Below are 56,412 nucleotides of genomic sequence, written 5' to 3'. Positions count from 1 at the left end.
GCGCTCCGGTGCAAGGCGGAAGAACTCGCGTCCCTTACTTACGCGATGATCGCCGAAAGCTTCCTGCAAATTGCCTTCTACGAAGGTTCCGTTCGCGACTTCGCACGCATAGAAGAGTTCGAATGGAAGCGGTACACCAGTAGAATATAATTGACGAACACGTATCGCCAGATCGCCGTTCGTGCGCCCGATCTTGATAAGACCAGGCATAGCTTCATTGATTAAGATGTAGACGATTTCGGTCATTGAAAGCACTTGAGATCGAGAAGCAGAGCGAAGATCCTAGTTCGAACTACAATCTAAACAATCATTGCTCTACTGCACAAGCAAACGAGGGGATTTGCAATTGAAGCGTTCCTATATAAGAAAACCGCCGCATTAGGGCTGCCAGCTAAGAAGCCGCTAAGCACCTAGCTTCAACAATACCCGTCTGATATTCGCAGCCAGTAACTAGAGATTGGAATTGTTGATGAGCAAACTCCTCTTGCGCCTCACCTCGCCCAACCTCCTCCTCGCCGCCTTCCTCTCCGCGGCCGCAATCTCCCCCACCCTCGCCGCAGAGGAACCCGATTCGCCCAAAGGCGCCACCGTCACCGTCCTCAAAGCCTCGAAAACCTGCTTCGGCAATATCGTCGAAGTCTCCGGGATCATCATGCCGCGGGAGGAAACGCAGGTGCGGCCCGAACGGTTCGGGCTGAAGGTGGCGGAGGTGATGGCGGATCCGGGGGATAATGTTACCGCGGGGCAGCAGTTGGCGCGGCTGAACCTGCCGGAGGGCGGGCAGCTCAACATCACCGCGCCGGTGGCGGGGACGATCTCGGCCTCGAGCGCGATCGTCGGCACGATCGCCGGCGGCAAAGGCGAGGCGCTGTTCTCGATCATCGCGCGCAACGAATTCGACCTGATCGGCATGGTGCCGACGCGTGACCTCGGCAAGCTGCAGCCGAACCAGACGGCATCGATCAAGGTGATCGGCGCCGGCGACATGGACGGCAAGGTGCGGCGGGTGGCGCCGACGGTGGAGCCGAACAGCCAGCTCGGCCAGGTCGTCGTCGGCATCAACGCGCCGCGGCGGCTATTGGTGAATTCATCCGGCCGCGCGCAGATCAAGACCGGGCAGAGCTGCGGCGTCGCGGTGCCGCTGACCGCGATCCTCTATGGCACCGCCGGCACCGTGGTGCAGGTGATCAAGCGCGACCGCGTCGAGACGCGGCGGGTGGAGACCGGGCTGATGCAGGCCGGACAGGTCGAGATCCGCGAGGGCGTGCAGGAAGGCGACATCGTGGTGGCGCGCGCGGGGGCCCTGCTGCGCGAGGGCGACCCGGTGCGGCCGGTGATGGCGAGCGCGGAGGGGAAGTGAGAAGCGGGTGGTGAGGGTCGTGGTCCCCTGAGAGAGCGGGACCCCTCACCCGGATTGCATCTGGCGATGCAATCCGGCCTCTCCCCACGGGAGAGGCGTTCTTCAATTCGTGAAGCTGGTGTTCGTGGAGACAGGATCCCCACCCGGTTTGCGCGTGATCGCGCAAACCGACCTCCCCTTTTCAAGGGGAGGTGGAGGATGTGGCGGCTAGCCGCCGAGGCGGATGTCTTCCAGCAGCGACGACGACACCGACGGGACCTGCTCGCCTTCGCTGGCGCGGGAGATCGAGACGCGGGTCTTGTTGAAGGCGGACTCGATGCCGCCCTGGGTCTTGAGGTTATTCAGGAGTTCGGAGACCAGCACGCTGTTGGTGGCCTTGGATTCCTCGGTGACCTTGCCGGGCGTCGCCGATGATATCACCAGCGTGTTCTCGGGCGGGCTGATCGGGGCGAGGCCGTGGCTGTAGGAGCGGAAGCGGCGCTCATAGGGATTGCGGCGGGAGGCATCCAGCACTACGAGCTTGGCCTTGGCGCCCTTCTCGTCCATCGCGGCCAGCACGTGCTCGACGCTGAGGCCATCGCGGCGGACATCGCCTTCCTTCCAGATCGCGGCATCGACCGGGAGCATGAAGCTCTCGCGGCCGGCCTGCACGCCGAAGCCGCCGAAGAACAGCATCACCACGGTATCCGGCCCGACCTTGGCCTTCAGGCGCTCGACGGCGCGGCTCATGTCGTCCTTGGTCGCGTCCTCGACGACGTCGACATCGAAGCCGTTTTGGCGCAGCGCCGCGCCCAACTCACGGGCGTCGTTGATCGGCTGCTGCAGCGGGTGGTTGGCGTCGGGATAATGGCCGTTGCCGATGATCAGCGCGACGCGGGACGCCTGCACGGGCACGACGCCCTGCTCGGTCGCGACCATCTTGGGCGCTTCCAGCGGCCGCTTATTCAGCGCGGCATGCGCACCAATCGCCAGCGACACCATCGCAACATAGGCGGCGACGACGGTGAGCGTGCGGCGGGAAAGGGAGAGCTGCCTGAGCTTCATGCGTTTCGGATCCCAATCGTTGACCAAGGCGCGACTGTGTAGTCGCGTCAAAGCCGTCTGTGGTTGTAGGGGTTGCCTGATCGAGTGCCGTCAGATTGTGCGCAATTTGCGGCACCGCAACACAGAAACCCTTAACCTGCGAAGCCTTCCGGGGCAACCTGATTCGGTTTTTCGGCCTTATCCGTAATGCGCCGGGGTCAAACTTGTGCCAAAACGCGGCGGCGTATGTGATATCGATCACATTTGTGTTTCCCTCGATTTTGTGCTGCGATTCAAAGGTTTGCAGGGGGCTTCTGGGTGGGGCCTCCTTGGATTGCGCAGGATTTTTCGGCCGCAGCCGGGTTCCCAGCTGTTCCGGATCGTGCGTGCCAGAAAGGGGTGGCATGGGTTTTCATGACATTGCCGGGGCGGTCTGCCGATCGCTCACGGTCCGTAAGGACGGGCCGTCGCTTTACGACGTCTGCGATCCGCTCCTGCTGAAATATCGCGGCGGGGATGCGCATTTGGGAAAATTCTACCGGACCGCGATCGGCAATCCCGCGCTGCGCGGCCTGCTCCGGCGCACCGGCCTGCCGGCGTTGCGCGATAACGCGCGGCTCGGCGCGCTGCAGACCGCCTTGAGAGAGGCGCGCGATGCCGAGGCGCCGGACTGGGCGGCGATCGGCGCGCCTGTGGCTGCGCTGATGGAAGGTATCGACGTGCGGCATCCGCTGCCCGCGGCGGCGGCGCCTGCGCGCGCGCCCGCGGCGGCCGAGATCGAGCGGGTCATCCGGGCCTGTGGCGCGCATCTGTTGCGCGCTTACGCGAAGAACGGCTTCATCCCGACCTATGCGGCGTTCAACCTGATCGGCGATGCCGACATGGGCGGGCGCGAACTTCTGATGGCGCTGACCGGGCTGAACTCGCGCGGCTACAAGAACTCGACTTTGCTGTTCAACCTCGCGCGCATCTACATCGCGCATTCGCCGGCGCGCGCGCTGATCAACCCGCCCTGGCGCGGGATCGCCGAGCCGATGTGGCAGCCGATGCAGATCCGCCATCGCTCGGCCTATTACGATGCGTTCTTCACCGAGGCGCTGCTCAGCTTTGTCGAGACCGGGCTTGCGTCCGGCGCGGAGACCAGCGCCGCGCGCGGGGCGATCGCCGACATGGTCGACTTCTGCTTGCGGATCAGCGCCGAGGAGGTGCCCTCGCATGACGGCTCGACCGTGAACGTGATCACGGCGCTGGCGCCATTGCCGCATCCGCGCTTCTCGCGCTTCTTCGCCCAGATCAAGCAGGATCTCGGCTTCGGCATCTATGTGCCTGATTGCGACACCACCGCCTGCTCGTTCTCCGCGGCGACGCAGGCCGGCAGCGATCATCCGATCCTCAAGCAGCCGCTGCTCGATTTCTATCGCGGCTACCAGGTGCGGAGCGGGGCGAACGAGCCGCGCGTCACCGTGCCGCTCAACGACAATATCGATTACGAAGGCGGCGTCGTCACCTGGATCGACAATCTCGCCGGTGATCGTCCCTACGGCAACGACCTCGATCCGACGCTCAATCTCGACATCCTCGAGGTCAGCTTCCGTAACCTCAAGCGCTGGCGGATTCTGGAGACGCCGCAGCGATTGGAGACGGTGCAGCGCATCATCGACTTCCAGCGGCGGCTGGTGGAAAGCGGCGCGTTCAGGAAGCCGCGCTCGCATATCTATTATTTGCCGGAGCTTTACTGCGCCTATTTCGGCCGCTGCTACGCCGCGTTCATCGCGCTTCCCTCGGCGGCGCAGCGCGTGATCGATCCAAGTGGGGCGTTCGCGATGATCCGCGCGCAGGTGCTGCTCTACGTCCAGCAGGAATTGATTGCGCATGAGATGAACGCGTTCGACGCCGCGCTGGCGCTGATGGCGCTGGCGCATCTCGGCGCCGAGGTCGGGACCTTCACGCCGGCGCTGCACTGCATCGTCGCGAGCTTCGGCGAAGGCGGCCGGCGTTCCCCATACAAGGCCTATGAGTGGAACAAGATGAAGACGCCGACGCGGATCCTGGTCGGCGGCCCCGAGGTGACCTCGGCCTTCGTGCTGATGGCGCTGGCGCTGGCGCGGCGGGCAATGACGCGAAGTTGAAAAGACTGCGGCGTTCGCGCTACTGGTTTGCCTGCCCGAATCTCCGCACAATTGCTCGCCAATCCGTGAACCTGCCGATGCGATCGCTGCTCCTCACCGCCGCCCTCCTGCTGTTGCCCGCGCTGGCGCAGGCCGCAGACATCACCGGCGTGCCGAAAATCCGCGAGGGCGACCAGATCCAGATCGGCTCCGCCCGCATCCGTCTCGGCGGCATCGACGCGCCCTCCACCGACCAGCTCTGCCTCAACACCATGGGCGAGCGTTGGACCTGCGGGATCGCCGCGCGCGACGAACTGATCAAGCATGCCGGCGGCAAGAGCTGGACCTGCCATACCCGCGGCACGACCGACCGCCGCGGCCGCACCCTGGCGCGCTGCGAGGTCGAGGGGCAGGACGTCCAGAGATGGCTGGTGGCCAACGGCTGGGCGCTGGCCTATACGCGCGCGTCGCACGACTATGAGGCCGACGAGAAAGCCGCGCGCGAAGCCAAGGCCGGCATGTGGCAGGGCGCCTTCATCGCGCCCTGGGACTGGCGCATCCGCAATAAGAAGACGCCGATCCTCGGCGCCGTGAAGCCGCCGGAGAACGCCCGCAACATCCTGCTCGCGTCCGCCTCCGGCCCGGTCGCGCCCTCGCCCGACTGCACCATCAAGGGCAATGTCAACACCTCGGGCGAATGCATCTATCACACGCCGCAAAGCCGCTGGTACGCCAAGATCCAGATGAAGATCGCCAAGGGCACGCGCTGGTTCTGCTCGGTCGAGGAAGCAGAAGCCGCCGGCTGCCGCGAGACAAGGCGCTGAACAATCTCTAAACTGCCTGCGCAACCTCGGTTCGAGAGCGCGGCACGGTGACAGAGCTCGACGACAAGGCGCAACCTTCGGCGCGGCGGCGACGAGTCCGGCGCATCCAATTGCTGCTGGTCTTGATACTCGCAGTCTACGGCCTCGCCGCCTATCTGCTGCTGCCGGCATTGTGGACCCATCACGAGCACCAGAAGGGCCTCGCCAACCTGCCGATGGTGACGCGCACCGCGCAGGGGATTCCCGGCGATCCCATGAATATCGGATTGATCGGCGACAAGTACGACGTGGTCTGCGCCATGCACGCCGCCGGCTGGTATCCCGCCGATCTGATCACGCTGAAATCATCGATCGAGATCGTCGGCAGCGTGCTGCTCGACCGCCCCTATCGCGACGCGCCGGTCAGCAATCTCTTCTATCTCGGCCGCCGCGAGGACCTCGCCTTCGAGAAGCCGATCGGAAACAGCGCCGATCGCCGCAACCATGTCCGCTACTGGCAGGTGCTCGACAAGGGCGAGGAGGGCCGCCCGGTGTGGCTCGGCGCCGCCACGCAAGATCGCAGCGTCGGCGTCAGCCATTACACCGGCGCGATCACGCATCACATCGGTCCCGACCTCGATGCCGAGCGGGCCCTGCTCACGGCCGACCTGGAAAACGCCCGCATGGTCACCGCGAAATATCAGGTCACCGGCATCGGCCCGACAATCGCGGGCCGCAATGGCGGCGGCGACCTCTATTACACCGATGGCGAGATCTGGATCCTGCGGCTGGTGGAAGCATGCAAGCCGCGCGATGGCCCGGCAACGACGATCCCGAGCCCGCCTGCGATCGAGATCAAGGATCAGATCTGGCATGCCGTCGCCGACGCGATCGGAAAATAACGCCTCTGTGGGTTGAAATTTTCAGCCAATCCCTGCATCCACGTGTGCGAGACAGATCAAGCAGGAACCGAACAATGACCGTTCGCGCGGGCCGGGAATTTCTGGCCATCCCCGGACCGACCACGATGCCCGATGAGGTGCTGCAGGCGATGCATCGCCCGGCGCTCGATATCTATTCGGCGGAGATGGTCGAACTGACCGAGAGCCTGTTGCGCGATCTCTCAAAACTGTTCGCCACCAAAGGCAAATCCTACATCTATATCGCCAACGGCCATGGCGCCTGGGAGGCGACGCTCTCGAACGTGCTGTCGCGCGGCGACAAGGTGCTGGTGCTCGAGAGCGGGCGCTTCGCCATCGGCTGGGGCCAAGCCGCGTCCGCAATGGGCGCCGAGGTCGAAGTGTTGAGGGGCGACTGGCGCCGCGCGATCCGGCCCGCGGAAGTCGAAGACCGGCTGCGGCGCGACAGGGAGCACACGATCAAGGCGATCCTCGCCGTGCAGGTCGACACCGCCTCCGGCGCCTATAACGACATCGAGGCGATCGGCAAGGCGATCAAGGCGAGCGGCCATCCGGCGCTGTTCATGGTCGATACCGTGGCTTCGCTCGGCTGCATGCCGTTTGAGATGGACGCCTGGGGCATCGACGTCGCGATGTCCGGCTCGCAAAAGGGCCTGATGACGCCGCCGGGTCTCGGCTTCGTCGCGGCGAATGCGCGCGCGCAGGAGGTGCACAAGCGCGCCGATTTGCGCACGCCCTATTGGGACTGGACCGAACGCGAGGGCACCGAGCACTATCGCAAATATGCCGGCACCGCGCCGGTGCATCTGTTGTTCGCGCTGCGCAAGGCGATCGACATGCTGACGGCCGAGGGACTGCAGAATGCGCATCTGCGCCATCGCCTGCTTGCCGAAGCGGTGCGGCGTGCGGTTGCGGTATGGGCAGAGGGCCAGGTGCTCGGCTTCAACATCACCAAACCCGCCGAGCGTTCGAACACGGTGACGACAGTCACCATGAACGGCCATGACCCGGCGGCGCTGCAGCGCTACTGCAAAGAGAAATGCGGCGTCGTGCTCGGCACCGGCATTGGCGATCTGCAGGGCCAGGCCTTCCGGATCGCCCATATGGGCCATGTGAACGCGCCGATGATCCTGGGCACACTCGGCGTGGTCGAGGTCGCGCTCAACGCGCTCGGCATTCCCCACGGCAAGGGTGGAACCGAGGCCGCGATTGAATGGCTCGGTGAAAGCGTGCGCGCCTGACCGCATCTGGCAATCCACCCATTCGAACCGATATATGTCTCGATGACATCTCGTTCCGACGGTGGTCGTCATTGCCGGGCTCGACCCGGCAATCCATCATCTTGCGAAAAACGCCTTTCTTTGATGGATGCGCGGGTCAAGACCGCGCATGACGAGCGAACAAGACCACGGAACCGAAAGACCATACGAGGACCGAGTGGACCAATCCGCCACCAAGAAACCTGCCCACCCCGCGCCCGTTGCGCCGCGACGGCCGCACTCCTTCACCCGGCACGGCATCACCGTGTCAGACGATTACGGCTGGCTGAAGGATCCGAAATGGCAGGAGGTGCTGCGCGATCCTTCGATCCTTGATCCTGACATCAGGAGCTATCTCGAAGCCGAGAACAGCTATACCGAGAGCCTGCTCGGCCACACCGCACCGTTGCAGAAGAAGCTGGTTGCGGAGATGCGCGGGCGGATCAAGGAAGACGATTCCAGCGTCCCCTCGCCCGACGGCCCGTTCGCCTATTTCCGCAAATTCCGCGAGGGCGGACAGCACGAGATGTTCGGCCGCATGCCGCGCGACGGCGGCGAGGCGCATGTCGTGCTCGATGGCGACGAGCTGGCGAAAGCCACCGAATATTTCAGATTCGGCGGCAGCCGGCATTCGCCCGACCACAGGCTGCATGCCTGGAGCGCCGACACCAAGGGCTCGGAATATTTCTCGATCCGCGTGCGCGACTGGGCAAGCGGCGCCGATCTCGACGACCTCGTCGAGGAGACCGATGGCGGTGTGGTCTGGAGCGCGGACGCGAAGAGCTTCTTCTACGTCAAGCTCGACGACAACCACCGCCCGATGCAGGTCTGGCGCCATCGTCTCGGCACCAAACAGGCCGACGACGTGCTGGTCTATGAAGAGCAGGATTCCGGCTGGTTCACCCATCTGCATGAGAGCGCGAGCGGGCGCTTCTGCGTGATCGCGGGCGGCGACCACGAGACCTCGGAACAGCGGTTGATCGACCTCCAAAATCCCGAAGCGGCGCCGCAGCTGATCGCCGAGCGCGAGGAAGGCGTACAATATTCGATCGCCGACCGCGGCGACGAGCTGTTCATCCTCACCAATGCCGATGACGCGATCGACTTCAAGGTGATGACGGCGCCGCTCGCCGCGCCGGAGCGCAAGAACTGGCGCGATCTGATCCCGCACCGCGAAGGCATCTACATCCTCGATCTCGAGCTTTTCTCCGGCCACATGGTGCGGCTGGAGCGCGCCAACGCGCTGCCCGCGATCGTGATCCGCGATCTCGCCACGGGCGAGGAGCATGCGATCGCCTTCGACGAGGCGGCCTATTCGCTCGACACCATGGGCTCCTACGAATTCGAGACGACAAACCTGCGCTTCTCCTATTCGTCGATGACGACACCGTCGGAAGTCTACGACTACGACATGACGAAGCGGACACGCGTGCTGCGCAAGCGCCAGGAGATTCCCTCCGGCCACGACCCGGCCGATTACGTCACCACGCGCATCATGGCGGCATCGCATGACGGCGCAGAGGTCCCGGTCTCGATCCTGCACCGCAAGGATTTCGTCCGCGACGGCACAGCGCCGCTGCTGCTCTACGGCTACGGCTCCTACGGCATGGCAATGCCGGCCTCCTTCAGCACCAACCGCCTGTCGCTGGTCGACCGCGGCTTCGTCTACGCGATCGCGCATATCCGCGGCGGCGCCGACAAGGGCTGGGGCTGGTATCTCGACGGCAAGCGCGAGAAGAAGACCAACAGCTTTGATGATTTCGCGGCCTCCGCCCGCGCGCTGATCGATGCAAAATACACGAGCACTAAACGCATCGTCGGCCATGGCGGCTCGGCCGGCGGCATGCTGATGGGAGCGGTCGCGAACCGCGCCGGCGAATTGTTCGGCGGCATCGTCGCCGAGGTGCCTTTCGTCGACGTGCTCAACACCATGCTCGACGACACGCTGCCGCTGACGCCGCCGGAATGGCCGGAATGGGGCAACCCGATCGAGAGTGAGAAGGATTTTCGCACCATCCTGTCCTATTCGCCCTACGACAATGTCGCGGCGAAGGACTATCCCGCGATCCTCGCAATGGGTGGATTGACCGATCCGCGCGTCACCTATTGGGAGCCGGCGAAATGGATCGCGCGATTGCGCGCCACCATGACCGGCGGCGGGCCGGTGCTGCTGCGCACCAACATGGGCGCGGGACACGGCGGCGCATCGGGACGATTCAACCGGCTCGATGAAATCGCGATCGTCTATGCGTTCGCGCTGTGGGCAGTGGGATTGGCGGACGCGGCGGCGTAGCAAACGTAGGGTGGGCAAAGCGCAGCGTGCCCACCTTCACTTGCACCGAGCGTGGATGGTGGGCACGCTTCGCTTTGCCCACCCTACGGGCTACGAGTGCGCGAATGAGCGGCCGCTCTCTCCCTAGGTCGTCCCGGGCTTGACCGGGACCCATAACCACCAAACATCGTTGTTGAACCACGCGGTAACTCCGAGTCTTCGTCACCATAACTGCCTGTGGTTATGGGTCCCGGCTCGCGCTTCGCTTGGCCGGGACGACGGCGGAGTTTGAAGCGCAAACGAGGACGACGACTGAGAGGAGGCCCGATGCCGCGCTACACCAAGACGGATTTTCCTGTCGACAATGTGCGCCGCTTGCTCGAGCCGGGGCCGATCGTGCTGGTCTCGTCCGCGCACAGGAATGAGACCAACATCATGACCATGGGCTGGCACATGATCATGGAGTTTCAGCCCTCGCTGATCGGCTGCTACATCTGGGACGCCAACCACTCGTTCGAATTGATCCGCCGCAGCAAACAGTGCGTGATCAATGTGCCGACCGTAGAGCTGGCGCCGACCGTCGTGAAGATCGGCAACAGCTCCGGGCGCGACATCGACAAGTTCGCCGCGTTTGGCCTCACACCCAGGCCCGGCGAGCAGGTGCGCGCGCCGTTGATCGAGGAGTGTTACGCCAATTTCGAATGCCGGCTGATCGATTCAAGCCTGATCCGGAAATACAGCCTGTTCGTGCTGGAGGTGGTGAAGGCGCATGTCGCGACCTCGCCGAAATATCCGAAGACGATTCATTATCGCGGCGACGGCGAGTTTATGATCTCCGGCGAGAATACGCGGAAATATCGCAAGCTGTTCAAGCCGGAGATGTTGTAGCGGCTAGAGCGACGTTCCGCCGGGCGACGGCAACGCCGGCTTAGAGCGTGATGCATTTGGTTGAATCGGTTTAGCCGCAAGTTCACCTCTCCCGAAGGGAGAGGTCGCGCCGGAGGCGCGGGTGAGGGGTTGCGGTCCCTCGATGGAGCAGATCCCCTCACCCGGCGCTGCGCGCCGACCTCTCCCCGATGGGGAGAGGTGAGGAGGCAGCGCCATGACCGATTCAATTCGACCTTATCTCATCACGCTCTAGGTTCTTGTTTTGACGCGTTCTTCACGCGAACAGTGCCCACTTCGCTCGAAAACGCTCTAACGTCCGCTGCCCTCACGGATTCGTGTAAGCGGTCTTCACGGTGGTGTAGAACTCGGCGGCGTATTTGCCCTGCTCGCGCGAACCATAGCTCGAGCCTTTTCTGCCGCCGAACGGGACGTGATAGTCGACGCCGGCGATCGGCAGGTTGACCATCACCATGCCCGCCTCGGCGTTGCGCTTGAAGTCGCTGGCGTATTTCAGGCTGGTGGTGCAGATGCCGGCGGAGAGGCCGAACTCGGTATCGTTTGCGGTCGCCAGCGCCTCGGCGTAGTCGTTGACGCGAATGACGCCCGCCACCGGGCCGAAGATTTCCTCGCGCGCGATCCGCATCTTGTTGGTCACTTCGGTGAACAGCGCCGGCTGCAGATAAAAGCCGGGCGCATCACGCTTCAGCCGTTCGCCGCCGAACACCAGCTTGGCTCCCTCGTCCTTGCCGATCGAAAGATATTTCAGGTCCTGATCGAGCTGGTTCTGGTCGACGACCGGGCCGATATCGGTGCCGGCCTTCAAGGCGTCGTCGACCTTGAGGCCGCCCAGACGCTCGGTGAGCGCGGCGACGAATTTGTCGTGAATGCCCTTGGTGACGATCAGCCGCGAGGCCGCCGTGCAGCGCTGGCCGGTGGAGAAGAACGCGCTGTTGACGGCACATTCGACCGCGACCTTCAGGTCGGCATCGTCGAGAATGACCAGCGGATTCTTGCCGCCCATCTCGAGCTGGAATTTCTTCATCGGCCGCGATGCTACGCAGGCCGCAGCGACCTTCTGGCCGGTCGCCACCGATCCGGTGAAGCTGATCGCGGAGACATCCGGATGTTCGAGCAGCGCGGCGCCGACCTCGGAGCCGCGGCCGATCACGAGGTTGAGCACGCCCTTGGGCAGGCCGGCACGCTGCAGGATGTCGACCAGCGCCCAGGTCGAGCCCGGCACCAGGTCAGCCGGCTTGATCACGACCGTGTTGCCATAGGCGAGCGCGGGCACGATTTTCCAGGCCGGAATCGCGATCGGGAAGTTCCAGGGCGTGATCAGGCCGACCACGCCGAGGGCCTCGCGGGTGATCTCGACGTCGATGCCAGGCCGCACGGAAGACAGCTTCTCGCCGGCCATGCGCAGGCACTCGCCGGCAAAGAACGCGAAAATCTGCCCCGCACGCGCGGCCTCGCCGATGCCCTCGGGCAGGGTCTTGCCCTCCTCGCGCGACAGCAGGCGGCCCAGTTCATCCTTGCGGGCCAGGATTTCGTCGGACGCCTTCTTGAGGATGTCATAGCGGGCCTGCGGCGTCGCGCGCGACCATGCCGGGAATGCCGCCTTGGCGGCCGCGACCGCGGCATCAAGCTGAGCACGGGTGCCGCGCACGGCCTCGCCGACGATGTCGTTGGTATCGGATGGATTGACGTTGGGCGAGCGCGCGCCGTCCGACATCCATTCGCCGTCGATCAGATTGTTGAACATCAGCATGGCTTTCCTCCGTCTTGATGGGCTTGGCGCCAAAGATCGGTTTAAGAGTTCGAGCCCGACTCGGAAACGTTTGGGCCGATGTCAGCTCGAACAACGAAATCTAGCGTCCGTTCCTTTTCCGCCACGCCGCGAAATCGGTCAATGTCTGCGGATCGGTGGCGGGATAGAGGCCGAAGATGCCGCGCCCGCTATGGACTTCCTCGGCGACGAAATCCTCGAATGCGGTCATCTCGAAGGTTTCCTCGGCGATCTCGTCGGCGAGATGCGCGGGGATGACGATGACGCCGTCAGCATCGCCGAGGATCACGTCGCCGGGAAACACCGGCGCGTCGCCGCATCCGATCGGCACGTTGATCTCGATCGCGTGATGCAGCGTCAAATTGGTCGGCGCGCTCGGCCGGTGGTGATAGGCGGGAAAGCCTAGCCCGGCGATCTCTGCGGAATCGCGAAAACCGCCGTCGGTCACGACGCCAGCAACGCCACGCTTCATCAAGCGCGTCACCAGGATGGCGCCGGCAGAGGCGGCACGCGCATCCTTGCGGCTGTCCATCACCAGCACCGCGCCGGGCGGACAATCCTCGATCGCCTTGCGCTGCGGATGTGAACGGTCGCGGAAGACCTCGAGCTTGTTGAGGTCCTCGCGCGCCGGCATGTAGCGCAGCGTGAAGGCTTCGCCGACCATGGTCGGCTGGTCCGGGCTCAAGGGGTGGACGTCCTGGATGCACTGGATGCGGAAGCCGCGCTTGTACAGCGCGGTGGCGACGGTGGCGGTAGAGATGGCTTTCAGCTTGTTGCGGGTGGTGTCGCTGAGTTTGGACATGTGAACTGCTCCTTCGTCATTCCGGGAGAGATGCTGCGGCTCCCTCTCCCGCTTGCGGGAGAGGGCTGGGGTGAGGGTTCTCTCCACGAGTCCCCCAGCGGAGAGAGCCCTCACCCGGCGCTATGCCGTAGCCGAAGCTTCGCTGCGGCGTCCTTTAAGAACGGCCGCCGAAGGCGGCCTACGCCTCTCCCGCAAGCGGGAGAGGTGAAGAAAGAGTCAATAAATCGACGGCTCATCGACCGGCTTGCCGAAGCCGGTTTCAAGAAAATCGAAATCGCAGCCTTCGTTGGCCTGCTTGATGTGGCGCGTAAACATCCAGCCATAGCCGCGCTCGTAGCGGCGCTCCGGCGGCTTCCAGGCGGCGCGGCGACGTACGAGCTCTTCCTGCGGCACATCGAGGGTGATGCTGCGGGCGGCGACGTCGAGGGTGATAAGATCGCCGTTCTGCACAAGCGCGAGCGGACCGCCAATATAGGCTTCAGGCGCGACATGCAGGATGCAGGCGCCATAGCTGGTGCCGCTCATCCGCGCGTCGGAGATCCGCACCATGTCGCGCACGCCCTGCTTCACGAGTTTTGTGGGGATCGGCAGCATGCCCCATTCCGGCATGCCCGGACCGCCCTGCGGCCCCGCATTGCGCAGGATCAGCACATGATCGGCCGTCACATCCAGATCGGGATCGTCGACCGCCTTCTTCATGGAGGGGTAATCGTCGAACACCAGCGCCGGGCCGGAATGCTTCAGGAAGCGCGGATCGCAGGCGCTGGGCTTGATCACGCAGCCGTCGGGCGCGAGATTGCCCTTGAGCACCGCGAGCGCGCCCTCCTTGTAGATCGGGTTGGCGACGCTGCGGATGACATCGTCGTTATGGACTTCGGCGCGGGCGATATTCTCCCCCAGCGTCTTGCCGGTCACGGTCAGGCAGTCGAGATGCAGATGATCCTTGATCTGGCTCATCAGCGCCGGCAGGCCGCCGGCGTAGAAGAAATCCTCCATCAGATAGAGATCGCCGCTCGGGCGGACATTGGCGATAACAGGCACCTCGCGGCTCGACTTCTCGAAATCGTCGAGGGAGATGTCCTGGCCGGCGCGGCGGGCCTGCGCGATCAGATGGATGATCGCGTTGGTCGAGCAGCCCATCGCCATCGCCACCGTGATCGCGTTCTCGAACGCCTTCCGGGTCTGGATCTGTTGCGGGGTCAGATCCTCCCAGACCATCTCGACGACGCGGCGGCCGCATTCGGAGGCCATGCGGATATGACCGGCATCCGCGGCCGGAATCGAGGAGGCACCCGGCAGCGTCATGCCGATGGATTCGGCGATCGCGGTCATGGTGGAGGCGGTGCCCATGGTCATGCAGGTGCCGTAGCTGCGGGCGATGCCGGCTTCCATGTCGACCCAGTCATCATCGGAAATCTTGCCGGCACGCCGCTCATCCCAATATTTCCAGGCGTCCGATCCCGAGCCCAGCGTGCGGCCCTTCCAGTTGCCGCGCAGCATCGGACCGGCCGGCAGATAGATCGTGGGCAGGTTCATGGAGGTGGCGGCGAGCAACAGCGCCGGCGTGGTCTTGTCGCAGCCGCCCATCAGCACGACGCCGTCGACCGGATGGCCGCGCAGCAATTCTTCCGCGTCCATCGCCAGCATGTTGCGATAGAGCATGGTGGTCGGCTTCAGGAACGATTCCGACAGCGACAGCGCCGGCAGTTCCATCGGAAAGCCGCCGGCCATCAACACGCCGCGCTTGACGTCGTCGACGCGGCTCTTGAAATGCATGTGACAGGGCTGGGCGTCCGACCAGGTGTTGATGATCGCAATCACCGGCCGGTCCTTCCACTCCTCCGGCGCGTAGCCCATCTGCATGGCGCGCGAGCGGTGGCCGAAGGCCCTGAGATCATCGGGCGCGAACCAGCGCGCGCTGCGGAGTTGGTCGGGGCGCTTCTTCTTGCTTTTGTCGCTCATGTCTGGGTGCCCCACTTCTGGACCGTGTTCCGCTCGATGGTGCGGAAGATCAGGTTTTCGACGATCAGGCCGATGATGATCACCGTCAATAATCCGGCGAACACGGCGGGAATGTCGAGCAGGTTGCGGTTCTCAAAGATGTACCAGCCGAGCCCGCCCTGTCCCGACGACACGCCGAACACCAGTTCGGCGGCGATCAACGTGCGCCAGGCAAAGGCCCAACCGATCTTCAGCCCGGTCAGGATCGAACTGAAAGCCGCGGGGATCAGGATGCGCGCCACATAGGGTAGTCCGCGCAGGCCATAATTGCGGCCGACCATGCGCAGCGTGTTGGATACGCTCTTGAAACCGGCATGGGTGTTGAGCGCGACCGGCCAGAGAACGGAATGAATCAGCACGAACACAAGACTGCCATTGCCAAGCCCGAACCAGATCAGTGCAAGCGGCAGGAGCGCAATCGCCGGCAACGGGTTGAACATCGCCGTGATCGTCTCGAGGAAATCCGTGCCGATGCGGGTCGAGATCGCGAGGATGGTCAAGATCGAGGCCAGGGCGATGCCGGCGGAATAACCCATGAACAGTACTTTTAGCGACGCCCAGGCCCGCATCGGGATGGTGCCGTCGCGCACCTTCTCGAACATGGTGACGACGGTGTCATGGAAGGTCGGGAACAACAGGGGATTGTCGAGCCACAGACCGTAAGCTTCCCAAGCTGCCGCCAGGAAGACAATGATGAGCCCCTTGCGCACAAAGCCGTCGTCCCAGAGCAGCTCCCACACACTCAGCTTGCGCTCGACCTCGCCTGCGGCCGGCGCGGCCACTGCATTGCTCTCGCGCAGCAGGATCGTTGCTTCTCCCATCGCGCCTCTCCTCAGTGTGCGGTTGCCGGCTCAGCGAACAGCAGATCGTGTATCTGCTTCTCCAGCCGTGCAGCGCTGCCGTCTTCGCTGGAGACGCGGTCGACGTCAACGACTTCGGCCTTCACCCGGCCCGGATGCGGCGACAGCAGCAGGATGCGGTTGCCGATCTTGATAGCTTCCGCGATTGAATGGGTGACGAACAGCACGGTGAACTTGGTATCAGACCAGAGCTGCAGCAATTCGTCCTGGCAAGTCCGACGCGTCAGCGCGTCCAGCGCCGCGAACGGCTCGTCCATCAGCAGAATGTCCGGCTCCATCGCCATGCCGCGCGCGATCGCGACGCGTTGCTTCATGCCGCCAGACAACGTATGCGGATAGCTATCGACCACGCGAGTCAGCCCGACCTTCTCGATATAGGCCCGAGCCTTCGCCTCGGCTTTCTTGCGAGGTAGCCGCCGCGCGGTCAGGAGCGGAAACATCACATTCTCCAGCACGGTTTTCCACGGCAGGAGTTGATCGAACTCCTGGAAGATCATCATCCGATCGGCGCCCGGCTCGACGATCTCGCGGCCGTCAATCCGCATCTTGCCCTCGCTGGGCCGCAAGTAGCCGCCGACCGCCTTCAGCAGCGTGGATTTGCCGCAGCCGGACGGCCCGAGCAGCACGAAGCGATCGGAGCGATCAACCGTGAAGGAGACGCGTTCGGTCGCTGTGATGACCGCGTTCGACGTCTTGTAGCGCAGCGTCACATCGGAGACGTCAAGGAGCGGCGCCATGGGATCAACTGCCCTTCAGGTCATGCGCGACCGGCAGGTAATAGTCGGTCCACGCCTTGGGCTGCGTCTTCAGCGTGCCCGTCTTGAAGAGATGGTTGGCGAATTTCATGGTGCCCTGCGGCTCCAGATTCCACTCCATCATGCCGGGCTCCTTCAGCCAGGCCAGCAGATCTTCAACTGACGTCTTGTCGCCAGTGATCTCCTTATAGATTTCGACCGCGAGCTTGGGATCGCTTCGGATCAGGTCATGCGCTTCCTTGGTCGCCAGCCGCACGGCCTGGATGATTTTTGGATTGGCGTCGGCGAATTTCGTCGTGGTGAAGAATTGCGCCTGGCTAAGCGGGCCGCCCATCACGTCAGGCGAGTTCAGCACGACATGCGCGCCCGGCACATTCTTCAGCTCAAGGAAGGTATAGGGAGGGATCGAGAAATGACTGCGCACCTCATGCTGCGGATTGGACATTGCCGCATAGGCGTCGGGGTGGCCGAGCTGCACGGTGTTGGGATCGAGCTTCGACCATTGATCCGAGCCGAACAACTCGCCTGCCGCGATCTGCAGCACGATGGCCTGCGTCGAGACCTTCACGGTCGGCAACGCGATTTTATCGTTCGGCCCGAAATCCTTCAGCGACTTGATGTTGGGATCGCGGCTGATCAGCGTCATCGGCTGCGCGGAAGTGGCGACAATGCCTTTCACGCCGCCGCGGGTCCGATCCCACAGCAGCAAGAGATTGCCGGTGCCGGTATTGAGGATGTCGACGCCGCCCGCAAGCAGCGCATCGGTCTGCGCGCCGCCGCTGGAGAATGTCAACCATTTGGTGGTGATGCCGGGCACGCCAAGCGCTGCGGCATGTTTCTCGATCAGCTTCTGCTTCTCGATAATGTGGCTCGGAATATAGAAAATACCCGGCTGCCGCGACAAGGCGATTTCCGTCTTTTGCTGCGCCAGTGCCGCCGGTCCCTGCAGCAAACCAAACGCCACGGCGGCGCTCGCAAGCGCCCGCCACATCATCCTGTTCATTACGCGCTTCCTCTCAGGGTTGCGGATTGACCACCCCTGCGGAAATGCACTAATGTATTAGTGCATCGTTGGCAAGCCTCTCGCGGGCGTAACGGCAATTCAAATGGATCCACCGGTCATCGGCCAGCGTCGTGTCGTCCCGCGATCGAGCGGGCTGCTCGATCGCGACCGTCAGGCGGCGCCGCAAGTGTTTGAGCGCCTGCGCGGCATGATCATCGCACTGGAACTGCCGCCGGGCTCACCGCTGTCGCGCGCCGCGCTGGCAGAACAGTTCGGGGTGTCCTCGACGCCTATCCGCGACGCGCTGAAGCGGCTCGAGGAGGAAGGTCTCGTCGAGGTGTTCCCGCAATATGCGACGGTCGTCAGCCGGATCGACCTGCGCCGCGCGCAGCAGGCACATTTCCTGCGCCAGGCGGTCGAGCTGGAGATCGTGCGCGTGCTCGCGCTGCAACCGGACGAGGCGCTCGTCGCCGATCTCAACTCCACCATCGCGCGGCAACAGCAGTTCGCAAAGGCCGGCGCGTTCGAGAAATTCATGGCCGCCGACAACGAGTTCCACGCGCAGCTATACGAGGCCGCCGACAAGCAGGAAATCTGGACCCTCATCCGCAGCCGCAGCGGCCACATCGACAGGTTGCGCCGGCTGCATCTGCCCTCGCCCGGCAAGGCGCAGGATATCGTCCGCCATCACAAGCTGATCGCCAAGGCTATCGCCGGCGGCGAGCCGGAGGAAGCGCAAAAACATCTGCGAACCCATTTGTCGGGGACGCTGAGCGAGCTCGCGCAGATTCGCGCGCGGCATCCGCACTATTTCAACGACTAGAGCTTCGGTCCTGATGGAATCAGAACCGAAGCTCCAGGTTTTTGTTTTGACGCGTTTTCTTCACGCGAACCGGTGTCCACTTCGCTCGAAAACGCTCTAATGCGCGCGGCGCGCAGGCGTCGAACTGACTTTTCTTCGAATTGTCATCCCGCTTCGGCTCTTTGTAGGAGCATGATCTCCGCGCAAACGCTTTTGCGTTTGTCGCGAGCGAAAAACCGATTTCCACTTTTCCGGATCATGCTCTAGCATCGGTCGCCCTGGCCATGGCGACACCCCGTCGCCTGGTCCGGACAGAGGAAGGCCGCGACCGCACAGATGACGCTCACAACCAGACTCGCCATCGCCATGATCGCGCTGGTTGCGATCACAGTGGGCGCGGTCGCGTGGCTGAGCCATCGCAGCCTGGAACAGGAGATCGTGCCGCGGGTGCTCGACCGGATCGAGGCGCATTCGCGCTTCGTCGCGGGCGACCTCGCCACCTATACCGACAGCGCGCGCGCCGACATCGTGATCTTTCGCGATTTTGCCGCGGTGATCGGAATGATGCGGGCCCGTCTCAATGATGGAACGGATCCGGTCGATCATGTCGGCGAGGCAGTGTGGCGCGAGCGGCTGGAAGGCCGCCTCGCCGCGCAGCTTGCGATCAAGCCGGCTTACGCGCAGCTGCGCTATATCGGCGTTGCCGATGGCGGGCACGAGATCGTCCGCGTCGACCGTTCGGGGCCGCATGGCGCCGTTCGCGCCGTGCCCGAAGCAGAGCTGCCGCGCGCCCGCGACGCGCCCTATGTCCGCGACACGCTCGCGCTTGGCGTCGGCGGAATCTATGTCTCGCCGGTCGAACTGGACAAGGACGCCGGCGCGGCGCAGCCGGCGCCGATCCTGCGGGTGGCGACGACGGTGCCGGCGGCCGACGGCAAGCCGTTCGGGATCATCCTGATCGAGATCGACATGCGCAGCGAGTTGGACCGCGCGCGAAACTCGGTACGGCAGGGCGAAACGGCCTATGTGGTCGACAGCAGAGGCAACTACCTCGTCCATCCCGACCGCACGCGCGAATTCGGCGGGCAGACAGGATCGGGAGCCGACTGGCGGCGCGACTTCCCCTATCTGGCGTCGGCGCAGGGGACCACGCAGGGCTTCTCGCGCATGGTCGAAGGCGCGGGCGGACGGCCGAACGGCGTCGCGCTGGCGCCCGCGCTGCTGGTCGACAATCAATGGATCGCGGTGATCGAGACGGTTCCGAACGCGGTGTTCATGGCGCCGGCGGCGACGATCCGCAACAGCTCGATCGTGGTCGGCCTGCTCGCCGTGCTGGCCGCGGCGGGACTGGCGATCCTGATCGCGAGATCGCTGATGCGGCCGATCCGGCAATTGACGGCGGCGGTCGAGAGCGTCGCACAGAAGGGCACGGACGCCATTCCGGTCGACGCGCCGGGCGAGACCGGCGTGCTGGCGCGCGCCTTCGTGCGCGTGATCAGCGAGGTGAATGCCAAGACGGTTGCGCTCGAGCGCGAGGTGGTCGAACATCTGCGGACCGAAGCCGCGCGCGACCGCCTCGCCGGGCGCGAGCGCCTGTTCAGCGCCGCGGTCGAATCCGCCAACGACGCCGTCATTACGGAGTCGCTGGACGGCATCGTCACCGGCTGGAATCCGGCTGCGGAGCGCCTGTTCGGCTACACCGCGACTGAGGCGGTGGGCCGGCACATCTCGCTGATCGTGCCGCCCGACCGCGCCGCGGAGACCGACGACGTGCTGCGCCGGATCGGCTGTGGCGAGGCGATCGCGAACAACGAGACCGTGCGCCTGCGCAAGGACGGCAAGCCGGTCGAGGTCTCGCTCTCGATCTCACCGATCAAGTCGGCATCCGGCGCCATCATCGGCATCTGCAAGACCGCGCGCGACATGACCGAAAGCCGCAAGGCGCAGGAAAATTTGCTCGAGAGCGAGCAACTGGCGCGCGGCATCATCAACAGCGCGCTCGATGCCTTCGTGCAGATCGATCAGAAGGGCATCATTCGCTACTGGAATCCGCAAGCCGAGAGCCTGTTCGGATGGCCCCGCGACGAGGCGCTCGGCAAGAACGTGTTCGAGCTGCTCGGGCGGCCGGACGGCCCGCTCAAGGCGGCGCTGGGGGCCTTCCTGCACTCAGGCGGCGTACAGTTGCAACAACCGCGCCGCGAGGTGCAGGCACGGCGGCGCGACGGCACCGAGTTCACCGCGGAACTGAGCATCGCCGCGCTGAAGACCCGCGACGGTTTCGTGTTCAACGGCTTCGTCCGCGATCTCACTGATAAGATCGCCGCCGAAGAGCGCATGAGGCAGGCCGAGAAGATGGAGGCCGTCGGCCAGCTCACCGGCGGCATCGCGCATGACTTCAACAACATCCTGACCGTCATCACCGGCACGATCGAGATCCTGGCCGACGCGGTGAAGACCGAGCCGCAGCTTGCCGCGATCACCAAGATGATCGACGAGGCGGCCGCGCGCGGCGCCGAACTCACGCAGCATCTCCTTGCATTCGCCCGCAAGCAGCCGCTCGACCCGCGCGAGATCGACGTCAATCTCCTGATCGTCGAGACCACCAAGCTATTGCAGCGAACGCTCGGCGAGCATGTCGAAATCGAATCGATCTTCGAGGACGAGACCTGCCTTGCCATCGTCGATCCCAACCAGCTCGTTACCGCGATCCTCAACCTCGCGCTCAACGCCCGCGATGCGATGCCTGATGGCGGCAAGCTCGTGCTCGAGACGGGAACCGTGTTCCTCGACGAAACCTACGCAAGACTGCAGGGCGACGTGCGGCCGGGGCGCTATGCGATGATCGCGGTGAGCGACACCGGCACCGGAATTCCCTCCGACATCATCGACAAGGTGTTCAATCCGTTCTTCACCTCGAAGGGGCCCGGCAAGGGCACCGGGCTCGGCCTCAGCATGGTCTATGGCTTCATCAAGCAGTCGGCGGGGCACATCAAGATCTACAGCGAGGAAGGCCACGGCACCACGGTCAAGATGTACTTGCCGCCTGCGACCAGCGCCACAGCCACGATCGAGCCGACGCTCACGGCGAAACTGCAGGGCGGCAACGAAACCATCCTCGTCGTCGAGGACGACAAGCTGGTGCGCGACTATGTGCTGACGCAATTGCACTCGCTCGGCTATGTCACGCTGGATGCCGCAAACGCTGCCGACGCGCTCGCCATCACCCGCGCCGGCAAACCGTTCGACCTCTTGTTCACCGACGTGATCATGCCCGGCATGAACGGCCGCCAGCTAGCGGAAGAGATCCACAAGCTGAAGCCCGACGTGAAGGTGCTGTTCACCTCGGGCTACACCGAGAATGCCATCATCCATCACGGCCGGCTCGACGAAGGCGTGCTGTTGCTGGCGAAGCCCTATCGCAAGTCGGACATGGCCATCATGATCCGCAAGGCGCTGGCTGGATAGCGACGCAATCGATCGCATCAGACGTCGCAATTAGCCCGCGCAAAAAAGACGATGTCGTCCGGGCCTTGAGCCGGGACGACGGCTAGGCCGAGCGCTGCTGTTGCTGCTGCGCGGTCATGACGATGCGCACGAGGTCGGCGGCGTTCCTGGCGCCGAGCTTCTTCATGATGTTGGCGCGGTGATCCTCGATCGTGCGCGGGCTGATGCCGAGGTGACGTCCCGCTTCCTTGTTGGAAGCGCCCGCCGTGAATTGTTCCAGCACCTCGCGCTCACGCCGCGTCAATGGCTCGCGTCCCGGGAAATGCAGCGTCGCTATCTGCGATGCGGAACTGTCGGCCTGGCGCCGCGTATAGGCGCCGATCGCCTCGTCGAGGCGAGCGACGATCTCGCTGCCGCGGAACGGCTTCTCGATGAAGTCGAGCGCGCCGTTCTTGATGGCGCTGACGGCCATCGCGATGTCGCCCTGTCCCGAGATCATGAAGATCGGCGCCGGATACTCCTCGCCGTGCAGTTCCTTGAGAATGTCGAGGCCGGATTTGCCGGGGATGTGGACGTCGAGCAGGATGCAGGCCGGCGTCCTGGTTCGCGCCACCGACAGCAGCGCGGCGCCGTCGGCAAAACAGATCACCTGATAGCCGGCTGCGGACAGCACCATCGAAAGCGTGTCGCGGACGGCGGGATCGTCATCGACTACGAAAATCTCCCCGCGGGAGGGGGCACTCTCAGCCATAGGTCATTCCGTCCCTACTGGTGAAACCTGCAACCGAAACAATGGCTCCGACCGACATCGCATCGCATTGGCCCGTATTTGTACGGGACGACGGCTTAACGCACAAGTAGCACCGCGGTCCCTAAAGATAGGCTCCCGTGGAGAATGCGCATGCAGAAAGCTGCAGGAAACAATATCGCCGCCAAGGCCGTCGATGGAAACGACGCCTATGAATCGATCGTCTCGGACCTGATGTGCCTGATCGGGCAGGTGCAGGCGAGCCTGTCGCGGATCGAGAACGCAATCGTCTGCGAGACCTCGCTTGCTTCCATGGAAGCCGCCGACGCCGACATTTTCGTGCTTGATGATGTCACGCCCCGCTATGCTGTAGCGGGAGCGGCGCTGAAGGCATGCGACGCCGGCCTCGGCGCGGCCCTTGAGTTCCTGCTCGAGGCCAAGGCAATTGAGCACCAGCTAAACTAGAGCATGATCCGGAAAAGTGGAAACTGGTTTTCCGAAAAAGATCATGCTCGAACAAAGAGCTAAAGCTGGATGACGATTCGAGGAAAAGTTATCGCGCTTTAGCCGGCCGTCTTGGGGCTTTCAGTTCCCGACGCCGCGGCGAGGCGCTTTCTCACAGGCTTGCCCCGGATGAACTGGATGTCGATCTCGGTGCCGTTGACGCGGACCAGTTCGCAGCGGCGGTAGGCAAGCCCGGTCGAGGACAGCAGCAGGAAAAATTCCTTAAGGTTGAGGCCCTGGATGGAGCCTTCGACGTTCAGGGCCGCGTCATTCTCGGAGATGGCGTTGAGCACGCAATTGCGCCGCCAGGTTCCATCGATGGCCATGATGCACACCTCATAGCCGCGACTGAATGTCACTCGCTCCGCTGCCCTGCTGGTCTCCTTCATCGTCAGCGTCCTCCGATCGCGGCCATCCTGGGCATTGCGGCAGCCGCCATCGGGGCGACCGCTGGACGGGTGCCGGTCGGCCGATAGAGGCCGCGCTTTTCAGGACAGGGTTTGAAGACGTCGGTCAGGCCGACGACGGTTTCGGCCGCGCCGAGCACCAGGAAGCCATCTCCTTCGATCGACCTGGTGAGGCGGTTGAAGATGTTGATCTTGGTGTCCTGGTCAAAATAGATCAGGACGTTGCGGCAGAAGATGACGTCGAAAGTGCCGAGCTGCGCGAAGTCATGCAGCAGGTTGAGCTGCCGGTGCTGCACCATCGCGCGGATGTCGGCGTTGACCTGCCAGAGCTCGCCGTTCTGCTTGAAATACTTCACCAGCAATTGGATCGGCAGGCCACGCTGCACCTCGAACTGGCTGTAGATTCCGGCCTTGGATTTCTCCAGCACATCCTGCGACAGATCGGTCGCGAGGATCTCGGTGCGCCAGCCCGCAAGCTGCGCGCTCATCTCCTTTAGGCACATCGCGAGCGAATAGGGCTCCTGCCCGGTCGAGCCGGCGGCGCACCAGATCCGGATCGTCCTGCGGGCCGCCCGGGCCTTCAACAGTTCCGGGATGATCGTATCGCGGAAATGATCGAACGGCGCCTTGTCGCGGAAGAAGAAGGTCTCGTTGGTGGTCATGGCCTCGACCACCTGCGCGATGTGGCGAGCCGATCCGCCCTTCATCTTCTGCACGAGATCGTCGATGCCGGAGAGGCCGCATTTGCGCGACAGCGGCAGCAGGCGGCTTTCGATCAGATATTGCTTGTCCGCGGACAGATCGAGACCGGAATGGTCCTTGAGCAATTTGCGCAGATACTCGTAATCGGAAGCGTTCACGATAGCCTCTTGGCGCAAGGGATTTTCGAATGATCAGGTGGGCATCGAGGCCGCACACAGGCCGACTTCGTGGAACTTGGCGGCGATGATGTCCTTGTCGAACGGCTTCATGATGTATTCGTCGGCGCCCGCCTCAAGCGCGCGCGAGATGTGATCCATGTTGTTCTCGGTCGTGCAGAACACGACCTTGGGCAGGTCGCCGCCGGGCAGCCGGCGCAGATGGAGCAGGAATTCATGGCCGTCCATCACCGGCATGTTCCAGTCGAGCAGCACCGCTGCGGGCATGGCACGACGACAGGCGTCCAGTGCCCGCTCACCGTTCTCGGCCTCGATGATCTGGAAATTGAGTTCTTCCAGGAAGCGGCGCGCGATTTTCCGCACCACGCTGGAATCATCGACGACAAGGCAGGTCCGCACCTGCTCGCCGACACGAGGATCGTCCATCTGAATTCGCCTCTCGATTGTTCTTGTAGATGCTGATCAATCGATAGGCCTTGGCGGCTCACAACCACTTAATTTTACCGTCCGTGCGAATACGGATGGCATGTTGATACCGTGCGGCAGGGAACCGCCGAGGCGCGTCATCGACGGCCGTCGCGCGCCCAGACACGAAGACAATGAATTCGCTGGAGTTTTCGCGTGTGAGGCGGAGCCGGCAGGCTCAGGCCGCGGCGCGCTGCTGCTCGCGCTGCATCAGCTTGCGGATTTCCTTGAGCGCCTTGTAAAGCGCGCCATCCGCGACATGACGGTTAACCAGATCGAGCGCCTCGCGCGTGCTGGCATCGGCCTCCCGCAGCTCCTTGACAAAGCCGAGATAGGCGGTCCGATAACGCTGCACCTCGTTCTTCAGATACATGGTCTGGACGCAGTGATAGAGCCGCCTCGCCGGGGTGTTGGCGGTCTCCGCGGTCACGGTGTCACGTTCGCGCAGGATCGGCGCTTCGCCGTCGATCAGGAAGGACGTGCGGGTGCCGGAGTTGATCAGCACGGTCTCGCCGATGACGATCCGTTCAAACGGCTTCAGCTCGACGCGTAACGGCATGATCGTCTCCTTTTCTAGGCAACGGCGCGGGGGCTTGCTCGCCCTCAATCTTCGAAATCTTCGTCGCGCAAACCGGCAGCAGGTGCGACGCCATCCGGTCTCGCAATTCGTCAGTCCGAAAGCGGCGGAGTTGCCTCCGCCGCTTCCGTGTTCGGTTTTGTCGCAGCGCTCAGCGGAGGAGCTGGAGCACGCTCTGCTGGCTCTGGTTGGCGAGCGCCAGCGCGGACACCGCGATCGACTGGCGGGTCGACAGCGCCTGGCTGTTGGCCGCTTCCTCGTTGGTGTCGGCCAGCGTCAGGTTGGACGAGCCGGTCTGCAGCACGTTGATCAGGTTCTTGGAGAAGTCCTGACGGATCTGCACGATCGACAGGTTCGAACCGAAGGCCGACGCCTGCGAACGCAGCGTGCTCGAGGCATTGTTCAGCGAAGTGAGAACCGTCTGGGTGCTGTCGTTGTCGATGAAGTCGGTCCCGGCAGTCAACGACGCCAGGCCGAGGCCGGCCGGATCGTTGGTCACGCCGTTGATCGTCAGCGTCGACTTGCCGGTTTCGTTGAACACCAGCTTGAGCTGATCGCCGTTCAGCAGGTTGATGCCGTTGAAGGACGCATCCTGCGCCGTCGTCTTGATCTGGTCGATCACCGTATTGTACTGGCGGACCAGATCCGCACGGGTGTTCTGCGCGTTGACGTCCTTGACCGGCGCAGTCGTGGTGAGAGTCCCGAGCAGACCGCCAGCACCCGTGGCGCTGCCGGTGATCTTGCCGGTCAGATCAACCGACGCATCGTCGTTCGCAGTCGTGATGCTCAGCTTGCCATCGCTGGAGATCGAAGCCGTCAGGTTGCTGTCGGCGAGCTTCTTGTTGAGGTCGTCCAGGGTGTTCACCGCACCGGCGCCGGTTCCGATGGTGATGGTCTGAGCCGCTTTGGTGCCGATCGCAGCGATGCTGAGGACCTGGTTATCCTTGGTATTGGTCGGCTTGGTCTCACCGGCCGTAAGACCCAGCTTGGCGAGGACCGTGCTGGACCCACCAAGAGTGATGCTGTTGGTCTTGTCGGCGGCGGCGTTGCTGATGGTCAGGACGTTGCCGGCGCTGACCGACGACGTGCCACCGGTGATGCCATTGATCGCGGTAAGAACATCCGCCACGGTCGAGTCGGTGGCGCCGGCAGTGTATGTCAGATTGATCGTGACGTTGCCCGCAGCGTCCGTGGTCGAGGCCGCGGTGGCACCAGCGCCGCCGGTCGCGAACGTGATCGTCTTGCCGTTGACGGTGAACGAGTCGCCATTGGCAAAGCCGGCCGCGGTGGTGGTTTCGGTGCCGGCCAGGTTGGTGACCGCGGTGCCCGACACGGTCGCGGCCGTATCGGCGTTGCCGAGCAGGTTCGCGGCCGTCGCTCCGGTCACGGCCGCCGACGTGGCGGTCGACTTGGACGAATAGCCTGAGGTCGCCTGCAGCGCCTGGTTGGCGATCGACTTGGCGCTGTCGACCAGCTTCTGCAACGAGGTGATGCCGGTGTTGGCTGCCTGCAGCACCTGCACGCCATTGCCGATGCCATCGAGCAGGTTGTTGATGTCGCTTGCGCGGTTGTCGAGCGAGGCGGCGGTGAAATAGTTGGTGGGATTGTCGAGGGCCGAGTTGACCTTCTTGCCGGTCGAAAGGTGGCTCTGCGTGGTGGCGAGCAGATCAGCGGTCGACTGCAGCGAGAGCAGGTTCTGGCGAACCGAAGCCGAGAGAATAATGCCGGACATAGTTTGATACCCTTCTGGATGAACACACGATTGACGCAGCCGCCGGAAACTTCACTCCGGCGACCGTGCCACACTGTTCCGGCGGCGCTACCCGTTCGTTAAATCGCTCCTCAGTACAAATACCCAGAAACTCCGCGCGCAGACGCATTTCTCAGTAGTTCTACTGAGATGATCGCAAGTGTGAACGCGCAGATCGAAACAGCAGCACGCATGATGGATTGCGATCGCGGATCGCACAGCAGCAACTCTCGTCGTCGACAGACAAAGCGAGCGTGATGGATTTGGAATGTTTCGTGCTCGTCTCGTCGGAGAAGACAGCCACGTTGCGCGAACAAGTTCCTTTCGATCGTGCGTGGTATTTCGCATACACACAGCGCCGCCATTCGCACAGCCGTTTCGCCGTTGATCGCTTGTCCCACCTCGCACGAATCAGCGCGCGATTTTTGGTTCGGTCGCAAACGAAAACGTCTATCTGCCCGGTAAGGTGTATAGCCACGCGCGTGTAGCTCTTGTGCAATCGTGAGGGAAAGCTATTCTTCGCGCTATCCGACATGCCATGAGTAGGTGACGCGAGACGGTGAGCTCCCGCCTTTCGGCAGGAGAAGGAATGTCTGGATCATCGCGTCCGTCCAATCATCTGTTGCAGACTCTGCCAGCGGCGGAAATCGAGTTGCTGCGGCCGCATCTCGCAATCGTCGAGCTGACGAAAGACGCCGTGCTGTTCGAGGCCGGTGCGCCGATCGGCGATGTCTATCTGCCGCATAGCGGTGTGGTTTCACTGATCGTCGGCTTCACGGAAGGTGAAACCGTCGAAGTCGCCAAGATTGGACGCGACAGCATTGTCGGCGGCACTGCCGTGCTCCATGACGGACCATCGCTGGCGGATGCCGTCGTCATCATACCCGGCATCGCCTCGGTTCTCGCAACCGATCGCCTGCGCGCCGCGATGGAGGCGAGCAGCACTCTGCGGCAAGTTCTGGTCAGGCACCAGCAGGCGCTGTCCGTGCAGGCCCAGCAAGCCGCGACATGTCATGCATCTCACACGGTCGAATCCCGGCTGTCACGCTGGCTGCTGCACGCGCGAGAGTTGTGCGGCGGAGAGCCACTCCCGTTGACGCAGGAATGTCTGTCGCAGTTGCTCGGCGTCCGGCGCAATGCCATTTCGATCGTGGCACACGCATTCCAGGAGGCTGGGCTGATCCGCTACAGCCGCGGGAATATCGAAATCATCGATCTCGAAGGTCTGCAGAAAACCGCCTGTGAGTGCTACACCGTGGTGAGGACGCAATGCGGTCGACTGCTCAAAACGGAATGAGAAGCCTCTGGAGCACTTTCGGTTCTGATGGAATCAGAACCGAAGCTCCAGATTCTTGTTCTGACGCGTTTTCTTCACGCGAACCGGTCTCCGCTTCGCTCGAAAACGCTCTGATTAGCGGAACCTGCGTCGCTGAGGCCACAGTCGCCGACGAGTATCAAACGACATCAGTCAAATGAACAGGTTTTCCTTGCCCGCGATGCGTGGCAAGGCCATCTTGCAACTCGGTCAGCGTGTGTCAGCTGCCAGGCCGAGATACGCTCTAGCAATGAGGCAGGAGACTGCTTTGGATTCGGTTCCTCGTTCGCTGAACGGATTCTTGTCCGCGCTGTCGGCATCCGATTTCGAACTGATCCGCCCGCATCTGCGCACAGTCGATCTCATCCAGGACATGGTCCTGGTCGAGGTCGATGAAGTGCTCAAGCGAGCCTACCTGCCGCAGAGGGGTGCGATTTCCCTGGTCGTGAAGCTCGCGCGCGGCGAGCACGTGCAGATCGCCTTGGTCGGGCGCGACAGCATCTTCGGCGCGTTCGCCGCGCTGGGGGACGCGACCGCGCTGAACTGCGCGGTGGTGGTGGTGCCCGGCATCGCTTCGACCATCGAGCTCGAGCAGCTTCGCCTCGCCGCCGACCGCAGCGCGACGTTGCGCTACGCGCTGGCGCGGCACGGGCTTGCGGTCGATGCGCAGGTCCAGCAGACCGCCGGCTGCAACGCTTCGCATCCCGTGGAATCGCGGCTCGCACGATGCCTCCTGCACACCCGCGACCTGTCCGGAAGCGACAAGATCGTGCTGACGCAGGAAGCGATGGCGCAGATGATCGGCGCGCGCCGCAACAGCGTCTCGCTGGTGGCGCACACGCTTCAGCAGGCGGATTTCATCCACTACAGCCGAGGCCATATCGAGATCACCAATCTCGACGGCCTGATGAAGACCTCTTGCGAATGCTACGCGACGGTGAAAGCCCAATACACCCGCCTGATTCAGGGGTACGAATCGGTTACGCCATAAGCGCGACCGCGCGCTTGCTTCCCGCGTGGAAAGCCGGCCGTACTTCTACGGCTCTCAATTTTCACGGACGGCTAAGCTTAACCGGCGATAATCGGAGTGCACACGGGAGAGCTGACATGTTCACGTTCGAAACGACGGACCAGAAGGAAGCCAGGCGTTTTCGGATCGCACAGTTCAACGGCAGGACCGCAACCGCGCATTCGGCCGGCGCGACGGTCACGGGCCACGTTCGATCCATCGTGGAAAACAAGTCGCGCGTTCCGGCGGCCTGGACCATCACGATCATCCCGGAAACGCCGAAGCCTGCTGCGGTAAACCTGCGGCCAGCCCCGCGCATCCGCACCTTCGCGGAAGATTACATCTGAATCACCTCGTAGCCCGGTGACGCGAATGCGTAAGCCGGGAGATCTGTGCCGATGTCGACCAGCGGCCCCGGATTACGCCGGCGCTTCCTTATCAATTTGAATCGAATCGTTGTTTGCTCAAGCGCAAGCTCGGCGCAAGCGCATTGTGCTTTGTTGCGCTCTACTGCTTCGACCTGCCGCAGGCATAGGCCGTGCCCGGCGGCCGTCGCGCGCCCAGCGCGAATTCGGTTCTGATTGAATCAGAACCGAAGCCGTAGATTCCTGTCTTGACTTGTTTTCTGCGCAGATAAGTCTACGCAATCTGCCTAAACTTGATTGCGACGCAGGCCTGTGCCCGCTTCGCTTGAAAACGCTTCCAGCGCTCAGGACGACTGCATCAGCGCCTTGCGGACGAGATCGGCGGTGTTGCGTGCGCCGAGCTTGCGCATCGCTTCGGCGCGATGGCTTTCGAATGTCCGCGGGCTGATCTTCATGCGTAGCGCGCCTTGCTTGTTCGAATAGCCCTCGCTGATGAGACGGAGCACCTCGCGCTCGCGCCTCGTCAGCGGCTTCTGGCCGGCCTTGGATACAACCGTCACCTTTGGCGGCGGGCTTTCGTCCTTGATGCGCGCAGGCGGACTGTCCCATCCCGCCTTCTGATCGATAACAGGAGCGGATCCCGGATGAACCTCCGAAATCTGCTTCAGCATCGCGCAGACGCGCTCGGTCTGCTGCAGGGCGTTCTCGACCACCTGCTGCAGGTAGATTCGGGCTGCCGGCGAATGCGCGAACTGATGACTGTGCTGCTTGATCTCGTTCATGTAGAGCAGGAGCGCCGTCATCGGACCGTTGAACTGGCGCGCGATCGCAGCGCCCGCCTCTTCCGTAGCGCGCGCACGCTGTGCGGCGAGTTCCACAATCTCACGATTGCTCTCGAATGGGGCGCGGTCTTCCATCCACTTCGACAGATGTGACCCGTCGGCTCGATGCTCGTGCTGTGTCATGCGACCGATCTAGCGACCCTAAGGCTGTTCCCGCGTTAACTCGGCACTCAGTAGGAATACTGAGAACGCGGCCATGTGTTGCCAGCTCACAAGGAAATAGAGGCAGACGCGCCTAGAGTTTGCAACAATTCTCGCAGGAATGTGGCAAATCTCAGTATTTCTACTCATCGGGAAAATACTGGAATTGTGGCGGAATGGCGTAGTTTCACGAGCATATTTGTGAGTTCCATGTGGCGGGTCCCGAACGCGCAGCGAATCACCGATGACGCGAATGGCAGCGCACCATCGATGCGCTGGTTCGAGAGCTTTCCAGAGGATGCTTATGCGGGCCTGTCGACGACCACGCGGCGCTTGCACTGAGATGACACGAACATGAGGTCGGCGCGCGATGCGTGCGCGAGAAGTCAACCCGCTACAGTGCATTGCTGCATGATTTGTGATCGATGCGCGGCGCCTCGCACCGGGGTTTGCGATTTACAGCCTTCACCGGCATCGCGATGATCGCGATCTCGATCTTCACAACGATGAAGGGAGGCCGCGATGGCGCGAGCAACCGGATCATGGCTTGCGATGGCGACCTTGGCTTGCGCCTTGACGCTCTCATCAGCCGCGAATGCGCAGACCGCGCCCGCGGAGAATGCAGCGCCGCCGACCGCCGACAATGCGGTGATGATCACGGTGTTCCTGAAGCACGATCAGTCGCGCCCGCTCAGCGAACTCAACGCACAGCTCGAGAAGCAGGGCTACTACAAGGCCTTTCCGCCCGCGGGCGTCGAGGTCGTGAGCTGGTATGTGATGATGGGTATCGGCCAGGTGGTGACACTGCGGCTGCCGGCATCGCGGCTCCGCGAGGTCAATCGCGCGCTCGAGGACAAGGGCTGGGGCGCCTATCGCACCGAATTCTATCCGACCTATGATTACAAGGCCGTCGGCATGGCCGCGCACGAGAAGGCGCAATAATTAGCAATAGTTGATTGTCCGTCTCGGCGTGGCGCCAGCGAGGGCGCCTCACGCTTCATGGCAACGCACCCTTGCTCTCAGCTTGCGCCATGGCGGTCAGTTCGGCTTCGTTGATCGTGGCCCCGGATGCATCGAGCACCGAGACCGTGCGGAACCCGTCGTCGCGAAACTCCTCCATCTTTCGCAGCGCCGCCGCCGCCGTCGCGAGGATGACGGAGACGCCGCCGGGACCGTTCCTTGCAAATACCCGGAACATGATCCCCCAGCCCCTGACGTGCTCTACGCCGCCAGCGCGACGCGCGAGGTCGATTTCCGCCGGTACGGCTTGCCGCCCGGCGATCCCGATGGATCGGGGTCGAGCGCCGACAGCGCTTCAAGTACCTCGTCGATGCTGACAGCGCTCTTGGCACCCGGAAGTTCACGCAACGCCGGATTGGACGAAACCGCAGCCGCATCCGACGCCCATGACGCCAGCACGGCGCGCTTTTCCGCCACCGACAGCCGGGCATCCGCCAACACATCGCGCGGATGGTCGTAAACCGATGCCGGGTGCAGGATGACATTCAAGTCGACGATATTGTCAGTGCGATCGATCATTGGTTGCTCCCATTACTTGTTCAGGCACGTGTCAGCCGTCCCGCCCGGCAGGTCCACCGGGCGGGGCATCCGTCTGTGTCGCGAACGCGTTACGCCGCTTTCGCTTCGAGTTGCTGCACGTTGGCTGCCGTCGCGCCATCGATGGCGATCCGTCGCGGCTTCATGGCCTCGGGCACCTCGCGGACCAGTTCGATCTTCAGGAGTCCATTGTCGAACGCGGCGCTCTTCACCTGCACGTAATCGGCGAGATTGAAGTGCCGCTTGAACGGCCGCGCCGAGATACCGCGATAGAGGTATTCATGTTCGGCCTTCTCGGACTTGCTGCCTTCGATCGTGACCACGTTGCTCTCGGCGGTCACCGAGATCTCGTCGGGCGAGAAGCCCGCGAGCGCAAGCGATATCTGGTAGCGATCTTCACCAAGCCGTTCAATGTTGTAGGGCGGGTAATTGTCCTCGCCCGTGCGTGCCGCTGCGTCGACGAGATCGAACAGGCGGTCGAAGCCGATGGTCGAGCGCCACAGGGGAGCAAAGTCGTAGCTGCGCATAGCCAAATCCTCCAATGAGCAAGTTGGATACGAGCGGCACCGGACAGAACCGGTGCCCGTTCTGGTCCAGACCCATCAGGCGTCCGGACGCCATCCGTCGGATGGCGAAAAAAATCTTGGAAAAGGCCGATCCAGTTTCAAGGGGAGGCTACAAAAAAATTTTTGGCCCTTCGACGCAAGGCGATGCCCCCCGACATACGCGGCTCTCACCGCGTTTGTGGGCGCAGGCGACTTGCCCCAGCTCAGCGGGTAAAGGTTGGAAGCAATCGAAGGTGCCACTTGTCGCGATATGGATCGCTTCGTCGCGTGCACTCGTCGCAATGATGCCAGACAACCCCTCGCGCCCGTCTGGGGCGCAGCGAGTCCGGGGACACGACCGATCAAGGCCTCAGGCGTGCGCCCTCGGCTGCTGGCTCAGCTTCTTGGCCAGCGTCTTCAAATCTTCGACCCTCCGGCTGCACAACAGCCGGGCGAATTCGTCGGCATCGATGGAGGATTGCGGAAGGACGGGCGGTTGGCGCAGCTCCCGGCGCCGCCAGAACAGCCGGGAGAGACGCTGCAGCAGCTTCATTTTCTTGAGCCTCGATGAGAGCCTGCGCGGATAAGTCGCCGAACCGGTCCTTGGTTCCGCGCGTTGCCCCTTTCCCCGTTCTTTTCCGCAAAGAGCAGCCGCCCCGCTCCCGCCGAGGCTCCCGCTTTCGCATCCGCGTAATAATGGTGGGCGACAATCTTGCCGGCCGCTGCCGCCAGGCTCATTCTCCCGGCGCCACGCGTTCAGGGGGAAGACAGATGCCTGAGCCGGACCTCACCGGCGCTCCGATGGGCGGCACGCTCGTGCCCGGCGGGGCGATATTCCGCGTCTGGGCGCCGCGGGCCAGCGCGGTCCATGTCTCCGGCGACTTCAACGATTGGAGGCAGGATGCCGGTTCGCTGATGTCGGAGATCGGCGGTGGGCACTGGGCGAGCTTCGTGCCCGGCCTGAAGGACGGCGACGCTTACCTGTTCTACGTCGAGGGCATCGGCTCGTCCGGCTTCAAGCGCGACCCGCGGGCGCGGCTGCTCAGCGTCCAGCCGTCCTTTCCGGCCTGCAATTCCGTGCTGCGCGATGCCGGGCGATTTCCCTGGCGCCTCGAGCGCTTCGTGCCGCCGGCATTCAACGACCTCATCGTCTATCAGCTTCACGTCGGAACGTTCGCGCCGCATCCGGACAACGGGGATGGCAAGTTCTTCGACGTGATTGAGCGCGTGCCGCACCTCGCCGCGCTCGGCGTCAACGCGATCGAGCTGCTACCGATCCAGGAATTCCCGACCACGTTCAGCATGGGCTATAACGGCGTCGATCTCTATAGCCCGGAGAACCAATATGCCGAGGCCGACGAGGCAAAGCTCGGCCGCTATTTGGATCGCACCAACGCGATCCTCCGGGCGGCCGGCCACGCGCCCTATCCCGGCGTCGACACCCTCAGGCACAGCGACGACCAGCTCCGCGCGCTGATCGACGTCTGCCATGTCCATGGCATCGCCGTGATCTTCGACGTCGTCTACAACCATGCCGGCGGCGGGTTCGACGACAAGAGCATGTGGTTCCTCGATCGCCACCTGCCCGGCGACAACAACAACAGCCTCTATTTCACCGACAACGGCTGGGCGGGCGGCCTGGTGTTCGCGTTCTGGAACGATGGCGTCAAACAGTTCCTGATCGACAACGCCACGTTCCTTTATGAGGAGTATCGGATCGACGGCTTCCGCTTCGACGAAGTTAGCGTGATCGATCGCTTCGGCGGCTGGGGCACCTGCCAGGACCTGACCTCGACATTGCGCGCGCAAAAACCCGAGGCGATCCAGATCGCCGAATATTGGCCGGTCAATGCGTGGATCGTGAAGGATCGCAGCGAGGGCGGCGCGGGCTTTGACGCCACCTGGAGCGACGGTATCCGCAACAGCGTGCGGGCGGCGATCGCGAGCGCCTCACAGGGCGCCAACGCACGCGTGCCGATGTCCCCGATCGCAGACGCGATCGCCGCGATCAGCCTGGGTAGCCGCTGGCGCGCGGTGCATGCGATCGAGAACCACGACATCGTCTATATGGGACGCGACGAACGGATCGCGGCGCTCGCCGACGGCAGCAATCCGCGCTCCTGGTATGCGCGCAGCCGCAGCCGCGTCGCGCTTGGCCTCCTGCTGACCGCGCCTGGCATTCCCATGCTGTTCATGGGCCAGGAGATGCTGGCGTCGAAGCCATGGAGCGACACGCCGAGCGTGGACACCGAAATCGGCTGGGCGGCGTTCGACCGTGGCGATGAGGTGATGGCCGGCTTCGTGCGCTTTGCGCGCGAGCTGATCGGCCTGCGCCTGAGGACGCCGGGGCTGCGCGGCGAAGGCTGCGCCGTCATCCACGTCCACGACGACAACCGCGTGCTGGCGTTCCAGCGCTGGGTCGAGGGCGACGGCGGCGATGTCGTGGTGGTCTGCAGCCTGAACGAAAGCCCGCTCCACAACTACGCGATCGGCTTTCCCGTCGCCGGCCGCTGGCGCGAGATGTTCAACAGCGACATCTACGACCGTGAGGTGACCGTCACCGCCGATGGCAGCGTGCACGCCGACGGCCCGCCGCTGCACGGCTTGCCCGCGTCCGCCGCAGTGACGATCCCGGCGAACGGGCTGTTGGTTTTCGCGCGGGGCTAGCGCCATCGCCGGCATCTGTCCGGCGCCGGGCGATGACATTCCCGCGCGGGTTCCGTTATGCTAGGCCTTCGTTCGAGCGGCGCTCCCCGCCGCGATGCAAGTCGAAGAGCAATGGCCGCACCTCACGTTCCGCAGATCGCCCTTTATCGCCGCTGGCTGCAGGAGCAGCGCGGCCTGAGCTTTTCCAGCTTCGAGGAGATGCGCCAGTGGTCGGTGCGCGACCTCGACGCCTACTGGCAGAGCATCTGGGACTATTTCGACCTGCGCTCGCCGACGCCGCACCGCGCGGTGCTGGCGGAACGGAAGATGCCGGGCGCAGTCTGGTTTCCCGGCGCCTCCGTCAACTACGCCCAGCAGGTGTTCCGGCACGTCGAAACCGCCGATGCCGCGGGCCTGCCGGCGATCGTGAGCAGCGGCGAAGATGGCGTGCTGAAAGCGACGAGCTGGCCCGAACTGCGGCGACAGGCGGCCGCGCTTGCGGTTCATCTGCGGGAAAAAGGCGTCAAGCCCGGCGACCGCGTCGCGGCCTATCTGCCCAATATCCCCGAGACCATCATCGCCTTCCTCGCCACTGCGAGCCTCGGCGCGATCTGGAGCGTGTGCGCGCCCGACATGGCGGCGCCGGCGGTGATTGATCGCTTGAAGCAGATCGAACCGAAAGTGCTGATCGCCTGCGATGCCGTCACCTATGCAGGCCGGCGGCATGACCGCCGCGCCGTGGTCGATGAGCTCCGGCGCTCGCTGCCGACGGTCAAGCATTTCATCCTGCACAGCGACGCGGAGAGCGCCGAGACGGCCGATCCGCTGCTATCAGCGATCTTCGCCCGCCGCAGTCCCGCGATCGATACGTTCGAGCCGGTGTGGCTGCCGTTCGATCATCCGCTCTGGATCGTCTATTCCAGCGGTACCACCGGCTTGCCGAAGCCGATCGTGCACAGCCATGGCGGCATCATCATCGTGGTGCTGCCGCTGAACACGCTGCACAACGATATCGGCTGCAGCTACCAGCCGAACTCGTTTGGCGAACGCTTCCATTGGTACAGCTCGACCGGCTGGATCATGTGGAACTGCCAGGTCAACGCGCTCCTGGGCGGCACCACCTGCTGCATCTTCGACGGCAGCCCCGGCGGCTCCAAGGACAAGCCGGACTGGACCACGCTGTGGCGCTTCGTCGCCGACGCACAGGTGACAGTGTTCGGCGCGGGCGCAGCGTTCTTTGCCAATTGCACCAAAGCCGAGATCGATCTCGCCGCCGTCGGCGACCTCTCACACCTGCGCGCGCTCGGCTCGACCGGATCGCCGCTCAGCGCCGACACGCAAGCCTGGTTCAACGAGCGCTTCGCCGCGCTTTCAAAGGTCAATGGCAACGCCGCGCAGGCGGACATGTGGTGGGCGAACATTTCCGGCGGCACCGACTTCGCCGGCGCCTTCATCGGCGGCAACAGGGAATTGCCGCAGACGCCGGGCACGATGCAATGCCGGATACTGGGCTGCGCCGTGGAGGCATTCAACGAGCAGGGACGGCCCGTGATCGACGAGGTCGGCGAACTCGTCTGCACCGAGCCGCTGCCGTCGATGCCGCTGCGTTTCTGGAACGATCCTGGTGATGCGCGCTACCGCGCCAGCTATTTCGAGACCTATCCGGATAATTTCGACGGCAGCGGACGCGGCCCGGTGTGGCGGCATGGCGACTGGCTGAAGGTCGCCGCCGACGGTTCCTGCGTGATCTATGGCCGGAGCGACGCCACCATCAACCGGCACGGCCTGCGCATGGGGACGAGCGAACTTTACTCGGCGATCGAGGCGCTGCCGGAGATCCTGGATTCGATGGTCGTCGACCTCGAATATCTCGGGCGCGAAAGCTACATGCCGCTGTTCGTGGTGCTGCGCGACGGCATCGCGCTCGACGAGGCGATGAAGGCAAGGATCAACAAGGGGATCGAAGCCGGCCTGTCCCGCCGCTTCCTTCCCAACGAGATATTCCAGGTGCCCGAAATCCCGCGCACGCTATCGGGCAAGAAGCAGGAGCTGCCGATCAAGAAGCTCCTGCTCGGCCATCCGATCGAGAAGGTCATCAACAAGGATGCGATGGCCAATCCGGGTTGCCTGGAGTGGTACCTCGCTTTTGCGGGCGACTATCTGCAGAAAAATACGGGCGCCGCTTGAGGCGGCGCCCGCATTCTAGGTTTTTGTTTTGACGCGTTTTCTTCACGCGAACCGGTGTCCACTTCGCTCGAAAACGCTCTACGTGGACTGAAGCGTCCGCTTCTTCACCCGCTCCAGCCACTCGCGCGTCAGGACGAGGTCCGCCTGCGAGAGCTGGTGTCCGGCCGGCAGAGTCCGATGCGTGACATCGGCGCCGGCATCGCCCAGTATCTCAGCCAGCTTCGCCGAGTTGGAGGCCGTTACGATCGGGTCCATCTGTCCCGCGGCGACCAGTACCGGCGCGCCGGCCAGGTCGGGGCGCGGTGGATCGGACAGCGGCACCATCGCGCGCAACAGTATCGCGCCCGAAAGCGTGCCAGGGCGAAGCAGCATCATGGCTGCGGCGATGTTGGCACCGTTGGAATAGCCGACCGCCACTGGCGCGCCGATGCCGAGACGCCGGCGCATCGCGTCAACGAAGTCGGCCAGTTCGGCAGCACGCCGCCGAACGTCGTCCTCGTCGAACACCCCTTCCGCAAGACGGCGGAAGAAGCGCGGCATCCCATTCTCCAGCACGCGGCCGCGCGGCGACAGCAGCGCCGAATCCGGCGACAGCATCCTGCCGAGCTCCAGCAGGTCGCTCTCGTCGCCGCCGGTGCCGTGGAGCAGCAGGAGGGGCGGAGCGCCCGCCCGTTCCGCCGGCTCGAAGCGATAGACGAAGGGTGTCTCGTTCGTCATGCGACTTCTCCCAAATCAGGCAGCACGCTTTCGATCTCCGTGCGATGCCGCTCGAGGAACGCCGGCAGCTTCAAGGTGTGGCCGAGGCTCTCGACGGGCTCATCCACCGCAAAGCCCGGAATGTCGGTCGCGATCTCGAACAGCACGCCGCCGGGCTCGCGAAAGTAGATCGAGCGGAAGTAGTTCCGATCCCTCTGCTCGGTCGGATGCAGGCCGTGCGCCGAGACCAGCTTCTGCGCCATCTGCCCCTGCTCCGCATCGTCAGCCGCGCGGAACGCGATGTGATGCACCGAGCCGACGCCCTGATGACCGCGCAGGAAGCCCTTGGCCTCGTAGATGTCGACGATGCCCCCTTGGGCGTCACCGGGAGCAGCGAAGCGGATCACCGAACCCTCGCGCGCGACCTCGCGGAAGCCGAGCACATCGGTCAGGATGGCCGCGGTCTTCTCGGCGGTCTCGAGCAGCAAGGTCACGCCGTGGAAGCCGCGGATCGCGTGCTCCGCTGGGACGTCGCCATTGCTCCAGGCCGGCTCATCTTCCGCGCCGGGAATACCGACGAGAGCGAGCGCCATGCCATCGGGATCGGTGAACGGCAGCACCGACTCACCAAACCGCTTCTCCAGCGGCTGATGGGGGATGCCCTTCTCGACGAAGCGCTGCACCCAATAGCCGAGCGAGCGCGCCGGCACGCGGAAAGCGGTCTGATGGGTCTCGCCGACGCCACGACGGCCGGCGGGGGCGCCCTCCCACGGGAAGAACGTCAGGATGGTGCCGGGATGGCCGACCTCGTCGCCGTAGTAGAAATGATAGGTCGTGGGATCGTCGAAATTGACGGTCTTCTTGACGAACCGCAGGCCGAGGTCGCGCGTGTAGAAGTCGAAATTCTTCAGCGGGTTGCCGGCGATGGCGGTGACATGATGGATGCCAGACATTGGTCTCTCCTGGTTAACTCGGGAACCCGATCGGGCTCGTTGAGTGCAATATCGGCCCGCTATGTTTCGAGAACAATCCATGCTTTCATGGCGCCACTGTCTACGAATTGAGGACAATCGGCGGAGGCAAGATGGACAAGGTCGCGAGCTTGCGGGCGTTCGTGAAGGTCGTGGAGACCGGCAGTTTCGCCGAGGCCGGCCGACAGCTTCGCCTCTCCCGCTCCGCCGTCAGCAAGTATGTGGCCGAGCTCGAAGAGAGCCTGGGCGTGCAGCTCCTCAACCGCACCACCCGCCATGTCAGCACCAATGAGAGCGGCCAGATGTATTTCGAGCGCGCGCTCTCGATCCTGTCCGAACTCGACGCGGCGGATCAGGCGGTGTCGCAGGCGCAATCGGCGCCGCACGGACTGCTTCGCGTCAACGCGCCGATGTCGTTCGGCACGTTGCGGCTCGGACCGGCGGTCGCGGACTTCATGGGGAAATATCCAGAGATCCAGCTTCAGCTCGTCCTGAGCGACGACCTGCTCGACCCTGTGCAGGACGGCTTCGACGTCACCTTACGGATCGCTGAGCTGGAATCATCGAGCCTGATCGCGCGCAGGATCGTGCCGCTCGACCGCATCGTCTGCGCCTCGCCGGATTACCTGGCCGAGCACGGCACGCCGACCCATCCGCGCGATCTTCGCGAGCATGTCGCGCTGACTTACGGCTTCCTGCTCACCGGCAACCAATGGAAGCTGACGGGTGCGGATGGCGATCACTGGATCCAGCCATCCTGGTCGCTGTGCGCGAACAACGCAGAGGTGCTGCGCGACGTCGCCGTGAAGGGGCACGGCATTGCGCTGCTCCCGACCTTCATCGCTGGCGATGCGCTCCACACCGGAGCGCTGAAGACCACCCTTTCGGACTATCGCGCACCGCCGCTGACGCTCTATGCGATCTACCCTCCGACCAGGCATCTCTCGGTGAAGGTGCGACTGTTCATCGACTTCCTGGTCGAACGCTTCGGCGCGGGAGCGGATTAGCGCGGGAGATAATCCGCCGTGCTCACCAGTGTCCCATAGGACGACCCCAGCGCGGCCATGAAGGCAGCGTGGACCTGCGCGGCGGGAACGTTGACGCCGCCGAACGCAAGGTCGCGCGTCGCGCAGGCGTCGTGCACAACGGTGGCCTTGTAGCCGAAATCCGCCGCCGCGCGAGCCGTCGCGTCGATGCACATATGGCTCATTGCGCCCACGATCACGACGTCCTCGATGCCTTTCGCATCGAGCGCCTGCTTGAGCGGAGTGTCGCGAAACGAGTTGGGATAGTTCTTCACGATCACCGTCTCGCCGTCGGCCGGCTGGACGGACCCATGGATTTGCGCGCCATCCGATCCCGCGACAAAGAACGGCGCATCCGGCCGCACGAATTCATGCCTGATGTGAATGACCGGATCGCCGCTGGCACGGGCAGCAGCGATGACCCGCGCCGCGTTGGTCGTGGCCGCGTCGATCCCGACCAGCGGCAGCCTGCCGGAAGCAAAATAGTCGTTCTGAAGATCGACAACGATGATCGCGCGCTTGCTCATGACCGGACCGTCCTTTCCGCAAATTGGTCTGTATCTTTCTGGACAAGACTAGGCCCGCCATCGCATGCTGCAAATTGGCGATACCGACATAAAACGGGTTGATACCGACAGATGGTTTCCCGAGGCCCCACCGAGATCGGACTGGTGCATTATCCCGGAGCGCAGCTCGCCGCGATCCACGGCCTGACCGATCTGTTCGGCGTCGCCAACCGGATTGCGACCCGACATCGCAAACGCAAGTCCGCTCTGTTGCGGATCAGCCATTGGCAGCAGGCGGAGCCGAACAAGCCGCCGGCACGGGTCTTTGACAGCGTCCCGGACAGCGATGCGAGGGCAGCGCCTGCCGCGCTGATCCTGCCGCCGAGCCTAGGCGAGCCGCCCACGCCGGAGAAGGCGGCGCCTTTCGTGCGATGGCTGCATGGCCATCACGACGCCGGCGTCACGCTCGGCTCGGTGTGCGCGGGTGCATTCCTGCTCGGCGAGACCGGCCTCTTGGCAGGACGATCGGTGACGACGCACTGGGCCTACGCCGAGCAATTCCAGAACCGTTTCCCGGAGGCGCGCGTCGATATCGACCGGCTCATCATCGACGATGGCGACATCATCACCGCCGGCGGCGTGATGGCCTGGACCGATCTCGGCCTGAAGCTGGTCGACCGCCTGCTCGGGCCGACCGTGATGATCGAGACCGCACGCCTCTTGCTGGTCGATCCGCCTGGCCGCGAGCAGCGCTACTACAGCGCGTTCGCGCCGCGGCTGACCCATGGCGACAAGGCCGTGCTCAAGGTGCAGCACTGGCTGCAGGCGACCGGAGCGAAGGACATCGCGCTGGCAACACTCGCGGCGCGTTCCGGATTGGAAGAGCGCACGTTCCTGCGCCGCTTCCAGAAGGCGACGGGCCTGACGACAACGGAATATTGCCAAAGGCTGCGCGTCGGCAAGGCGCGCGAATTGCTGCAATTCAGCCGCCTGCCCGTCGACCGGATCGCCTGGGACGTCGGCTATGGCGACCCGAGCGCATTCAGGAAGGTGTTCATGCGCATCACCGGCCTGACGCCGGGCGACTACCGGCGCCGCTTCAACGCGGAGTGAGGTTTGGCGCCCTCTCCCGCTTGCGGGAGAGGGCGGGGTGAGGGTGCTTCCGCGATTCACGCTGTTCGAACATGTGGAGAGAGCCCTCACCCGGCGCTACGCGCCGACCTCTCCCGCAAGCTGGAGAGGTTAAAGACGGCTCGACTGCATCACACCAGAAACACGGTCGATCCCGTGGTCTTGCGGGCGGCGAGATCGGCGTGGGCCTTGGGGGCGTCCTTGAGCGGATAGGTCTGGTTGATCTCGATCTTGACCGCGCTGATTTCACCACCTCGAACAGTTCGTTTGCCATCGCCACCAGATTCTCTCGCTTGGCACCATAGGTGTTCAGCGTCGGGCGGGTCACGTACAGCGAGCCCTTCTGTGCCAACAGGCCGAGATTGAGCGGCTCGATACTGCCGGAGGACTGGCCAAACAACACCGCAACCCCGAGCGGCGCGAGGCAATCCAGCGATTTCAGGAAGGTGTCCTTGCCGACGGAGTCGTAGACAACAGGCACCAGATTGCCTCCGGTGATCTCCTTGACGCGGGCGACGAAATCCTCGCGCGTGTAGACGATCGTGTGCGCGGTGCCGTGGGCTTTGGCGAGTTTCGCCTTTTCGTCGGTCGAAACCGTGCCGATCACGGTGGCACCGAGATGCTTCGCCCATTGGCCCAGGATCAGCCCGACGCCGCCGGCCGCGGCATGCAGCAGGATCGTGTCGCCGCTCTTGACGCGATAGGTCTGGCGAATGAGGTACTGCACCGTAAGACCCTTGAGCATCATCGCCGCCGCGGTCTTGTCATCGATGCTGTCGGGCAGTTTGAGCAGACGGTCGGCGGGGATCAGCCGCTCCTCGGCATAGGCGCCGAGCGGCGAGTTGCCATAGGCGACACGATCGCCCGGCTTCAGGTCGGTGACGCCCGGCCCGACTTCCTCGACGACGCCTGCTCCCTCGCTGCCAAGGCCGCTCGGCAGCGGCACGCCATAGACGCCCGCGCGGTTATAGATATCGACAAAGTTCAGGCCGACTGCGGTGTGACGGATCCGCGCTTCGCCGGGACCGGGCTTGCCGAGCTTGACCTCCTCCCATTTCAGAACCTCGGGACCACCGGCCTGATGGAAACGAAAGGCGTGTGTCATGAGAAACTCCTGCAGCACGGGATGATTGTGAATCTCAGCGAAAGCGGCGAATGCAGTCCATTTCGCCGGCCGCAGACCATATCAGCGTGCTGCACGGCGGCAAGCAGCGCCCACGGTCATCTTGCCGTGAGCCCGTGACGCAGTGCAAAATTCTTCCAATCAGATCGGACGCAGCAGAGATAATCTAGTCCTGCAGCGGATGATCGAGTCAAATCACCACGACGACCTTGCCCAGCGCGCGCCGGTCGGCAAGGTGCTGGATCGCCTTGCCGCCCTCCTGCAGCGGGAATTCGGCGCTGATGCCTGATGACAGCATGCCTTGCGCATACCAGGACTGGAGCGCCCGCCGATTCTCGGCGAGGCGTGAATCCTGCGACAGCGTGAAGGTGCGCCAGTTGATCCCGAGCACATCGCAATTCTTCAGCAGCGGAAGGTTGAGCGGCAATGACGGAATGCCGGCGGTGAAGCCGAGCACGAGATAGCGCCCGCCCTCTGCGATACAGCGAATGGCGGCTTCCGAGAGCCATCCGCCGACGGGATCGATGATCACATCGGCGCCGTGCGGCCCGACCGCCTGCTTCAGCCGCGCAGCGAGCTCGCGACCATCCCCTGTGGTGTCGGCCGAATAGATCACGCCTTCAGAGGCGCCATGCTGGCGTGCGAAGCCGAGCTTCTCTTCCGATGAGGCCGCAGCGACGACGCGGGCGCCGAGATTGCGCGCGACCTGCACGGCGGCAATGCCGACGCCTCCTGCTGCGCCGAGCACCAACACGGCTTCGCCGGCCCGCACACCGGCGCGGGTATGCAGCGCGTAATAGGCCGTCTCGAAGGTGAACTGCATGACTGCTGCATCGACGAACGACATGCCCTCGGGAATCGGGCTGCAGCGCGTGGCATCGACAGCGACGAACTCCGCCATGCCGCCGGTTCCGGTCCGCGCCGCGACCCGATCGCCGACGCGCAGCCCGGCAACCCCTTCCCCTGCCGCGCCCACGACGCCGGCCACCTCGGCTCCCGGCGCGAAGGGCCGCGGCGTCTTGACCTGATAGCGATCCTGGATCGTGAGAAGGTCCGGATAATTCACGCCGCAAGCCTTCACCGCCACCAGCACCTGTCCCGGCCCAAGGACTGGCTCTGGCACATCGAGCAGCCGCAGGGTTTCGGGCCCGCCCGGCTCGCAGCTCATCAACGCGCGCATCAACTATCCTCCGGCGGCAATCCCGTCAGCGACAATGAAAAGAAGTCCCGCACCCGCAATGACGAAAACGATCAGTTGCGTTGACCTTGCCTGCCACAGGAATGGTGGCGACGGAACAATCCCGGCGCTAACATGCCAATGCCATGCCGGGAGCTTCCGCCGCACTTCGATCATCGCGCGCTGCGCCGTCGCGTTCAGCGATCGACTCCGGCTATGTCGGCCTGGTCCTGAGCGGCGTGCGCGAGGCCGGCTTCGATATCGACCGGCTGTTGGCGCGCGCCGGCATCGCGCCCGAGCAACTCGAGAAGCCGGGCGCCCGGCTGCCGCAGGACCAGTTCGCCCGCCTGATCGCGATCCTGACCCGGGAAACGCGTGACGAACTCTGGCTCTTGTGCAACCGCCCGATCAAGCCCGGCACCTTCCGCATGATGTGCCGGCTATTGATCCGCTCTGCCAATCTGCGGGAGGCGATCCGGATCGGCTGCCAGTTCTATCATCTGGTCGCCGACGATTTCGTGGTGCGGCTGGCGGAAGGCCCGGATGACGCTTCGCTCTACGTCACCGACACCATCGCCCAGCCGAACCGGCGGCGCATGGTCAACGGCGCGATCCTCTTGTTCGCCTATGGGCTGATGTGCTGGCTGGTAGGCCGCCGGCTGCCGCTGATCACCGTTCACTACGTCTTCCCGGAAGAGCCGTTCAGCTCGGAGCTCGAGCCGTTCTATAGGGCGCCGATGCTGTTCGACCAGCCGCGCACCGAAATCCGCTTCGATGCCGAATTGCTCGATCTGCCGATCATGCCCGACGAGGAGCGGCTGCGGCGCTTCCTCGCTTCGATGCCCAATGCGCTCCTGGTGCGCTACCGCGACGACAGCAGCATGGCCGAACGCGTGCGCGGCATTCTCCGCCGCAACCTCAAGCGTCCGTTGTCGTTTGAGGACATCGCCGGGATGCTCGCCGTCTCGCCGCAGACACTGCGCCGCCGCCTGCTCGACGAAGAGAACTGCGGCTTCCAGGACATCAAGGACCGGCTGCGGCGCGACCTCGCCACGCATCTATTGCAGAAGTCCCGCCTGTCGCTGGAAGAAATCGCGGTCTCGCTCGGCTTCTCCGAGCTCAGCACCTTCCATCGCGCGTTCCGGCGGTGGACCGGCGTAACGCCCGGCGAGTTCCGCGAGCGCCGCGGCCCTGCCGCAAAATAGTAGCGTCGGATTCCGCCAATCGGATTGGCATGCGCGGTCATTCAATGATGCAGCCTTGATGCGGATAATCCCGGCAAGGCCGATGTTCTCGGCCAACACGGGGAAGAAATGCCAATCCTGCGCCAATGGGCTGAACGTCATCCCGACAAGACCGCCGCGCTCGTCGCCTTTTCCGACCAGGCGATGACCTATGGCGAGCTCGATCGCCGCGCCAATGCCGTCACGCAGCTCCTGATCTGGATGGGGCTCGCCGCCGGCGACGGCATCGCGATCATGCTCGACAACGACCCGACCTATTTTGAGCTGATCTGGGGCGCGCGCCGCCACGGCGTCTATTACACGCCGGTCAGCACGCATCTGAAGCCCGAGGAGGCGGCCTATATCGTGCGCGACAGCGGCGCCAAGCTGTTCTTCGTCGCCGCGCGTTTTGCGGACGCGGTCCGGGCGCTGCTCGCCGACAATCCGCACCGGTGTGCGGTCTACGCGCTCGGCGGCGCGTTGGATGGCAGCTTTGACTATGGCGCGGAGCTTGCCCGCTTCGATCGCCTGATCGAGATTCCCGACGGCCCGGTCGGCAAGGATTTCTTCTATTCCTCAGGCACGACCGGCAGGCCCAAAGGCATCAAGCAGCCGCTGTTCGCCAATCTTCGCCAGGCGCAGGCCTCCGGCGACTGGGTGCGCGACAATTTCGGCTTCGCGGAGGATACGGTCTATCTCTCTCCGGCACCACTGTACCATGGCGCGCCGCTTCGCTTCACCATGCGCACGCTGGAGAGCGGCGGCACCGCCGTGATCATGAAAAAGTTCGTACCGGAGCAGGCGCTGGCCGCGATCGAGCATTACCGCGTCACCCACAGCCAGTGGGTGCCGACGATGTTCTTCCGCCTGCTCGCGCTGCCTGACGAGATACGCGCCCGCTACGATCTCGCCTCGCATCGCTGCGCGATCCACGCCGCCGCGCCTTGTCCGCCCGAGCTCAAGGAGCGGATGATCGAGTGGTGGGGGCCGATCGTCTGGGAATATTACGCGGGCTCGGAGCGCAACGGTGCCACCTGCATCTCGACCGCGGACTGGCTGATCCATCGCGGCTCGGTCGGGCGCGCCTGCGTCGGCACTATCCATATCCTCGACGAAGCGCAGAACGAGCTCGGCCCCGGCGAGATCGGCGACGTCTATTTCGACGGCCCGCAATTCGTCTACCACAACGATCCCGAAAAGACCGCGCGCTCGCGAAACGCCAAGGGCTGGTCGACCATCGGCGATGTCGGCTATCTCGATCACGACGGCTATCTCTATCTGACCGACCGCCGCTCGCACATGATCATCTCCGGCGGCGTCAATATCTATCCCGCCGAGATCGAGAATCGCCTGGCGCTGCATCCCGATGTGGCCGATGTCGCCGTGTTCGGAATCTCCAATCCGGAGTATGGCGAGGAGGTCAAGGCCGTGGTGCAGCTCAGGGAGCCGTCGAAGGCATCATCGGCGCTTGCGACTGAGCTGATGGCGTTCTGCCGGGACGGCCTGTCGCACGTCAAATGCCCGCGCTCGATCGATTTCGCGGCCGAGCTGCCGCGGCAGGAGAACGGCAAGCTGTTCAAGCACGTGCTGAAGCAGCGCTATCTGCAGCCGGCCTAACCGGATCATCAACAACGAAGACAGGAATAGAGCATGAACAAGCTCACGGTGGCGACCTGTGCAATCGCATGGGCGGGGTTGTCGTTCTCCGCATTCGCTCAGGAGAAGAACTACGGACCAGGCGTGACCGATACCGAGGTCAAGATCGGCCAGACCATGCCTTATAGCGGCCCGGCGTCGAGCTTCGCGGCGATCGGCCGCGCGATGACCGCTTATTTCCAGAAGGTGAATGCGGAAGGCGGCGTCAACGGCCGCAAGATCAACCTGGTCTCGCTCGACGACGGTTATAGCCCACCCAAAGCCGTCGAGCAGACGCGGCGATTGGTCGAGAGCGAGGAGGTGCTGGCGATCGTCGGCACCTTCGGCTCGCCAACCAACTTCGCAACGCAAAAATATCTGAACGCCAAGAAGGTGCCCGGCCTGTTCCTCGGCACCGGCGCCAACCGCGTCTCCGAGCCCGCGACCTATCCGTGGTCGATGGGTTGGCAGCCGAACAACCATGCCAAGGGCGTGATCTACGCCAAATACCTCCTCAAGGAGCGGCCCAATGCGAAGGTCGCGGTGCTGTTCCAGAACGACGATTTCGGCCGCGACTACGTCAAGGGCTTTCGCGACGGGCTTGGCGACAAGGCTGCGACGACGATCGTCAAGGAGCTCAGCTACGAGATTGCCGAGCCGACCATCGACTCGCAGATCCTGATCCTGAAAGCGACCGGCGCCGACGTGTTCCTCGACATTTCGACGCCGAAATTCTCGGCGCAGGCGATCAAGAAGATGGCGGAGACGAAATGGGACGCTCTGCATCTCCTCAGCGATGCCGCCGGCTCGATCTCCAGCACGCTGGCGCCGGCGGGGCTGGAGAATTCCAAGGGCGTCATCACCGTTGCCTTCCGCAAGGATCCGAACGATGCGGCATGGGGCGACGATGCCGGCGTGAAGGAGTATCTCGCCTTCATGAAGCAGTACATGCCCGAAGCCAATCCGTCCGAGACTTATCACGTGTTCGGCTATGCGACGGCGCAGACCTTCGTTCACGTCCTGAAGAATTGCGGCGACGACCTGACGCGCGAGAACCTGATGAAGCAGGCGACCAGCATCAAGGACCTCGTCCTCCCGATCATGCTTCCCGGCATCAAGCTCAATACCACCCCGACGCGCTACACGCCGATGAGCCAGGAACAATTGATGCAGTTCGACGGCGTGAAATGGAAGCCGATCGGCGAGGTGATCGACGCGGAGAAGTGAGAGCGCGGTCTCGGGAATTTTACCTCGCCCCGCTTGCGGGGAGAGGTCGGAATTCGAGCGCAGCTTGAATTCCGGGTGAGGGGGTGCCTCCGCAAGCTCGTCTCAAACCATCTTCGTGGAGATAGCCCCTCACCCTACCCTCTCAGAGCGAGCTCCGCTCGTCTCGGCCCCGTGAAGAACGGGGAGAGGGAGGCGCAGGGCACTTGCGCTCTTCAGTCTATTCACACTCGCGCAGCACCTCCCGCGCGATGGTCATCTTCATCACTTCGGTGGTGCCTTCCGCGACCTGCGCGATGCGGCTCTGGAAATAGAGCTGGCCGAAGCGGTTTTCCCTGAGCACGCCGAGCCCGCCATGGATCTGGATGGCGCGATCGATGACCCGACAGGCCGCGAGCGGCGCGAAGCATTTCACCATCGCGGCTTCCTTGCGTGCATCGAGGCCACGATCGAGCATCCAGGCGGTCTTGTAGACCATCAGCCGCGACTGCTCGAGGTCCATCTCCGATTCCGCCAGCATCCATTGAATGGCCTGCCGTTCCGCGAGCGGTTTGCCGAACGTCTCGCGCTCACGCGCCCGTTTCGCGGCCTGCGTCTGCGCCCAGCGCGCGGTGCCGGTGAGGCGCGCACCGATCACGGTGCGGTTGCGGTTGAGCTGGTCCATCATGTAGCGGAAGCCCATGCCCTCCGCGCCCAGCATGTTCTTCGCTGGGACCACGCAATCCTTGTACTGGTAGTCGCAGCTCCGGCCGAGATAGGTGCCCGGCGCCATGGTCTCGTATTCGCGCAGCACCGACACGCCGGGATTGGGATAGTCGACCAGGAACAGGCTGATCCCCTCATAGCCCTTGGTCGGATCGGTCACGGCATAGCAGAGCAGATATTTAGGCGTGATGGCGGGATGGTTCGGCGGCGGCGCCCAGCGCTTGATGCCGTTGATGATGTAATTGTCACCGTCACGAACGGCGGTGGTCTTTATCCCGGCCGCGTCGGAGCCCGCGCCCGGCTCCGAGATGTTGATGTGGTAGAACTTGTCCTCTTTCAGGATCGGATAGAGATACGCTTCCTTCTGCCATTCCGGCGCGACGTGAAGCGCGGGATGCGGATCGAGAAAGCCCGACCAGGTCGCGAGCAGGCCATGCATCACGGGCGACCTTACGATCTCCTCGTAGACCAGGCACTTCGCGACCGTGCCTAATCCCTGCCCGCCGGCTTCCTTCGGCACCGCCAATCCCCTGAAGCCGTATTCGCGGAATTTCCGCACTACGCCCATGAAGATGTCGTGCGGCACGGCGTAGTCGTCCGTTCCCCAGTCATCCTCGAGCGGGCGGCAGACTTCCTCCACAAAGGCAGCGGCCCGCGCCTTGATGTCGCGTTGTTCCCTGGACAGTTCAAAATCCACTGTGATCTCCAAGCCTTGTTTTGCAAGGCTGGAGACTAGGTCGGCTGCGTCAGGGCGATTATGGCGTGGAGAGCCAATCTGGTTGGCTGATTGCATCAGGCCGGGAAACCTTGCTGGCTTCGTCCTTCGCGTCGCTCGATGAGGCCGCGGTGTTTAGCGCGCGGAACTCGCGAAACAGGTCGGCAGCTCCCCAGTTGCTCAGCCATCTCTGGCTGAGCAAGCGCAAGTCGATGCTCCACGGCTGGCCTGAACCGGCGGGCATGGCACCGTGCCATAGGAACAAAAAACGCAGCAATCGCCTGGCTTGGGCTTCAGGTGAGCACCGCATGCCTTGCAATCGTAGAAGAACCTGCAAGCATCTAGCGGCATGATTTCCATCTGACGATATCCGCAGTGTGGGCATCTGATGATGGATTGCAGAATAAGTGAGTTGTCCTGCATCGCCGCATCCCGCCAGAAATAGTCTCGAAATCAGCGCCATGAGTATAGCGCCGATACGGCCTCCAGGGGACGAAAACGAGATTGCGGATGACGCGGGAACGGACGGTGCCCCGCAAGGTCGCTTCTCCCGAGCAGAATCCGACCAGTTAGATTTTGTCTAATCGGCGCGATGACGTCTGCGTCGTCGTGCCATGTGGCAGGTTCCGTGGCGACAACCTGCCAAGCGTCACTTTCAGGCCAGCAATGGACAATGCTTGATCTTGGCGCGGCGGGATTCATGATTGCGCCTTCCGATAGCTCCAGCTCTTGAGCAAAGTAGCATTGCTACAAAATCATCTAATGCTTGCTTCAAAACTAATTGCTTCAACAATCTCAAAACAAATGGTCGGCCTGCGTACCAACTACTCTCGGGGCAGGCTTGATTGCATTTCTGCATTTTGCCAACGTCAGGACGAGCGATTCACGTCGCTTATCTAAAAGAACGGCAAATTTTTGGAGCGCTCAGCATGACAAAGGCGCTCCGACACAACTGACATAGCCGTTCTGCATTCGGGGTGACCACCTATGTCTTGGGGGCACCTTCACGATTGTGTGCGTGTGCGTTTGTGGCGTCTCGTCGAGTCCGAACCTCAAAAGCATAAATCCACGACGCGCTGAGCTCACGCTACAACCGCTGAATCTGCAAGTGACTCATCCGGAAAAGAAAGAACTGCGTGCGCAGGGCAATCTCTGCTCGCGCTGTCAGCATCACCACGGCACACGGCACACGCCAAACGAAAAAATTCAACAGGCTAGGCGAATGGGGCAAATACCGCATGTACGTGATCATCGATGATCGAGAGAACGTTGCCACCGGCTACATCGGCGGTTTCGACCGTGAAGGCATTTCTTCTGTTGGATTTTCGCCAACGGAGTTCCTTGAGTGGCTGGAATCTGCGGGCGACGATGAGCTGTCGGCCATTGACGCTTTTCTTCTTGGAGATTGTGATACTCGCGCCACCTTGCCTCGCACTGTCCGCAAGCGCTGCCGTGCACCGATCATCGCGCTCAGCCACCAGAGAATGCTCAAGCACACGGTCGAGCTCTTTGAAGCTGGCGTGGATGATGTCGTCCATATTCCAGTCCACCCACGCGAGATCCTGGCAAGAACTGCCGCGATCTCCCGCCGCAGCCTCGGAATATCGACCCATGGCAGGCAAGGTGCGATTCGAGTCTTCTTTGACGGGAGAGATCCGGAAATTGGAGGAGCAGTCATGATGCTGCCGCGTCGCGAGCTCCGCATCCTGGAACACATGGTTGGTCAGCAAGGAAAATGGCTGACCAAAACGCAGATCTTCAATGCGGTTTATGGGATCTTCGAGTCAACGTTCGATGAAAACGTGATCGAAAGTCACGTCAGCAAGCTGCGCAAGAAGCTGCGTGACCGTCTCGGCTACGACCCGATCGTCTCGAGGCGATATATCGGCTACCGGCTCGATTCCTCGACGGGAGCGCCCGAAGACGATGCGACGCGAGATCTCCAAACACTTGGCATCCTGGCCAAGCAAGCACCATCGAGGCCACGACCCATCTTCACTTGAGAGAACGAGATCATCATTCAGAACAGGTAACGCTTCGCCACGAAAGTAGCCGCATGACCAACGACCGCGTGGTGTCTGTGCAGATTTGGTAACGAGCTAGCGCATGCCTGCCCGTCACGGCAGCAGGCGCAGCCGTCCCATGCCGGATAACGGGTTTGCGCGACGCGCAGGCCCGCCGCTTACGGGTTGGCATCGCGTACCGCCTCGACAATGCTTCGATGAGCAGCACGATTTGTCGGATCGCGCGCGAATTCTCTGGGGACGCTTCGAAACGTGAAAATCATTCTTCGAATGCATCGCTGAACCTTTCGCCTTGTGACAGCGACAATGTCGTTGTCACTGACGATCCAGATTGCGTTGTTGCGGTGTGTAGTCCGATCCAATCGGCGGATGATTAATGAAGTCAGTGTTGCTTGCGGGGAAATTCAAACGATCAGCAGACAATTTCTTAATGGCCGACGCATTAGTGGGCTAAACGACATGCAGTTGAGTTGAACCTCGAACCAAAGCGCTAGCGAATCAGGGCGCTAATGAGGTGCACGCCGAGAAACTGCTCGCAAAATCTTTTGAATTGGGTCGATCATGACGTTAGCACGCGAGACGGTTGAATTATTGGTTCAGACGGCGAGAATTTGGCACTTCGAAGGTAGTCGGCACGGGCTGCGCGATCGCGAATGGATGGCCCTGCGTTTTCTTGCTCGCGCGAATCAGTTCTCACGGACTCCGTCGGCATTGGCCACTTTTGTCGGCACTACCAGGGGCACCGCATCTCAAATCGTCAAGGTGCTCGAAAGAAAGGGATTCCTCGTTCGCAAACCTGCTGCGGAAGACAAACGCTCGGTGATCCTTTATGTGACCGCGCAGGGTGAGAAATTTCTCGGGCATGATCCGGTCAATGTACTCGTAAAGGCGATAGGCGTGCTCAGCGTCGATCGCCAGACCAGCTCACGCGATGCGCTCCGCCAGGTGCTCGACTGGTTGGATATTACCCAGCAACGACATCATGCGGACATTTGCAGGGAGTGCACGTTCTTGACGGAGAATAGTGCCGACGGCGCGACAGGCAACGCCTGCCCACAATTCACATGCCGCTTCTTTCGCGCAGCGATCACAGCGGACGAAACTATGCTGCTATGCGCGACCTTCGAGCGCGGCCGGCGATAGATTCATCCGACGCTGGCGCTACGGACGTCCGCCAAAGCGTGATGACTTTTCTTCGAATCGTCATCCCGCTTTAGCTCTTTTTGTTTGAGCATGATCTCCGCGCAAACGCTTCGCGTTTGTCGCGAGGGAAAACCGGTGTCCACTTTTCCGGGTCATGCTCTATTTCGTTTCGTGATGCTGTCTGCCGAGAGAGCAGGCGAAGCGCACGGCAGCTTCGAGCTGCAACCAGACGATTACTGGAATGCCGACAATTTTAATCATCTATGAGGCAGCTCGAATCAACAATCTTCATTGCCCGCATGATAGCTCGTCGCCATCAACTCCTCGCCGCCAAAGGCGAACGTGCCGACGAGACCCATGATCATGACGACGTTCTATTCGTTAATCAATGAAGTGCAAAACACGACGACATCCGGGTCGACGAAACGGCAACTAAGGGCTCTCACCCGCATTACGGACTTGTTCCTTGCCGGGTCTGGTCGCTACTCCAAACAACAGATCAAACTGTTTGACGAGATATTCAAAACACTCGTTGCCGTGATCGAGTTGAAGACCCGCGTCAGGCTGGCTCGCCATCTCGCGACTGACTCGAATGCGCCGGCAACGCTGGTCAGGGCACTTGCATCGGATGATGCTGTTGCCGTGGCGGCTCCGGTTCTCAGTCAGTCGGATGCCCTTAGCGAGTCCGATCTTGTTGCCTGCGCCAGCACCCAAGGTCAGGGCCACCTTCACGCAATCGCGCAACGTCGAACAATCAGCGAGGCGATCACGGAGCTGCTGATTCTGCGCGGCGAGGCCGGCGTGGTCCATGCGGTTGCGAGCAACCCGGGCGCCCGCTTTTCGGATGGCAGCTTCGGCGAGCTCGTCGCGCGATCGAGCGAAGATACCCAGCTTGCCCTCCATGTCGGGACGCGGCATGACATCCCCAGACATCATTTCCTGAAGCTTATGGAAACTGCCTCGGCTTCCGTACGCAACAAGATCGCCGCGGCAAACCCGCAATTTTCCGACGCCGTGCATGACGCCGTGACAGAGGTCATCGACGACATAAATCTGGAGGTCCGCAATCAGTCTCCGGATCACGCGCGGGCAAGGAAGAAGGTAAAGCGCCGCAAATACTGGAAGGAGCTCGGAGAAGCGGATGTTCACGCGGCTGCCCGAGCGCAGGATTTTGAAACGGCGGTGATGGCGTTGTCCGTCCTTGCAGCCTGCCCCATCGAACTGGTCGAACGGGCGGTTCTCAATGAGAATCCTGGCACCGTGCAACTTGTCGCAAAAGCCGGCGGATGTTCCTGGGCAACGGCCAAGGCTTTGCTGCTGATGAGAGTAGCGGACCGCAGGCTAAGCAAGATCGACCTTGATCAAGCGCGAGAAAACTTCGAGCGGATCGAGCTCCGAACCGCGAGACGAGTGCTTGAGTTCTACAAGGCACGCCGTGACGCGCGCACAAGCGAAAGCCATCCCATCGCGCCGAGCGAATCCGGCTCCCTAGCGGTCGCCATGATATAGGTCCGCTAGAACAGGCGCCCGCCATTCGGAACTGGCCGCTCAGGCGAAACGAGCACCACACGGCCTTGTTCATCGGGAAAGCCCAGCGTCAGCACCTCCGAGAGGAATGGGCCGATCCGGCGCGGCAGCAGATTGACCACGCAGGCCACCTGCCGACCAATCAATGACTCGGCGGAATACAGCTCGGTAAGCTGCGCGCTGGACCGCTTCGTTCCAACCTCGGGGCCGAGATCAATCGTCAGTTTCCACGCCGGCTTCCGCGCTTCCGGAAAATCAGCCACGTCAACGATCGTGCCGACCCTGATGTCGATGGCCAGGAACTCGTCGATCCCGATCGTTTGCGTCATGTAAAGCTCGCGCGGCAATGGCGTTTCCCGCGCGCATCCCGCAGGGGATCCCAGCCGTTCCCGTTGATGGCGGAGAGGGAGGGATTCGAACCCCCGATAGGCTTGCACCTATGCCGCATTTCGAGTGCGGTGCATTCAACCACTCTGCCACCTCTCCCGGTGCCAAAAAGGTGATTCCTCACCCTCTGCGGTCGGGGCGTGTTCTAGGCGAGGATGCCGGGGGAGACAAGGCGCCGGGAGAAGATTTCCGCAGCGCCGCAACGGCCAAAGGAGGGCGAAATGGAGCATTTGACGGTGAAAGCCAATGGGGCGGCGTTCCATCTTGCCCGGATCGGGGCCGGCAAGCCGTTGCTCTTGTTGCATGGCTGGCCGGAATTCTGGCTGACCTGGGAGCCGGTCATGGCGCGACTTTCCGACCGTTTTGCGCTGATCGCCCCCGACCTGCGCGGCTTCGGCGACAGCGACAAGCCGGACGGCCCGTACGGTCCGGAACAGCACACGGGCGACATGCTGGCGCTGATGGATGCGCTCGGGATCGAACGGGCCGGCGTGGTCGGCCATGACGTCGGCGGCGCCGTGATGCAGCCCTTGGCACGCAAGGCACCCGAGCGGATCGCGGGGCTTTTCTTCTTCGATTTCGTCTATCCCGGCATCGGGCCTCGCATGGCGGCGCCGGATCGGCTGAACCACATCTGGTACCAGTCATTCCACCAGATGGAGATGGCGCCGAAGCTCGTCGGCGCGACGCGCGAGAGCTGCGGCCTCTATATCGGGCATTTCCTCAAAGGCTGGTCGCATCGCCAGGATGCGTTCGACGATGTGCTGGACGCCTTCACCGACAACTTCCTGAAGGCGGGCAACCTCGCTGGCGGCTTCGCGCATTACCGCGCCGCGCACGCCGCGCGCGTGAAGATGATGCAGGGCGAAGCGCCGTCATTGCCTGCGATCACCGTGCCGACCTGCATCCGCTGGGCCGAGCACGATCCGCTGTTTCCCTATGCCTGGGCCGACCGGCTCGGCGAGACCTTCACCGATCTCGATCTGAAAATGTTCGAAGACGTCGGACATTTCCCGCATCGCGAAGCCCCCGATCGCGCAAGCCTCGAGATCTCCACGTTCTTTTCGCGCATCGGATGGATCTGAAGCGGGAGAATCAGGTTAAAGCGTGATGGCATTAGGTTCGATAACCTGAATTTTCGAGATAGTTCGCGCATTCTTCAGAGGTGAATGCTGGCA

The 56,412-nt window shown here is 63.1% G+C and carries 51 protein-coding genes, 1 tRNA gene and 1 pseudogene (1 of these 53 only partly in view); 25 read left to right on the top strand and 28 right to left on the bottom strand.

Features of this window, described 5'->3' with window-relative positions; all coding sequences use genetic code 11:
- Positions 1-246 carry the 5' portion of a GIY-YIG nuclease family protein gene (locus tag AC5ZG1_RS36710; RefSeq protein ID WP_496135805.1) on the bottom strand. It extends 369 nt beyond the left edge of the window, so the window shows 246 of its 615 coding nt (coding positions 1-246); its start codon is at positions 244-246; its stop codon lies off the left edge, out of view.
- Positions 247-469: 223 nt separating this feature from the next.
- Between AC5ZG1_RS36710 and AC5ZG1_RS36705 the strand changes: the two genes are divergently transcribed.
- On the top strand, positions 470-1,360 hold the full coding sequence (locus AC5ZG1_RS36705) for an efflux RND transporter periplasmic adaptor subunit (RefSeq protein WP_496135804.1): 891 nt from the start codon (positions 470-472) through the stop codon (positions 1,358-1,360).
- 207 nt (positions 1,361-1,567) lie between these two features.
- On the opposite strand, the gene AC5ZG1_RS36700 is transcribed toward AC5ZG1_RS36705, so the two are convergent.
- Positions 1,568-2,404, bottom strand: coding sequence for a caspase family protein (locus tag AC5ZG1_RS36700; protein ID WP_496135803.1), 837 nt, complete (start codon positions 2,402-2,404; stop codon positions 1,568-1,570).
- A gap of 383 nt (positions 2,405-2,787) precedes the next feature.
- Between AC5ZG1_RS36700 and AC5ZG1_RS36695 the strand changes: the two genes are divergently transcribed.
- From AC5ZG1_RS36695 to AC5ZG1_RS36670, 6 genes are all read left to right on the top strand, one after another.
- Positions 2,788-4,512 carry a hypothetical protein gene (locus AC5ZG1_RS36695; RefSeq protein ID WP_496135802.1) on the top strand — a complete coding sequence of 575 codons (1,725 nt, stop codon included), beginning with the start codon at positions 2,788-2,790 and terminating at the stop codon, positions 4,510-4,512.
- Positions 4,513-4,589: 77 nt separating this feature from the next.
- Positions 4,590-5,315 (top strand): thermonuclease family protein, encoded by a 726-nt coding sequence (locus tag AC5ZG1_RS36690; RefSeq protein WP_496135801.1) that lies wholly within the window; start codon positions 4,590-4,592, stop codon positions 5,313-5,315.
- A gap of 47 nt (positions 5,316-5,362) precedes the next feature.
- Positions 5,363-6,196, top strand: coding sequence for an LssY C-terminal domain-containing protein (locus AC5ZG1_RS36685; protein ID WP_496135800.1), 834 nt, complete (start codon positions 5,363-5,365; stop codon positions 6,194-6,196).
- Between the two features lie 74 nt (positions 6,197-6,270).
- On the top strand, positions 6,271-7,455 hold the full coding sequence (locus AC5ZG1_RS36680) for a pyridoxal-phosphate-dependent aminotransferase family protein (RefSeq protein WP_496135799.1): 1,185 nt from the start codon (positions 6,271-6,273) through the stop codon (positions 7,453-7,455).
- Positions 7,456-7,651: 196 nt separating this feature from the next.
- Positions 7,652-9,766 carry a S9 family peptidase gene (locus AC5ZG1_RS36675; protein ID WP_496135798.1) on the top strand — a complete coding sequence of 705 codons (2,115 nt, stop codon included), beginning with the start codon at positions 7,652-7,654 and terminating at the stop codon, positions 9,764-9,766.
- 306 nt (positions 9,767-10,072) lie between these two features.
- Positions 10,073-10,633, top strand: a complete 561-nt coding sequence (locus AC5ZG1_RS36670) for a flavin reductase family protein (protein WP_496135797.1) — start codon at positions 10,073-10,075, stop codon at positions 10,631-10,633.
- Between the two features lie 325 nt (positions 10,634-10,958).
- Here the strand turns inward: AC5ZG1_RS36670 and AC5ZG1_RS36665 are convergent, their stop codons facing one another.
- The 6 genes from AC5ZG1_RS36665 to AC5ZG1_RS36640 form a co-directional block, all read right to left on the bottom strand.
- Positions 10,959-12,401, bottom strand: a complete 1,443-nt coding sequence (locus AC5ZG1_RS36665; protein ID WP_496135796.1) for an aldehyde dehydrogenase family protein — start codon at positions 12,399-12,401, stop codon at positions 10,959-10,961.
- A gap of 100 nt (positions 12,402-12,501) precedes the next feature.
- The gene (locus AC5ZG1_RS36660) at positions 12,502-13,221 is read right to left on the bottom strand and encodes a ribonuclease activity regulator RraA (RefSeq protein ID WP_496135795.1); all 720 of its coding nucleotides are present in this window, start codon (positions 13,219-13,221) and stop codon (positions 12,502-12,504) included.
- Between the two features lie 216 nt (positions 13,222-13,437).
- Positions 13,438-15,183 (bottom strand): L-arabinonate dehydratase, encoded by a 1,746-nt coding sequence (gene araD / locus AC5ZG1_RS36655; RefSeq protein WP_496135794.1) that lies wholly within the window; start codon positions 15,181-15,183, stop codon positions 13,438-13,440.
- A complete protein-coding gene (locus AC5ZG1_RS36650) occupies positions 15,180-16,043 on the bottom strand; it encodes an ABC transporter permease (RefSeq protein ID WP_496135793.1) in 864 nt (287 codons plus the stop codon). Before AC5ZG1_RS36650 ends, araD begins: the two co-directional genes overlap by 4 nt.
- An 11-nt stretch (positions 16,044-16,054) precedes the next feature.
- Positions 16,055-16,819: an ABC transporter ATP-binding protein gene (locus tag AC5ZG1_RS36645; RefSeq protein WP_130228639.1), complete on the bottom strand. Its 765-nt coding sequence runs from the start codon at positions 16,817-16,819 to the stop codon at positions 16,055-16,057.
- Between the two features lie 4 nt (positions 16,820-16,823).
- Entirely contained in the window at positions 16,824-17,831 is a 1,008-nt protein-coding gene (locus AC5ZG1_RS36640) for an ABC transporter substrate-binding protein (protein ID WP_245474946.1), read from the bottom strand.
- A 112-nt stretch (positions 17,832-17,943) separates the two neighbouring features.
- Between AC5ZG1_RS36640 and AC5ZG1_RS36635 the strand changes: the two genes are divergently transcribed.
- Positions 17,944-18,663 carry a GntR family transcriptional regulator gene (locus AC5ZG1_RS36635; protein WP_130228640.1) on the top strand — a complete coding sequence of 240 codons (720 nt, stop codon included), beginning with the start codon at positions 17,944-17,946 and terminating at the stop codon, positions 18,661-18,663.
- Between the two features lie 315 nt (positions 18,664-18,978).
- The gene (locus AC5ZG1_RS36630; protein WP_496135792.1) at positions 18,979-22,107 is read left to right on the top strand and encodes a PAS domain S-box protein; all 3,129 of its coding nucleotides are present in this window, start codon (positions 18,979-18,981) and stop codon (positions 22,105-22,107) included.
- An 82-nt stretch (positions 22,108-22,189) separates the two neighbouring features.
- Here the strand turns inward: AC5ZG1_RS36630 and AC5ZG1_RS36625 are convergent, their stop codons facing one another.
- Positions 22,190-22,837, bottom strand: a complete 648-nt coding sequence (locus AC5ZG1_RS36625) for a response regulator transcription factor (protein ID WP_028162383.1) — start codon at positions 22,835-22,837, stop codon at positions 22,190-22,192.
- A 150-nt stretch (positions 22,838-22,987) separates the two neighbouring features.
- Between AC5ZG1_RS36625 and AC5ZG1_RS36620 the strand changes: the two genes are divergently transcribed.
- Positions 22,988-23,299: a hypothetical protein gene (locus AC5ZG1_RS36620; RefSeq protein WP_456644085.1), complete on the top strand. Its 312-nt coding sequence runs from the start codon at positions 22,988-22,990 to the stop codon at positions 23,297-23,299.
- Positions 23,300-23,397: 98 nt separating this feature from the next.
- Here AC5ZG1_RS36620 and AC5ZG1_RS36615 read toward each other — a convergent pair whose 3' ends face one another.
- The 5 genes from AC5ZG1_RS36615 to AC5ZG1_RS36595 form a co-directional block, all read right to left on the bottom strand.
- Positions 23,398-23,727: a hypothetical protein gene (locus tag AC5ZG1_RS36615; RefSeq protein ID WP_028162385.1), complete on the bottom strand. Its 330-nt coding sequence runs from the start codon at positions 23,725-23,727 to the stop codon at positions 23,398-23,400.
- A gap of 2 nt (positions 23,728-23,729) precedes the next feature.
- Positions 23,730-24,605: a CheR family methyltransferase gene (locus AC5ZG1_RS36610; protein WP_456644086.1), complete on the bottom strand. Its 876-nt coding sequence runs from the start codon at positions 24,603-24,605 to the stop codon at positions 23,730-23,732.
- Positions 24,606-24,638: 33 nt separating this feature from the next.
- Positions 24,639-25,022, bottom strand: a complete 384-nt coding sequence (locus AC5ZG1_RS36605) for a response regulator (RefSeq protein ID WP_456644132.1) — start codon at positions 25,020-25,022, stop codon at positions 24,639-24,641.
- A 244-nt stretch (positions 25,023-25,266) separates the two neighbouring features.
- Positions 25,267-25,647: a flagellar biosynthesis repressor FlbT gene (gene flbT / locus AC5ZG1_RS36600; protein ID WP_028162388.1), complete on the bottom strand. Its 381-nt coding sequence runs from the start codon at positions 25,645-25,647 to the stop codon at positions 25,267-25,269.
- Positions 25,648-25,816: 169 nt separating this feature from the next.
- Positions 25,817-27,397, bottom strand: a complete 1,581-nt coding sequence (locus AC5ZG1_RS36595; RefSeq protein WP_456644087.1) for a flagellin N-terminal helical domain-containing protein — start codon at positions 27,395-27,397, stop codon at positions 25,817-25,819.
- A 607-nt stretch (positions 27,398-28,004) separates the two neighbouring features.
- On the opposite strand from AC5ZG1_RS36595, the gene AC5ZG1_RS36590 reads away from it, so the two are divergent.
- The 3 genes from AC5ZG1_RS36590 to AC5ZG1_RS36580 all read left to right on the top strand — a co-directional run bounded on the left by AC5ZG1_RS36590 (position 28,005) and on the right by AC5ZG1_RS36580 (position 30,086).
- Positions 28,005-28,712: a Crp/Fnr family transcriptional regulator gene (locus tag AC5ZG1_RS36590; protein WP_456644088.1), complete on the top strand. Its 708-nt coding sequence runs from the start codon at positions 28,005-28,007 to the stop codon at positions 28,710-28,712.
- Between the two features lie 268 nt (positions 28,713-28,980).
- Positions 28,981-29,721, top strand: a complete 741-nt coding sequence (locus AC5ZG1_RS36585; protein ID WP_155255055.1) for a Crp/Fnr family transcriptional regulator — start codon at positions 28,981-28,983, stop codon at positions 29,719-29,721.
- Positions 29,722-29,837: 116 nt separating this feature from the next.
- Positions 29,838-30,086 (top strand): hypothetical protein, encoded by a 249-nt coding sequence (locus AC5ZG1_RS36580; RefSeq protein WP_208829482.1) that lies wholly within the window; start codon positions 29,838-29,840, stop codon positions 30,084-30,086.
- 362 nt (positions 30,087-30,448) lie between these two features.
- Here the strand turns inward: AC5ZG1_RS36580 and AC5ZG1_RS36575 are convergent, their stop codons facing one another.
- A complete protein-coding gene (locus AC5ZG1_RS36575; protein ID WP_130229993.1) occupies positions 30,449-31,069 on the bottom strand; it encodes a helix-turn-helix transcriptional regulator in 621 nt (206 codons plus the stop codon).
- Positions 31,070-31,609: 540 nt separating this feature from the next.
- Between AC5ZG1_RS36575 and AC5ZG1_RS36570 the strand changes: the two genes are divergently transcribed.
- Complete coding sequence (locus AC5ZG1_RS36570) at positions 31,610-32,029, top strand: hypothetical protein (RefSeq protein WP_496135791.1); 420 nt, start codon at positions 31,610-31,612, stop codon at positions 32,027-32,029.
- Between the two features lie 55 nt (positions 32,030-32,084).
- Here the strand turns inward: AC5ZG1_RS36570 and AC5ZG1_RS36565 are convergent, their stop codons facing one another.
- From AC5ZG1_RS36565 to AC5ZG1_RS36550, 4 genes are all read right to left on the bottom strand, one after another.
- Positions 32,085-32,285, bottom strand: a complete 201-nt coding sequence (locus tag AC5ZG1_RS36565) for a hypothetical protein (RefSeq protein ID WP_130229997.1) — start codon at positions 32,283-32,285, stop codon at positions 32,085-32,087.
- Positions 32,286-32,308: 23 nt separating this feature from the next.
- Positions 32,309-32,626 carry a hypothetical protein gene (locus AC5ZG1_RS36560; RefSeq protein WP_028162396.1) on the bottom strand — a complete coding sequence of 106 codons (318 nt, stop codon included), beginning with the start codon at positions 32,624-32,626 and terminating at the stop codon, positions 32,309-32,311.
- Positions 32,627-32,715: 89 nt separating this feature from the next.
- Complete coding sequence (locus AC5ZG1_RS36555; RefSeq protein ID WP_456644090.1) at positions 32,716-33,171, bottom strand: Hsp20 family protein; 456 nt, start codon at positions 33,169-33,171, stop codon at positions 32,716-32,718.
- 388 nt (positions 33,172-33,559) lie between these two features.
- Positions 33,560-33,742: a hypothetical protein gene (locus tag AC5ZG1_RS36550; protein ID WP_208829485.1), complete on the bottom strand. Its 183-nt coding sequence runs from the start codon at positions 33,740-33,742 to the stop codon at positions 33,560-33,562.
- 218 nt (positions 33,743-33,960) lie between these two features.
- On the opposite strand from AC5ZG1_RS36550, the gene AC5ZG1_RS36545 reads away from it, so the two are divergent.
- Both AC5ZG1_RS36545 and AC5ZG1_RS36540 read left to right on the top strand, forming a co-directional pair.
- Positions 33,961-35,856 carry an alpha amylase C-terminal domain-containing protein gene (locus AC5ZG1_RS36545; RefSeq protein WP_496135790.1) on the top strand — a complete coding sequence of 632 codons (1,896 nt, stop codon included), beginning with the start codon at positions 33,961-33,963 and terminating at the stop codon, positions 35,854-35,856.
- Between the two features lie 111 nt (positions 35,857-35,967).
- Entirely contained in the window at positions 35,968-38,022 is a 2,055-nt protein-coding gene (locus AC5ZG1_RS36540) for an acetoacetate--CoA ligase (protein WP_496135789.1), read from the top strand.
- 78 nt (positions 38,023-38,100) lie between these two features.
- Here AC5ZG1_RS36540 and AC5ZG1_RS36535 read toward each other — a convergent pair whose 3' ends face one another.
- Positions 38,101-38,739: an alpha/beta hydrolase gene (locus AC5ZG1_RS36535; RefSeq protein WP_456644094.1), complete on the bottom strand. Its 639-nt coding sequence runs from the start codon at positions 38,737-38,739 to the stop codon at positions 38,101-38,103.
- Positions 38,736-39,671: a ring-cleaving dioxygenase gene (locus AC5ZG1_RS36530; RefSeq protein ID WP_456644095.1), complete on the bottom strand. Its 936-nt coding sequence runs from the start codon at positions 39,669-39,671 to the stop codon at positions 38,736-38,738. Before AC5ZG1_RS36530 ends, AC5ZG1_RS36535 begins: the two co-directional genes overlap by 4 nt.
- A gap of 131 nt (positions 39,672-39,802) precedes the next feature.
- Here AC5ZG1_RS36530 and AC5ZG1_RS36525 point away from each other — a divergent pair, with 131 nt between their 5' ends.
- Positions 39,803-40,696 carry a LysR family transcriptional regulator gene (locus tag AC5ZG1_RS36525; RefSeq protein ID WP_496135788.1) on the top strand — a complete coding sequence of 298 codons (894 nt, stop codon included), beginning with the start codon at positions 39,803-39,805 and terminating at the stop codon, positions 40,694-40,696.
- Here the strand turns inward: AC5ZG1_RS36525 and AC5ZG1_RS36520 are convergent.
- Positions 40,693-41,241: a cysteine hydrolase family protein gene (locus tag AC5ZG1_RS36520; RefSeq protein ID WP_456644097.1), complete on the bottom strand. Its 549-nt coding sequence runs from the start codon at positions 41,239-41,241 to the stop codon at positions 40,693-40,695. The two genes, AC5ZG1_RS36525 and AC5ZG1_RS36520, sit on opposite strands and share 4 nt — an antisense overlap.
- 111 nt (positions 41,242-41,352) lie before the next feature.
- Here AC5ZG1_RS36520 and AC5ZG1_RS36515 point away from each other — a divergent pair, with 111 nt between their 5' ends.
- A complete protein-coding gene (locus AC5ZG1_RS36515) occupies positions 41,353-42,333 on the top strand; it encodes a GlxA family transcriptional regulator (RefSeq protein WP_496135787.1) in 981 nt (326 codons plus the stop codon).
- A gap of 149 nt (positions 42,334-42,482) precedes the next feature.
- Here AC5ZG1_RS36515 and AC5ZG1_RS36510 read toward each other — a convergent pair.
- Both AC5ZG1_RS36510 and AC5ZG1_RS36505 read right to left on the bottom strand, forming a co-directional pair.
- A pseudogene (locus AC5ZG1_RS36510) lies at positions 42,483-43,456 on the bottom strand (quinone oxidoreductase family protein).
- Positions 43,457-43,664: 208 nt separating this feature from the next.
- Positions 43,665-44,654, bottom strand: coding sequence for an NADPH:quinone oxidoreductase family protein (locus AC5ZG1_RS36505; RefSeq protein WP_456644100.1), 990 nt, complete (start codon positions 44,652-44,654; stop codon positions 43,665-43,667).
- Positions 44,655-44,797: 143 nt separating this feature from the next.
- Between AC5ZG1_RS36505 and AC5ZG1_RS36500 the strand changes: the two genes are divergently transcribed.
- From AC5ZG1_RS36500 to AC5ZG1_RS36490, 3 genes are all read left to right on the top strand, one after another.
- Entirely contained in the window at positions 44,798-45,856 is a 1,059-nt protein-coding gene (locus AC5ZG1_RS36500) for an AraC family transcriptional regulator (RefSeq protein ID WP_208829495.1), read from the top strand.
- Between the two features lie 108 nt (positions 45,857-45,964).
- Positions 45,965-47,491: an acyl-CoA synthetase gene (locus AC5ZG1_RS36495; protein WP_456644101.1), complete on the top strand. Its 1,527-nt coding sequence runs from the start codon at positions 45,965-45,967 to the stop codon at positions 47,489-47,491.
- 33 nt (positions 47,492-47,524) lie between these two features.
- Positions 47,525-48,736, top strand: coding sequence for an ABC transporter substrate-binding protein (locus tag AC5ZG1_RS36490; RefSeq protein WP_456644102.1), 1,212 nt, complete (start codon positions 47,525-47,527; stop codon positions 48,734-48,736).
- 217 nt (positions 48,737-48,953) lie between these two features.
- Here AC5ZG1_RS36490 and AC5ZG1_RS36485 read toward each other — a convergent pair whose 3' ends face one another.
- Both AC5ZG1_RS36485 and AC5ZG1_RS36480 read right to left on the bottom strand, forming a co-directional pair.
- Positions 48,954-50,135 carry an acyl-CoA dehydrogenase family protein gene (locus AC5ZG1_RS36485; protein WP_165435631.1) on the bottom strand — a complete coding sequence of 394 codons (1,182 nt, stop codon included), beginning with the start codon at positions 50,133-50,135 and terminating at the stop codon, positions 48,954-48,956.
- 198 nt (positions 50,136-50,333) lie between these two features.
- Positions 50,334-50,576, bottom strand: a complete 243-nt coding sequence (locus tag AC5ZG1_RS36480; RefSeq protein WP_496135786.1) for a GDCCVxC domain-containing (seleno)protein — start codon at positions 50,574-50,576, stop codon at positions 50,334-50,336.
- A gap of 815 nt (positions 50,577-51,391) precedes the next feature.
- Between AC5ZG1_RS36480 and AC5ZG1_RS36475 the strand changes: the two genes are divergently transcribed.
- The 3 genes from AC5ZG1_RS36475 to AC5ZG1_RS36465 all read left to right on the top strand — a co-directional run bounded on the left by AC5ZG1_RS36475 (position 51,392) and on the right by AC5ZG1_RS36465 (position 54,829).
- Entirely contained in the window at positions 51,392-52,156 is a 765-nt protein-coding gene (locus AC5ZG1_RS36475; RefSeq protein WP_456644134.1) for a response regulator transcription factor, read from the top strand.
- 582 nt (positions 52,157-52,738) lie between these two features.
- Complete coding sequence (locus AC5ZG1_RS36470) at positions 52,739-53,320, top strand: MarR family winged helix-turn-helix transcriptional regulator (RefSeq protein ID WP_130231305.1); 582 nt, start codon at positions 52,739-52,741, stop codon at positions 53,318-53,320.
- A gap of 363 nt (positions 53,321-53,683) precedes the next feature.
- A complete protein-coding gene (locus AC5ZG1_RS36465; protein WP_496135785.1) occupies positions 53,684-54,829 on the top strand; it encodes a DUF2336 domain-containing protein in 1,146 nt (381 codons plus the stop codon).
- 5 nt (positions 54,830-54,834) lie between these two features.
- Here AC5ZG1_RS36465 and AC5ZG1_RS36460 read toward each other — a convergent pair whose 3' ends face one another.
- Positions 54,835-55,176 carry a tRNA-binding protein gene (locus tag AC5ZG1_RS36460; protein WP_496135784.1) on the bottom strand — a complete coding sequence of 114 codons (342 nt, stop codon included), beginning with the start codon at positions 55,174-55,176 and terminating at the stop codon, positions 54,835-54,837.
- A 67-nt stretch (positions 55,177-55,243) separates the two neighbouring features.
- Positions 55,244-55,333 (bottom strand) — tRNA-Ser (locus AC5ZG1_RS36455).
- 122 nt (positions 55,334-55,455) lie between these two features.
- Between AC5ZG1_RS36455 and AC5ZG1_RS36450 the strand changes: the two genes are divergently transcribed.
- Complete coding sequence (locus AC5ZG1_RS36450) at positions 55,456-56,319, top strand: alpha/beta fold hydrolase (protein ID WP_456644105.1); 864 nt, start codon at positions 55,456-55,458, stop codon at positions 56,317-56,319.
- The last annotated feature ends 93 nt before the right edge of the window (positions 56,320-56,412 follow it).

This window comes from Bradyrhizobium sp. Leo78, assembly GCF_059512425.1.
Note: the sequence above shows the minus strand (reverse complement) of the source record. Positions and strands in the feature narration are given on the sequence as shown.

What these genes read in the sequence shown, in the direction of transcription:
- AC5ZG1_RS36700 (WP_496135803.1), bottom strand. Translation starts at nt 2,404, where the DNA reads ATGAAGCTCAGGCAGCTCTCCCTTTCCCGCCGCACGCTCACCGTCGTC.
- flbT (WP_028162388.1), bottom strand. Translation starts at nt 25,647, where the DNA reads ATGCCGTTACGCGTCGAGCTGAAGCCGTTTGAACGGATCGTCATCGGC.
- AC5ZG1_RS36530 (WP_456644095.1), bottom strand. Translation starts at nt 39,671, where the DNA reads ATGTCTGGCATCCATCATGTCACCGCCATCGCCGGCAACCCGCTGAAG.
- AC5ZG1_RS36525 (WP_496135788.1), top strand. Translation starts at nt 39,803, where the DNA reads ATGGACAAGGTCGCGAGCTTGCGGGCGTTCGTGAAGGTCGTGGAGACC.
- AC5ZG1_RS36540 (WP_496135789.1), top strand. Translation starts at nt 35,968, where the DNA reads ATGGCCGCACCTCACGTTCCGCAGATCGCCCTTTATCGCCGCTGGCTG.
- AC5ZG1_RS36615 (WP_028162385.1), bottom strand. Translation starts at nt 23,727, where the DNA reads ATGAAGGAGACCAGCAGGGCAGCGGAGCGAGTGACATTCAGTCGCGGC.
- AC5ZG1_RS36690 (WP_496135801.1), top strand. Translation starts at nt 4,590, where the DNA reads ATGCGATCGCTGCTCCTCACCGCCGCCCTCCTGCTGTTGCCCGCGCTG.
- AC5ZG1_RS36620 (WP_456644085.1), top strand. Translation starts at nt 22,988, where the DNA reads ATGCAGAAAGCTGCAGGAAACAATATCGCCGCCAAGGCCGTCGATGGA.
- AC5ZG1_RS36695 (WP_496135802.1), top strand. Translation starts at nt 2,788, where the DNA reads ATGGGTTTTCATGACATTGCCGGGGCGGTCTGCCGATCGCTCACGGTC.
- AC5ZG1_RS36475 (WP_456644134.1), top strand. Translation starts at nt 51,392, where the DNA reads ATGTACGTGATCATCGATGATCGAGAGAACGTTGCCACCGGCTACATC.
- AC5ZG1_RS36645 (WP_130228639.1), bottom strand. Translation starts at nt 16,819, where the DNA reads ATGGCGCCGCTCCTTGACGTCTCCGATGTGACGCTGCGCTACAAGACG.
- AC5ZG1_RS36660 (WP_496135795.1), bottom strand. Translation starts at nt 13,221, where the DNA reads ATGTCCAAACTCAGCGACACCACCCGCAACAAGCTGAAAGCCATCTCT.
- AC5ZG1_RS36560 (WP_028162396.1), bottom strand. Translation starts at nt 32,626, where the DNA reads ATGATCGATCGCACTGACAATATCGTCGACTTGAATGTCATCCTGCAC.
- AC5ZG1_RS36450 (WP_456644105.1), top strand. Translation starts at nt 55,456, where the DNA reads ATGGAGCATTTGACGGTGAAAGCCAATGGGGCGGCGTTCCATCTTGCC.
- AC5ZG1_RS36470 (WP_130231305.1), top strand. Translation starts at nt 52,739, where the DNA reads ATGACGTTAGCACGCGAGACGGTTGAATTATTGGTTCAGACGGCGAGA.
- araD (WP_496135794.1), bottom strand. Translation starts at nt 15,183, where the DNA reads ATGAGCGACAAAAGCAAGAAGAAGCGCCCCGACCAACTCCGCAGCGCG.
- AC5ZG1_RS36635 (WP_130228640.1), top strand. Translation starts at nt 17,944, where the DNA reads ATGGATCCACCGGTCATCGGCCAGCGTCGTGTCGTCCCGCGATCGAGC.
- AC5ZG1_RS36580 (WP_208829482.1), top strand. Translation starts at nt 29,838, where the DNA reads ATGTTCACGTTCGAAACGACGGACCAGAAGGAAGCCAGGCGTTTTCGG.
- AC5ZG1_RS36570 (WP_496135791.1), top strand. Translation starts at nt 31,610, where the DNA reads ATGGCGCGAGCAACCGGATCATGGCTTGCGATGGCGACCTTGGCTTGC.
- AC5ZG1_RS36555 (WP_456644090.1), bottom strand. Translation starts at nt 33,171, where the DNA reads ATGCGCAGCTACGACTTTGCTCCCCTGTGGCGCTCGACCATCGGCTTC.
- AC5ZG1_RS36545 (WP_496135790.1), top strand. Translation starts at nt 33,961, where the DNA reads ATGCCTGAGCCGGACCTCACCGGCGCTCCGATGGGCGGCACGCTCGTG.
- AC5ZG1_RS36575 (WP_130229993.1), bottom strand. Translation starts at nt 31,069, where the DNA reads ATGACACAGCACGAGCATCGAGCCGACGGGTCACATCTGTCGAAGTGG.
- AC5ZG1_RS36520 (WP_456644097.1), bottom strand. Translation starts at nt 41,241, where the DNA reads ATGAGCAAGCGCGCGATCATCGTTGTCGATCTTCAGAACGACTATTTT.
- AC5ZG1_RS36650 (WP_496135793.1), bottom strand. Translation starts at nt 16,043, where the DNA reads ATGGGAGAAGCAACGATCCTGCTGCGCGAGAGCAATGCAGTGGCCGCG.
- AC5ZG1_RS36705 (WP_496135804.1), top strand. Translation starts at nt 470, where the DNA reads ATGAGCAAACTCCTCTTGCGCCTCACCTCGCCCAACCTCCTCCTCGCC.
- AC5ZG1_RS36630 (WP_496135792.1), top strand. Translation starts at nt 18,979, where the DNA reads ATGACGCTCACAACCAGACTCGCCATCGCCATGATCGCGCTGGTTGCG.
- AC5ZG1_RS36680 (WP_496135799.1), top strand. Translation starts at nt 6,271, where the DNA reads ATGACCGTTCGCGCGGGCCGGGAATTTCTGGCCATCCCCGGACCGACC.
- AC5ZG1_RS36480 (WP_496135786.1), bottom strand. Translation starts at nt 50,576, where the DNA reads ATGCAGGACAACTCACTTATTCTGCAATCCATCATCAGATGCCCACAC.
- AC5ZG1_RS36495 (WP_456644101.1), top strand. Translation starts at nt 45,965, where the DNA reads ATGCCAATCCTGCGCCAATGGGCTGAACGTCATCCCGACAAGACCGCC.
- AC5ZG1_RS36490 (WP_456644102.1), top strand. Translation starts at nt 47,525, where the DNA reads ATGAACAAGCTCACGGTGGCGACCTGTGCAATCGCATGGGCGGGGTTG.
- AC5ZG1_RS36665 (WP_496135796.1), bottom strand. Translation starts at nt 12,401, where the DNA reads ATGCTGATGTTCAACAATCTGATCGACGGCGAATGGATGTCGGACGGC.
- AC5ZG1_RS36500 (WP_208829495.1), top strand. Translation starts at nt 44,798, where the DNA reads ATGCCGGGAGCTTCCGCCGCACTTCGATCATCGCGCGCTGCGCCGTCG.
- AC5ZG1_RS36670 (WP_496135797.1), top strand. Translation starts at nt 10,073, where the DNA reads ATGCCGCGCTACACCAAGACGGATTTTCCTGTCGACAATGTGCGCCGC.
- AC5ZG1_RS36550 (WP_208829485.1), bottom strand. Translation starts at nt 33,742, where the DNA reads ATGAAGCTGCTGCAGCGTCTCTCCCGGCTGTTCTGGCGGCGCCGGGAG.
- AC5ZG1_RS36590 (WP_456644088.1), top strand. Translation starts at nt 28,005, where the DNA reads ATGTCTGGATCATCGCGTCCGTCCAATCATCTGTTGCAGACTCTGCCA.
- AC5ZG1_RS36515 (WP_496135787.1), top strand. Translation starts at nt 41,353, where the DNA reads ATGGTTTCCCGAGGCCCCACCGAGATCGGACTGGTGCATTATCCCGGA.
- AC5ZG1_RS36505 (WP_456644100.1), bottom strand. Translation starts at nt 44,654, where the DNA reads ATGCGCGCGTTGATGAGCTGCGAGCCGGGCGGGCCCGAAACCCTGCGG.
- AC5ZG1_RS36535 (WP_456644094.1), bottom strand. Translation starts at nt 38,739, where the DNA reads ATGACGAACGAGACACCCTTCGTCTATCGCTTCGAGCCGGCGGAACGG.
- AC5ZG1_RS36465 (WP_496135785.1), top strand. Translation starts at nt 53,684, where the DNA reads ATGACGACGTTCTATTCGTTAATCAATGAAGTGCAAAACACGACGACA.
- AC5ZG1_RS36625 (WP_028162383.1), bottom strand. Translation starts at nt 22,837, where the DNA reads ATGGCTGAGAGTGCCCCCTCCCGCGGGGAGATTTTCGTAGTCGATGAC.
- AC5ZG1_RS36565 (WP_130229997.1), bottom strand. Translation starts at nt 32,285, where the DNA reads ATGTTCCGGGTATTTGCAAGGAACGGTCCCGGCGGCGTCTCCGTCATC.
- AC5ZG1_RS36585 (WP_155255055.1), top strand. Translation starts at nt 28,981, where the DNA reads ATGAGGCAGGAGACTGCTTTGGATTCGGTTCCTCGTTCGCTGAACGGA.
- AC5ZG1_RS36595 (WP_456644087.1), bottom strand. Translation starts at nt 27,397, where the DNA reads ATGTCCGGCATTATTCTCTCGGCTTCGGTTCGCCAGAACCTGCTCTCG.
- AC5ZG1_RS36640 (WP_245474946.1), bottom strand. Translation starts at nt 17,831, where the DNA reads ATGATGTGGCGGGCGCTTGCGAGCGCCGCCGTGGCGTTTGGTTTGCTG.
- AC5ZG1_RS36460 (WP_496135784.1), bottom strand. Translation starts at nt 55,176, where the DNA reads ATGACGCAAACGATCGGGATCGACGAGTTCCTGGCCATCGACATCAGG.